Below are 48,637 nucleotides of genomic sequence, written 5' to 3'. Positions count from 1 at the left end.
CGCATGAAATCGTGAATTACGCATCGAGGTTAATAATTTTATTCGTGCAACAAATTGCACGAAATCATGAATGCCCGAAAGAGTTAAATAACGTTCCGTGCGTAATTTGGTCGTGCATCAAGATGCACGCTACGCATGAAATCGTGAATTACACATCGAGGTTAATTATTCGTGCAACAAGTTGCACGCTACGAGGAAGGACTCCATACGCATAGCGTATGGTTTTTATAGCCAGACTTTGGCTGGCTATAATAAAAAGAAAAAGTGCGGTCGATTTTAAAAACGTTCGGTATTATGTAGCAGTTGCACAAAGTCCGAAAATTGACTAATTTACCGCATAAATTTTCCATTTTTTCAAACTCAAGGTGTAGCTATTCCTCCCAACCTTCATTCAGGTAACCCAAAGTATGAGTCGCCAAGGTAACTGTTGGGATAATGCCCCAATGGAGCGTTGATTCCGCAGCTTTAAATATGAATGGATGCAAGAGAGCGACTATCTAACCTTGGGGCAAGCGATGGACGATGTGAGAGCTTATGTGATGTATTACAATTTTGTTAGCCCACATCGTTACAATCAAGGTTTGGCGCCTGTTTTAACAAAAAAAAACTATCGGGGACTGTTGAATTAGCTGATCACTATATTAATCAGTAAAAGATAAAAGGGCGAAGATTATTAGAATCTCTGCCCTTAATGTTATCTGCATTTTTACAAAAAATAATATTTTCAATTTTTTGAAAAAAAAGTGTAAGAAAAAAGGCTTATCTCCGACTAATAGAATAACTAGGAAGCATTTCCTACCATAATGAACTAAATAATTTCATAAAATAGCTAATCAATCAGAGGAAAAAATGAAAGATTGTAAGATGCAAAGTATCGGCAGCGGCGTGAGTTTATTGATTTTACGCTTTTTTCTTGCGTGGGAATTTTTAGAGGCAGGGTTAGAAAAATGGAATGGTCAAAATTGGTTTACTGAAATACAAGATCGTTTTCCTTTTCCATTTAATCTTATTCCAGCCAATATTAATTGGCACGTTGCAATGGGATCTGAATTAATTTTCCCATTCTTGCTGATATTTGGGGTGCTAACACGTTTTAGTGCATTAAGTTTAACGATTTTAATCTCTGTCGCGTGGTATAGCATTCACGCCGATTCAGGTTATAACGTTTGTGATAATGGTTATAAATTACCCTTAATTTATGTGGTAACTTTATTAATCTTAATTACGCAGGGAGCAGGGAAACTCTCTTTAGACACGCTTATTAAGAAGGTTTATCCAACTAAAAGCTGGTTGAAATTCCTCTAACTATATATTCAATATCAAATTCTAGGAGATTTAAATGAAAAAATTATCCACTTTAGCCGCATTAGCAGGAGCATTAACGATGACAGTAGCTACTGCTACGCACGCTGAATCAAAATCAAGCAGTACGGATAAAGCTGCAACACCTTGTGTGGGTGATAAATGTGTGAAAACAAAAGCTGCAGAAGGTAAATGCGGAGAAGGCAAATGTGGCGCAAACGAAACAAAAGCCGCAGAAGGTAAATGTGGTGAAGGTAAATGTGGTGCGAGCAAACCAAAAGCTGCAGAAGGTAAATGTGGTGAAGGTAAATGTGGCTCTAAATAATCGTATTTTAATCTAGATGCCATACATAACACTGGTGTAAATTTACACCAGTGTTGTATTAAAAGGAGTAAATAATTATGTTACAAGGTGCAGGATTAGGATATCGTCGAGATTTAGCGGATGATTTTTTGAATTTATCATCAAATAATGCGATTCAGTTTATGGAAGTTGCTCCAGAAAATTGGGTAAAAATGGGAGGAGCTGCTCGTTATAAATTTGATCAAGCCGCTGAAAGATATCCACTTGCGGTACACGGACTATCACTTTCATTAGGCGGGCAAGCACCACTTGATCGCGAGTTATTAAAAAATACTAAAGCATTAATGACTCAATATAATTCGACATTTTTTTCTGAACATTTGAGTTATTGTGAATGTGAAGGGCATTTATATGATTTATTACCTATGCCATTTACTGAAGAAGCTGTAAAACACGTAGCACAGAGAATCCGCTATGTGCAAGATTTTTTAGGATTACAAATTTCATTAGAAAACACCTCTTATTATTTACACTCTCCCACCAGCACAATGAATGAAGTAGAATTTTTAAATGCTATTGCACAAGAAGCGGATTGTGGTATTCATTTAGATGTGAATAATATTTATGTAAATGGCGTCAATCACGGTTTACTCGATCCTTATGTTTTTTTAGATCAAGTAGATGTGAAACGTGTCAATTACATTCATATTGCAGGACACGATGAAGAACATTCTGCAGCACAAGTTGTGGAGGATTTAGAAGGAGAATCATTTAATAAAATAAAAGGGGCATATCGCTATTTACCAGAGTTATTAATTGATACGCACGGTGAGGCAGTAAAAGGTACTGTGTGGGATTTATTAGAATATGCCTATCAACGACTACCTGCCATTCCGCCAACATTATTAGAGCGTGATTTCAATTTCCCTCCATTTGCAGAACTTTATGCTGAAGTTGAACATATTGCACAACTACAGCAAAAATATGCTCAAGAAGAGGTAATATCCTATGCAGCCTAAACCTTCGCTTATTGAAACACAAAAAGCACTTGCCACAGCAGTTCGATTGGCTAATGCTCAACCTCTAAATGGTTATGCTCCGAATCGCCTTGCTGTTTATGCTCGCTTAGTTCGAAATAACATCTTTGGTTTTATTGACCGTTGTTTTGTTGAAGCACCTAAACACGTTTCTGCTGAGAGTTGGTCTCAGACAAAAGAAATGTTTGTATTAACAGGAAAATCACATTCGCCTTATTTTCAAGATATTGCTGGAGAATTTCTCTTATTTTGTCAAGAAAAAGAGAGTTTTGATGCCAATATACTGGCATTGATGGATTTTGAAAATACACAATTACTTGCAGAAGTTTCTTTAGCAAAAATACCTGAAAAATTTGAGTGGAATAAGCATAGTGTAATGCAGTTATCTGATGCAGCTTATTTAAAACGCTATGAAGTCGATTTTTTATCAAGCGATTTTAAACAATTTGATGAAAACCCTATGCAAGCTGTTATATGGCGGGATAGCGATTTTAATATTCTGCAACAACGCTTATCTGAACTTGACTTTTGGCTATTAAGTTATATACAAGAACAACCTTCGTCTTTAGAAGAGGTATTATCTGCCTTAAATACAGTTGTTGAAGATAGCACTCCCTTAATTCCATTATTGGAAAACACCTGGGTGAATTGGATTAATGCTGAAGTGCTTTATCCCAAAGTATGAGTCGCCGAGGTAACTGTTGGGATAATGCCCCAATGGAGCGTTGGTTTTGTAGCTTTAAATATGAATGGATGCAAGAGGGCGACTATATAACCTTGGGGCAAGCGATGGACGATGTGAGAGTTTATGTGATGTATTACAATTTTGTTCGCCCACATCGTTACAATCAAGGTTTGCCACCTGTTTTAACAAAAACAACCTATCGGGAACTGTTGAATTAGCTGATCACTACATCTCTATTGAGTTAAAATTTCAATAGGGATTTTAAGGTTTTTAATCGGTTAAATCTTTGTGCAACTGCTACATAATACCGAACGTTTTTAAAACCGACCGCACTTTTTTAGCTCAGCCAAATTATTTCTTCAACATTTCTCTCAACGCTGAACCGATTTCTGCCAAGCTTCTCACGGTTTTTACACCGGCGGCTTCCAGTGCTGCAAATTTTTCATCGGCAGTTCCTTTTCCGCCACTGATAATGGCACCGGCATGTCCCATACGTTTGCCTTTCGGCGCCGTCACGCCGGCAATGTAGCTCACTACCGGTTTGGTCACATGTTCTTTAATAAATGCCGCTGCCTCTTCCTCGGCTGAACCGCCAATTTCACCGATCATAACAATAGCTTCCGTTTGCGGATCGGCTTGGAATAGTTTCAAAATATCCACAAAATTGGAACCGGGGATTGGATCGCCGCCGATACCCACACAAGTGGATTGACCAAAACCTTCGTCAGTGGTTTGTTTCACGGCTTCATATGTCAACGTGCCTGAGCGAGAAACAATGCCAATTTTTCCTTTTTTATGAATGTTGCCCGGCATGATGCCGATTTTGCATTCTTCCGGTGTAATCACGCCCGGACAGTTTGGCCCAATCATGCGCACACCGGTTTGATTCAAGCGCTGTTTCACCACCAGCATATCCAAGGTTGGGATGCCTTCAGTGATACAAATAATCAATTTAATCCCGGCATCAATGGCCTCTAAAATCGCATCTTTACAGCCCGGTGCCGGCACATAAATCACCGTGGCTGTGGCACCGGTTGCCTCTACGGCATCGCGTACGGTGTCAAACACAGGCAATCCTAAATGGGTCGTGCCACCTTTATTTGGTGAAACGCCCCCCACCAGTTTAGTGCCATAGGCTAATGCTTGTTCGGAGTGGAATGTACCTTGACCGCCGGTGAAACCTTGGCAAATCACTTTTGTATCTTTATTAATTAAAATTGACATGCTATTGCTCCTTATGCGTTAGCCTTTGCCGCTTTCACCGATTCTACCGCCGCATCAGTCAACGTTTGGGCAGCAATAATATTCAAACCGCTCTTCGCTAAAATTTCACGGCCTAACGGGGCATTGTTACCTTCTAAACGCACCACCACAGGTACGTTGACACCCACTTCATTCACTGCCGCTACAATCCCTTCTGCAATCAGATCGCAGCGTACAATACCACCGAAAATATTGACGAGCACCGCTTTGACATTTTTATCAGAAAGGATGATTTTAAAGGCTTCCGCAACGCGTTCTTTGGTTGCACCACCGCCCACATCCAAGAAGTTCGCCGGTTGACCACCATGCAACTTCACAATATCCATAGTGCCCATGGCAAGCCCTGCGCCGTTCACCATGCAACCAATATTGCCGTCTAATGCCACGTAGTTAAGTTGAAAACTTTCCGCTAAGGCTTCACGTGGGTCTTCTTGGCTTGGATCTTGCATTGCCGCTAAAGCCGGCTGACGATATAACGCATTGCCATCTACCACAATTTTGGCATCTAAACAAAGGAGATTGCCTTCTTTCGTGACCACCAGTGGGTTCACTTCTAATAAGGACAAATCTCTTTCGACGAACATTTTTGCCATTTGGGTAAAAATATGGGCAAATTGTTTCACTTGGTCGCCTTTTAAACCCAATTTAAACGCCAGCTCACGCCCTTGATATGGCATACCACCGGTAAGCGGATCAATCGCCATTTTGTGTAATAAGTGCGGTGTTTTTGCCGCGACTTCTTCGATATTCATCCCACCTTCAGTAGATACCATGAATACCACACGTTGAGAAGCACGATCGAGCACTGCGCCTAGATACAATTCACGTTCAATTTGTGAGCCTTCTTCTACATAAATCGTGTTTACCGGCTGACCATTGGCATCCGTTTGGAAAGTGACCAAACGTTGCCCTAACCATTTATTCGCAAACTCTCTGACTTCCGCTTCGTTGCGTACAAGTTTCACACCACCCGCTTTACCACGTCCACCGGCATGCACTTGACATTTCGCCACCCAAGCATCACCGTCTAACAGTTTAATCGCCTCTGCCGCTTCGTCTGCGGTTTTACAGGCAATGCCTTTACCCACCGGCAATTTGTATTCGGCAAAAACTTGCTTGCTTTGATATTCATGTAGATTCATAGAAAATCCTCTGTTAAATGCCCTAATTTTATCGTCTGTTGAAACAAAGAACCGCCTGCCTTACTCACACGCGGTTCTTCTTTCTTTAGATTTCTAGCAATAATCTTGTTGGGTCTTCCAACAATTCTTTCACGGTGACCAAGAAACCGACAGACTCACGACCGTCAATTAAACGGTGGTCATAACTTAATGCCAAATACATCATTGGACGAATCACCACTTGACCATCCACTGCAACCGGACGCTCTTTAATGGCGTGCATGCCCAAAATCGCGCTTTGTGGTGGATTGATAATTGGGGTGGACATCAAAGAACCAAACACACCACCATTGGTAATCGTAAAGTTACCTCCGGTTAAATCTTCCACGGTTAACTTACCATCACGTCCTTTTTCCGCTAAGGCTTTAATCGATTTTTCAATGTCTGCCATAGAAAGGTTGTCGCAATCACGCAATACCGGGGTCACCAAACCGCGTGGTGTGGAAACCGCAATGCTCACATCAAAATAATTGTGATAAACCACATCGTCACCGTCAATGGAGGCATTCACTTCGGGATAACGTTTCAAGGCTTCCACCACGGCTTTGATGTAGAAAGACATAAAACCTAAACGTACGCCGTGTTGTTTTTCAAATTTTTCGCCGTATTGTTTGCGCAACTTCATGATCGGTTGCATATCCACTTCATTGAATGTGGTTAACATCGCCGTATTATTTTTAGCTTCCAACAAACGCTCTGCAATACGTTTACGTAAACGGGTCATCGGAACGCGTTTCTCACTGCGTGCAGAATATGCCATTGTGCTGACTGTTGTTTCTGCCGGTTTAGGCACAGCTGCACGTTTTGCGATGACTGATTCAACGTCTTCGCGGGTAATACGGCCACCTACGCCGGTACCTTTCACATCAGATGCTTGAATATCATGTTCCGCTAATAAACGACGAACGCCTGGACTTAACGCATCCGTGGTATGAGGCTCATCCGGCACTTCGGTGCGACGATCCGCCGGTGTCGGTTCTGCCGTTTTTTCCATGGCTGCTGCAGCGGCTGTTGCGGAAGCTTCCAATTTACCCAACAACTGCTTGCTCACCACTGTGGCACCTTCATCCTGCACGATTTCACTGATCACGCCGTCTGCTTGCGCCGGCACTTCAAGCACCACTTTGTCTGTTTCAATTTCCACAATCACTTCATCGCGTTTCACCGCATCGCCTGCTTTTTTATGCCAAGTGGCGACTGTTGCATCAGCAACTGACTCAGGCAAATCCGGGACAAGAATTTCAATAGTCATAATTTCATTCCTTTTTTGTATTCATTTAGCTAAGTATCAATGTTGTTAAGCATAAAGTGCGGTCGTTTTTCATCACGTTTTAAAACAAGCGAAAAATACACCGCACTTTAACGGATTAAAGAGTCAATGCATCTTCCACCAATTGTTTTTGCTGTTTGGCATGCAATGACAAATAACCTACCGCCGGTGAAGCAGAAGCCGGGCGGCCGGCATAAGACAATTTGGCATTGTCCGGAATCACTGCCTCAAAGTTATGTTTACTGCAATACCAAGCCCCTTGATTTAGTGGCTCTTCTTGGCACCATACAAAATCCGTTACATGTGAATAAGGCGCTAACACCGCTTTCACATCCTCGTGTGGGAACGGATAAAGTTGTTCAATACGAATGATAGCTACGTTATCCTGTTCATTTTTACGGCGATGTTCCAATAAATCGTAATACACTTTACCGGCGCACATCACCACACGTTTCACTTTTTTCGGATCGATATTGTCAATTTCACCAATGACCGTTTGGAATGTGCCGTTAAGCAATTCATCCATACTGGATACGGCTAACGGATGACGTAACAAGGATTTCGGTGAAATACCAATTAACGGACGGCGCATTTTACGAATCGCTTGGCGACGTAACATGTGATACACCTGCGCCGGTGTTGAAGGCACACAAACTTGCATATTTTGTTGTGCACAAAGTTGCAAATAACGCTCTAAACGGGCAGATGAGTGTTCCGGGCCTTGTCCTTCGTAACCATGCGGTAGCAACATCACTAAACCACACATTCTGCCCCATTTTTGTTCGCCGGAGCTGATGAATTGGTCTATCACGATTTGCGCACCGTTGGCGAAATCACCAAATTGCGCTTCCCAAATGGTTAAGGTTTTTGGATCCGTGGTGGCATAGCCGTATTCAAAGGCAAGCACCCCTTCTTCAGTTAAAACGGAATCCCATACTTCAAAGCGACCTTGATTGGCGTGTAATTGGGTTAATGGCACATAGCCGGTACCGTCTTTTTGGTTATGTACGACGGCATGACGATGGAAGAACGTACCACGACCGGCATCTTCACCGGATAAACGTACATGAATGCCTTCATCCAATAAGGTGGCATACGCCATGGTTTCCGCCATCCCCCAGTCTAATAATTTTTCACCTCGGCCCATTTCTTGGCGGTCGGCATAGATTTTTTCAACGCGAGGATGCGGTTGCACATAATCCGGATAGTGAGAGACACGTTTTGCTAAGGTTTTAAACCGCTCTTCCGGGAATTTGCTCTCATACGGCGCCGTCCAGTCATAGTTGAGATACTGCAACCAATCCACTTTTGCCATGTCCATCGCGCGCCATTCCGGCACGACACATTCGCCATTATCCAAAGCATCGCGGTATAAATTGGAAATTTCAGTGGCATCTTCTTCCGTAATGACGCCTTCTTGAATTAAACGATTGGCATACACTTTCGGTGGGGTCGGGTGTTTTTTGATAATGCCATACATCATCGGTTGAGTTGCCAACGGCTCGTCGGCTTCGTTATGACCATGGCGACGATAGGAAATCAAATCAATGAAAATATCCCGTTTAAAGACTGCGCGATACTCCACCGCCATACGGGCAGCAAAAGCAACAGCTTCCGGATCATCGCCGTTCACGTGAATAATCGGCGCCTGAATCATTTTGGCGATATCAGTACAAAACTCGGTAGAACGGGTATCATTCGGGTTAGAGGTGGTGAAGCCGATTTGGTTATTGATCACAATGCGAATCGTGCCGCCGACTTTATAACCGCGGGCATTGGACATATTCAAAGTTTCTTGCACGATACCTTGACCGGTAACAGCGGAGTCACCATGCACGGTGACTGCCAACACTTTGTTATATTCGGTATCTTGTTTACGGGTTTGCCTTGCGCGGACGGAACCAATCACAACCGGGCTCACAATTTCCAAGTGAGACGGGTTAAAGGCAAGTGTTAAATGCACTTTCTTATCATCTACCGCAAAATCGGAGGAGAAACCTTGGTGATATTTCACATCACCGGTGCGATTATCTTCCGCATGTTTACCGGCAAATTCATCAAATAAATCGGTTGGACGTTTACCAAACACGTTAACCAACATATTTAGACGACCACGGTGAGCCATGCCCAACACCACATCGTCTATACCGTTACGGCTGGCATGACGGATGATCTCTTTCATCATCGGAATAAACGCATCGCTTCCTTCCAACGAGAAACGTTTCGCGCCCGGGAATTTCGCGCCTAAATAACGTTCTAAGCCATCCGCTGCCGTTAATTCTTTCAGTAAATTGATTTTTTCGTCTTTACTGAAAAGTGGCTGTTGAATCCATTTTTCTTGTTTACTTTGCAACCAATTACGCTGTTCCATATCATGAATGTGCATAAACTCCAGACCGATATTGCCACAATAGGTGGCTTTCAAATCACGGGCTAAATCACGGAGCTTCATGCTTTCCTTGCCATAAACAGCATAGTCGATATTGAAACTTTCGTCCAAATCAGCGTCTGTTAATCCATGTCGGTGATAGTCTAATTCAGGCACCGAGGAAGTTTTCCAACGGTAATAATTGAGGGGGTCGAGAGTGGCTTCAATGTAGCCACGAGAACGGTATGCGTTGATGAATTGTAAAACTTTAACTAATTTCGCGCTCGCTTCCGGATCAATCACGCTCACGCTCTGTCCATGATTTTCTCGCGCTAAACGGCGGAAATAATCGCGCACCGTTGAATGCGCCTGCTCAAGTGCGGTGGATTTTGGCAGCGTTTTAAAAATTTCTTGCCAACTGGCATCCACACTGTTCGGATCTTCAAGATAGCTTTCATAAAGATCCTCAATATAAGACTGATTTGCCCCACCTAGTGCACTGGAGGAGAGCCATTCATTTAAAGAATGCTGCATACATACCACCTTAAGATTTAAATACGCTAACAAACAACATGATAATAAACAAAGAACAATCTTGTCCTAAGGGATACATTATGCCTGATAAATAAAATACATTCTGTGATCTGGATTGAAATTTTACAAAAAATTAACGAAAAAATAAAAGCAATAAAAATACACACGGGCTTATTTATTCGCAATTGCCTGCGCACAGGCATAGGCAGAACTCCACGCCCACTGGAAATTGTAACCGCCAAGCCAGCCGGCAACATCTAATACTTCGCCGATAAAATACAAGCCTTGTACTTTATTGCTTTCCATCGTTTTGGAGGAAATATCATGGGTATCCACGCCGCCCATAGTCACTTCTGCAGTGCGATACCCTTCCGTGCCATTCGGTACAAACTGCCAGTGGTGGATTAAATTCACCACATTTTCTAACCGCACTTTACTTAATTGGGCAATGACTTCATCTTGTATAAAGCCTTTTTCAAGCCATAACTCCACCAATTTTTTAGGTAATAAACGGCTTAATACGGTTTTTAACTGTAATTTCGGTGAAGATTGGCGCAGTTCAATTACATGATGACGGATATCTTGTCCCGGCAATAAATCAAGATGAATGCTTTCACCCGGTTGCCAATAGTTGGAAATTTGCAGAATGGCAGGCCCGGATAAACCGCGATGAGTAAACAGCATTTGGTGGGTAAAGGTTTTGTGTTGATTGGTCGCGGCGACATCTAAGGAAATACCGGATAACGTCGCATAAAACTTATCGCATTCGCGCCAAGTAAAAGGCACTAAACTCGCCCGTGGCGCAATCACGCGAATGCCGAATTGCTCGGCGATTTGATAACCCAAAGGCGTTGCACCCAAGCCCGGCATAGACAAACCGCCGGTGGCAACAACTAAATGCGTGCAATGCAAGGTTTCTCCGTTTGCCACGACAGAAAATCCGTTTTCCGTTTTTGCCACAGCAGAAATGGTTTGTCTTAAGGCAATCTCCACGCCATATTTTTTACATTCTGCCAACAGCATGTTGACGATATCTTCTGCGCCGTTATCACAAAACAGCTGGCCGAGCTCTTTTTCATGATAAGGAATGCCATACTCCGCCACTAAACCGATAAAATCCCATTGGGTAAAGCGTTTTAAGGCGGATTTTACAAAATGGGGATTTTGGCTGAGATAACGTTCTGAAGAAAGCTCCATGTTGGTGAAGTTACAAAAGCCACCGCCGGACATTAAAATTTTCCGCCCGACTTTTTTGCCATTATCTAAAATTCTGACTTTGCCACCGCACTTTGCCAGTTGTGCTGCACAAAACAAGCCTGCCGCTCCGGCACCGATAATGACTGTTTCAATGGCATGGTGGCTCACTGCAACTCTCCTTTTTGCATGAAATCGACCATTTTCATTTTCTGAATGATGGCACGACGCTCCACTGCAGAATTGCCGGAATCCAAAATTTGCTGCCAATAATCAAGTGCGGTGGAATAATCGCGCGTTTTGAACGCCTCTGCTGCCAACAACGATAAGGCAGAGACTTCTTTCGGATCTTGTGCTAACGCCTCATCCAAGAATTGTTGAACTTGTGGTGTAATCTGTTGATTCGCTTGAAGATATAATGCTGTCGCCATCAGCCCTCGCGTCGTCGGCTTACGACCATCAATTTTTTCGGCATTGCCATAACAAACCAGAGCGCTGTCGAAATCGTTATTTTGCATATACGCGTCACCCAGCTTCACCCAGTTTTCTGCACTATTTGGATCTTGGCGTAATTTATCCTGAATTTTGCCGATAATCGCCTCGGTTTTATTTTCTTCCGTCGTTTCAAGTTGCTGATTATGTTGTGCGATTTGTTCCTGCTCACCTTGCTGTACACGAGAAAAGCGTTCCAAAGAAAAATAATACGCAAAAGGAATGGCAAGCAATAAAGCAAAAACGATCAATGTCGATTTAAGCTCAAATTTGACCGCACTTTTCTCTTGTAGAGATTGAAAGTGCGGTAAATTTTCCGCCTGTTTTTCCGGTTCAAGCGGTGATGAACTACGACAGGAAACCCAAATCAACCCAAACGCCACCAACAACAAACCTGCCGGTAATAGCCAAAGCAACGCCGTGTTCCATTGGAACGGCGGCTTATAATTGACGAAGTTACCGAAACGCGATGTCATGGCATCAATAATTTGCTGGTTCGTTTTGCCTTCATTTACCATGTTATACACCTCAATGCGCAAATCATAGGCAATAGGTGAATTCGATTCGACTAAGTTTTGATTTTGACATTGCGGACAACGCAACGACTTCGCCAATTCCACGGCACGGGTGCGATCTGCCTGATTCTGAAATTCGAAGGTATCCACCATTTCAGCAATGGCATTCACACTAAACAATAAAAAAATTAACGCTAAAAATCGTTTCATGGTTGTAATAGCTGGTTAAGTTGAGGCACGAAAGTTTTTTGCCAAGTTTCCCGATCTAATAAGCCGGAATGACGATAACGGATAATGCCGTTGGCATCCACTAAATAGGTTTCCGGCGCACCATCCACACCGAGTTTTAACGCCAATTCGCCGCGGCTGTCATCAATGACTAAGGTGTAAGGATTGCCCATATGTTGTAACATCGCAATACCATTTTGTGGTTTGTCGCGATAGTCCACACCCACGATAGGAATCTCTTTTGCTAACTCAAGCAATAATGGGTGTTCTTGCTGACAATAACCGCACCAGCTTCCCCAAATATTAAGTAAAAATGGGCGTTTCGGAAAATCTTTTGGACTGAGCGTTTGACGATTATCCAATAAATTTGCCTGATAAAACTCAGGCACAGGCTTATCAATTAACACAGAGGCAATTTTTTTCGGATCTTGGTGCAACCCTGCTAACAATAAAACACATACGCCAAGTAACAATACTAACGGCAGGAAGAAAATCACTTTTCTATTCATCACGTTTTCCTCTTCGCTTCATCGTCAATACAGAACACAATGCACCCAATGCCATCAATATACCGCCAAACCATAACCAACGAATCAGCGGTTTGTAATGAAGTCGGAACGTAAACTCACCCTTGCCAAGCGGATCGCCCATAACAATATATAAATCGCCCCAAAAACCGCCGGACAACCCAACCTCACTCATGGTCATGGTGCGCACATCATAATAACGGCGTTCCGGCTGTAATTCGGCATACGGCTTGCCCTTTTCTGTCACGCTAAACGTTGCCACTTCAGCGGTAAAATTCGGGCCGATTTCATTGGAAAAGCGTTCATAGTGAAAATTAAATGCGCCAAGCTGTTGGCTTTGTTGTGGCGATAAACGTACACCGATTTCACTACCGAAATAACTGCTCATGACGGCGCCTATTGTGGCAATGGCCACACCGCTATGCGCAAAAATCATCGCATAGTGAGAAAGGCCTAACTTTCGCCAATTTTGCCACAACGTCGCCAATAACAACCAAATCGCTAAGGTGAGTAGGAAATAGGCTGTCCATTTAAACTGTAACGCACTGTCATTTTGCATAAAGTGGTGAATGGCTACATAGGAAAGCAACAAAGACGGCAACAATAACACGGCACGGTTTAATAAAATGCGTTTATCCGCTTTTGCCCAATGCAAGCCGAGGGAAATCACCATGGCAATTAACACTAACGCAATCAGCGGAAGGAAAATACTGTTGAAATAAGGCGCGCCGACAGAAATAGAGCCCCAATTCATGGCTTGGAATAACATCGGATAGAAAGTGCCGAGAAACGTGCTGACAGTAGCGATGCTCAATAAAACATTCAAAAAAAGCACCGCACTTTCTTTAGAAAGCAAGGTTAATTTCACAGATTGTTGTTGCATATTCGCTTTGAACGCAAACAAACTGAGCGCTCCGACAGTCAACAGAAAGAAAATCACCAGCAATGCCGTGCCTCGCTGGCTATCCACTGCAAAAGCATGTACAGACGTCAATGCACCTGAGCGCACGATAAAGGTGCCAAGCACACTGAAAGCGAATGCTAACAGCGAGAAAAGCGTTGTCCAATAATTAAAAATGCCCCGTTTTTCACTGACAATTAAACTATGTAACAGTGCCAAACCTAATAACCAAGGCATCAACGAAGCGTTTTCTACCGGGTCCCAGAACCACCAGCCGCCCCAGCCGAGCTCGTAATATGCCCACCATGCCCCTAGCACAATGCCTAAGGTTAAAAATAACCAAGAGACCAATACCCAAACCCGCATCACGCGGGCAATTTGGCTTTCTAAATGTTGATGCAACAATGCGCTAACACTTAGGGCAAAATTCACCGCAAAGCCAACATAGCCGAGATACAACAACGGCGGATGAAAAATCAGCCCCACATCCTGCAACATCGGATTCAGATCTCGTCCTTCCAACGGTGCGGGGAATACGCGTCCATACGGATTAGAAAAGAAAACGATAAAAACCGCAAAGCTAAAACAAATTAAGCCTAAAATCACCAGGCTCTGTGCCACAAAAGTGCGGTCATTTTTTCGATTAAATAATGCAAACAGCACAACCCAAACGGAAAGTGAAAATAGCCAGAACAACATGGATCCTTCATGCCCACCCCAAGTCGCCGCAATTTTAAAGAACGTCGGCAATTGAGAATTCGAATGGGCGGCGACATATTCCAATGTAAAATCATCCACCGCAAAGGAATACGCCAAAATAGAAATTGAGGCTAACGTAAATAAGCCAAAGCAATAGCTTAATCCCCAAGCTAATTGGGTCAGTGCCGGCTTACGTAGCCAAAGCCCAAGTTGTGGAACAACGGCGAGCAACAACGCGCTCATCGTAGCAAGAAGAAGAGAAAGAAAGCCTAGTTCGGGGATCATAAAATAATCTCGTGTTTTAGATTGTCATGTTGGTTTTGTGGATGATCACTTCGTTTTGCCTGCATTTTATACCGTCTCTTTAAGAAAGAAGAGGTTAAGAGGAGATATTGACGATATTGAACAACTCATAAGGTTGAAATCACTTCTGCCAAATCTCCCCTTCCCCTCTTTGCTAAAGAGGGGAAAGTTAGATAAAAACGTTTAAAATTTTAACCGCACTTTACTCGTAGAAAAAATAGATCAGATTTTCTTCTTTGAGTCGCCTTTCTTTTTTTATTTTCTTTGCCAAAGAAAATAACGCCAAACAAAAAGGCGTATTTTACTACGCCTTTTGATACAAACAAAAACCTTATCATGCGGTTGTAAGCTGTCCTGCGTACAGAATAAAGTAACGCAAGCATAACACCCCAATCAAGTCGAAAATCGACACAAGGATGATAAAATTCTTGTTGAATTTTAAACGATCGCTAACAAACATATTGGCAATCAACGGAATTAAGATACCGATAAAGAATACCCCAATCCAGAAGACTGCGCCCCAGAAGCCGGATAACGCATTATGTAACGCCACCACTTTTTGTCCGCCACCGAAGTAGAGTCCCACGAAGAAACAGATTAATAGACCGAGCTCGGTTACCATAATCGGCACTTCAAATTTATGAATGAAGTGTGATTCGTGGGAATCGCCTTTTAATTTACCAGCAATCAGGATAAATAAGAAGGTCGCAGCGATACCGGAAGAGGTACCAGAAGCCAAGAATAACGCTGGTAGAACAGGGTTATTTAACATCGGATAGCTAATCAATGCAGAAAGTAAGAAACCGGTATAAGCCCCTAGCACTGCGGCTAAGATGAAGAGAATGACTTCAACAGGGGAGGTTACGCGTTCTAATACATTGATAATGTTACCGATAAAACGGAGTTTTGGCATAAAACGTTGGATCAATGCCATAATATCTTCTTTGAAGATAACGACACACCAACAAACCAAAAACAGCATATACACTTGGAATAACATAACCCCCATAGACATCACGGAATTAAATTGATAGTTAAACATCAATTTCCAGAATGTCCAAGGACGCGCCAAGTGGAAAATCAACAAGGTTAAACCGATTAATGTCGGCACACTACCCAATACGGCAGCGGCACGAATAATCCAGTTTTTGTTTGGATTTTCAAGTTTGTTACTACGTTTATACGCAATCGCTAATTGTACCGCACCGGAAGAAATACCAAGTAAGAACAAGTAGATAGCGATTGTTGAATCCCACACCAAATTAGGTGTGTGAAACGGAACAGGATAATCTAATGTCATCTTCTTGGTTCTCCGTGTTGGAATGGAATATGGTAAAGATTCGGTTGTGTACCTAATTCCACTTTCGTGCGGTAAACAGGACTTTGTTTCACCTTGCGTGCCACTGCGCTTGTCGGATCATTCATATCACCAAAGGTTAATGCTTTGGTTGGACAAGCTTCAACACAAGCCGGTTGTTTTCCAGCAGCTAAGTTTGTATCGCGACAGAAGTTACATTTATCTGCAGTACGGTGTACCGGATGAATGAAACGTACGCGATATGGACAGACGGCAATGCAATATTGGCAACCGACGCAAAGATCTTTATTCACATCCACGATACCGGTTTCAGGATCGATGAATGATGCCCCGGTTGGACAAACTGCCACACAAGGTGCATTCGTACAATGTTGGCAAGATTGACGGAAAAACTCGTACTCTTGATTCGGGAATTCCCCATAAGGTTCGCTACGTAGGATTTCCAAACGTGAAACGCCTTCAGGCACATGGTTAGTTTCACGACAAGCATCCATACACGCAGTACAGCCAATGCACGCGGTTTCATCGTGCACCATCGCGTAGCGTTTCGGTTTATCCGCCTTTTCCTCTTTCGCTAAAGAGGTCACTGATGTTCCCGTCATAAGGATCAACGCCCCCATGCCGGAAACAAAGTTTCGGCGTGAGCAAGTTGTCATTGTTTATCCTTTTGTTCGGTTGATTGAGTTTGTTCTTTTTGCGCTTTACGTTTTTGTTGTTCACCGTGGCAATCCACACAAAGTTTCACACGATTTTTTGGTTGAATACCTTTCATCGCATCATCTTTCGGGTGTAATGTGTGACAACTTGCACAAGGCAATTTCATTGCATGAACATCATGCGCCCAAAGTTTTTCACGAAGTTTATCCGGTTGGTGACAAGAGAAACAGACTTGGTTTTGTTCTTGTGCGCTATACATCGGTTTTTTCTCACCGAAAATATCGCCGTCAAAACGCATCACGTCTTTTGCACCACGACGGTGATCTTCAGAAATATTGCCATGACAGTTGACACAATTAATTGGTTTACCGTTATTCGGATTTTTCTGATTTAAGTGTGCACCATGAAACTTACCGAAGTGTAATTCACCACCGGATTGATCCAAGGTTTGATTTTTATCGACTTTGTCAAATTTATGGCATTTAGCACAATATTGGTTTGGATCGCGTTGATTATCCAATTGCGGTTCGTAAGTAAACTTGTCCGCTGCAGACGGCTGACCTTCTGCTTGTGCGAGCATCGGTGCGGCGACCAATACTGCAAGCAATGCAAGGGCTTTTGCCGGTTTGCGGAGTAGAGACGTTAAATTCATTCTGATTACCTCAAATTTGTTTTTGAAAATGACCGCACTTTTATAAAGTGCACAAAAGTGCGGTACGTTTTTCTATTGTTTTGTTGCGGAATCTTCAGCTAATTTGCCATTGGCTTTAGCTTCTTTGACCCATTGAGGTACAACAGTTTCTAAGAATTCTTTTTTCGCTTTACGCTCTTTCTCAATATCAATACCCATAACTTTCCATGCTTTATCAGCTGTAGAAATATCTGGTACTTCAACCGGAGTTTTCACGCCATGTTTAGTTAAGATAGCGGCAAGTTTAGCGCGCGCATCTGCAGCTCTATCAAGACCAGAGCCTAACACACGAAGCATAACATCAGGTGCGTGCATGTGACCACCATGGCTTGCTGCAGCGTAGTCCCAACGCCATTGCGCATGACGAATATCCATTAAAGCCGGTTCCATTTCTTCTTTTGTTGCGCCGGCATCCCATGCGGCTTTCGCTTCAAAGTGGGCACGAACAACTTGATCTTCTAAACGACCCATGATGTCTTTCACTTCTTTCTTACGAGAGGCAACAATATCTTTTAACTTCTCTTTGCTTTGATCGTGGCAGTTCGCACAAGTGGTATCAAAGGCATCAAATGGATTTTGGATTTGGTGATCGGTGTAAACTTTACCGTCTTTACCCTGTACTTTAGGCATATGACAGTCGATACAAGTTACGCCGTTTTTACCGTGCATACCTAAAGACCAAATTTCAAAGTCAGGGTGTTGAGCTTTTAACATTGGTGCTTTAGAAAGAGAGTGAGTCCAGTCACTGAAGCCGATATCATCGTAGTATTTTTCGATGTCATCAACAGTTTGACCATTGTTCCACGGGAAGGTGACTTGTTTTAAGTCGCCCGCGAAGTAGTATTCAACGTGACAGTTTGCACAGATTTCAGCACGTTTTTCAGTGCGAGCAGCTGTGTTAAAGCTTAAGTTAGCTTGTTCTTTACCTTCAGCTTTTGCTTTTGCTTGAAGTGCATTATTTAAGTGATCTAATGCACGAAGAACGTGTGGACGAGCAATACGTAATGCAGGTTTGCCTTCAGCAAAGTCTTTAGAGGTCGTATCGTGACAGTCAGCACAACCGATCGAGTTGACAATTTCTGGTCCACCTTTAGCCCATTTGGCACCAAAGTAACCATCTTCACCCCATTCTGCAATTAAACGAGGAACGTCTGGACCTTTACAAGTCCAACATGCCATTGGTTGTGGGCCATCATTTGCATTTTTGGGCGCACCAGTACGTAAAATATTACGTACATCTTCTACTGCATAAACGTGACCACGAGGTGCGTTATATTCTTTTGCAAAAGAATAGCCGCCCCATAACACGATTAAACGAGGATCTTGTTCGTCGGCGTAGATAATTTTGTCACCTTTTTCAGTCGCTTTCCACGAATTGAATTGGCTAGGATATTTCTCAGCAAATTTTTCATTTACTGCTTCAATTTTTAGATTTGGGTTAGGTGCTTCGACAGGTTGCTCAACCGGTTTGTACACTAATTCCGCCATCGCCGAATTACATACGCCGAAAGCTGCAAAAGAAGCTGCTACGAGTAAGCTTTTTCTCAATGCGTTCACGATAATCACTCCAATAAGGTTATAAATATGGCTTCCATTAGCGTTAATAGAAGGTGATAAAATATCTATTATCATTTGTTAGTAATGAGAATTTTTATCATTAATAACAATATGATAGAAGACATAAAGACTTTAAATCGTCGCTAACATAACCAAATGCACATATTTTTTCTATGGATATTTAGCATTTTCTTGTTTTTGATCAATTTTTTAAATTCAACTGATTATTTTGTGGCTTTTACCACTTAAGAGTGATGGATGAAAATACGGTGAGCGCCTCTTTACCGAGACCAATTAGAGAGAGATTGACGCCTAAAAAAAGCGAAGCTCCTCCAAGAAACTTCGCTCTTCTTTAAAGCAAGTGCGGTGAAAAATAACCGCGTTTTATGTTGAAGCTACCAACCGTGATAATACCCCACTGACGGCATCACCATAATCGATGGGTGGCGCTCGCGATAAATCACCTGTTTTGGTGCGTTATCACTGGCATTTAAAACATTCTCTGCCGGTTTTTCCGCCTTCACTTTATATTGCGCAGGAACGGTATTACCGCTGTAAACCTTTGCTTGGTAATCGGCAACCGCTTGTGTATCCAAAGGCGCATTCCCTTGAGAAGAGGAAGAAGAACAAGCAGCTAAAAGCACACTTGCACCTACGATTAAAATCACGTTTTTCATCATATTACCTCAATTTTTTGGTGTTTCTGTCGGCGTTTGTGCCGGCATCATTTGTTGATGTTTTTCCTGCTCTTGCGCATCTAGCGCATCACGCGCAGAACGAATGCTGCGTTCAATAATGGAAACACGCTGATCGTCTTTTGGCAACAATTTTAACATCATCGCCCAAGTCACAATCGCCATTTTATAATCTTCCGTTTCAAAATAACTGAACGCCAATAAACTTAACGCATCGATGTTCGTATGATCTTCACGAATCACTTCACGCAGTAAATTGTTTCCTTTTAATTTATCTGTCGGATCTTCAGAGAACATTAAAATACGTGCATAAGCCAGCTTATATAAATTATTTTTCGGATCTAATTTATTGGCACGTGCAAAACTATCTAAAGACATTTGCGGCTTATCCAAATTCAAACCAATTTGTCCGAGTAGCCACCAGTTTTTTGCATTCATCGGATCTTTTTGTAAATCCAAACGTAATGCCGTGGCAAACTGTTGCATTTCACTTTCACTTAATGGGTTCGTTTCTTCCGTTTTCATTCGTTCAAAAAAGTGCGGTAACTTTTCAACAGATTTCTCTAACATAATTTCTGTTTGCCAAGCCCCCACCGAGAAATAGGCGGAAACCGCAATAATACCCAAGGCTAAGACACCGGAAATAAACCACAATTTACCGTAATTTTTACCCTCCTCTAGTTTATTAGAGACGTGTTGCGGAATATCTTCTAATAAAGCTTGTTGCAATTCCACTTTAAGCTGTTCGGTATTTTCCAATAGCCCTTGTTTTTCATCACGTTCAATTTCTTTTAAACGTTCAAAATAAAAGGCTTTATTTAACGTATCACGTTGTACTGATGGTTTTTGTACGCTTTTTTTCAAGAGTGGAAAGAAACAAACCAAGGCAGCGATCAGCGTTAGTGCAAAAATGCTTAACCATAACGTCATTTGTTATTCTCCTTGTTTAATAGCTCATTTAAACGCTGTTGCTCCTCTTCACTTAAAGCGGTTGTCGTGGCAGTCTCGCATTTTGTTGCCACGGAAAGCGTTTGTGACTGTTTACGACGAAAAACAAACAATACGCCAAACAAAATTAAGACAATCGGCGCTCCCCAAAGAACCACGGTTGCCGGCGTAAGTGGCGGATCATAAGTCACAAAATTACCGTAGCGATCCACCATGTACTTCACCACCTCTTCTCTGGATTTGCCTTCTTGTAACAACTCAAAAACTTTACCACGCATATCAACTGCAATAGTCGCATTAGAATCGGCAATGTTATTATTTTGACATTGTGGACAACGCAATTCTTGGGTTAAAGAATGATAGTCATCTTCTTGCTGTGACGAACTGAAATTCAGTGCATCAATGGCACCAAATGCCGTCACGCTAAAGAAAAGTGCGGTAGAAAATAAAAGTGTTTTTCTCATCACTCCTTCCCTCCGCCTAATTTTTGATAAATCGGCAGTAACGTTTCCTGCCAAACTTTTTCATTCACATCACCGGCATAGCGATAATGAATCACGCCATTGCCATCCACAATGAAGGTTTCCGGTGCGCCGTACACGCCGAGATCTAAGGCGAAAGATCCTTTTTCATCTTTCAATACCACTTGATACGGATTGCCTAAATCATTGAGCCATTTTACTGCTTTCGCACTGCTGTCTTTATAATCGAGACCGATAATCGGCACCCCCTGTTTTGCGAGCTGATTCAAGTACTGATGCTCTGCATAACAGGTCGGACACCACGTTGCCCACACATTTAACAAAAGCGGTTTGCCTTGTTTGAACAGTGATTCATCATAGCTTTTATCTGTGGCCAATAAATCCTGCAAGGTTTTTGCCGGCACCGGTTTCCCGACTAACGCTGACTCTAAGGCTTTCGGATCATCCCCTTGTGCATTGCGTTGCAGTTGCACCAAAAACGCCGCCACCAAAGCAAGAAAAATAATTAAAGGTAAATATAATTTCTTATTCATTAACAATACTCTACTATTTTAATTCAGATTTATTGCACATTGTCTTTGGCTAAAATCTGACTAAACCGATAGCGACGATCGAACATACACAATACGCCACCCAGCGCCATAAACAATCCGCCGAGCCAAATCCAGCGAATAAACGGTTTGTAATATAAACGTAGCGCCCAAGCATTATTGTCTAATTTTTCACCTAACGCAGCATATAAATCGCGACTAAAGCCCCAATCGATCGCCGCTTCGGTCATCGGCATTTTACTGACCGTATAAAGCCGTTTTTCCGCATAAAGTGTGGTTTCGTGTTTTCCATCACGGCTAATATCAATTTGTGCTTTTCCGCCCACATAGTTTGGGCCATTGGCATCGCTGATCCCTTTAAACGTGAAATCGTAACCGGCGATCTGTACCGTATCACCGACATTCATACGAACATCACGTTCAATGCTGTAATTTTGGCTAAACGCAATCCCCCAAACCGTCATGGCGACACCCAAGTGTGCCAAAATCATGCCCCAGTGCGAGCGAGATAACTTGGTAATACCACGCCAGAAAGTATCACGATAGGTTGCCCGTTGATGCATTTCATATAGGCTTAACAGCACGATAATGACTGTCATCATGGTACCGAGCACCGCGCTGACCGTAAGTTTATCTTGTAATAAATACGGCAAGGCAAACCCGGCAATAAGCATGATAATCACACTGGCAATCACCGGCGTGCGAATGGCGGCGAATTGATCGCGGCGCCATTTCACCAAAGGCCCAATGCCGAGTAGCAAGGCAAATGGCGTCATAATAATCAGGAACATTTGATCAAAGAACGGCGCACCAATAGAAATTGACCCTAAGCCTAATTGTTTGTGGACAAGTGGCAACAAAGTGCCCAACAACACGACACAAAGTGCGGTCATTAATAAAATATTATTTAACAACAACAAGCTTTCACGGGAGTAACGCTCTGCATTGTCACGTGAACGAATTTGACTTCCCTTGTAAGCATATAAGGTCAGTGAGCCACCAATCACCACGATTAAATAGGCCAATACATATAATCCACGCGTCGGATCAGAGGCAAAGGCGTGAACAGAGACCAAAATACCGGAACGCACCAAGAACGTGCCAAGCAAACATAAGGAAAAGGCTAAAATCGCCAGCAATACCGTCCATGCTTTAAAGGATCCACGTTTTTCCGTAACCGCCAAAGAATGCAAGAGTGCTGTACCCGCTAACCACGGCATGAAAGAGGCATTTTCTACCGGATCCCAGAACCACCAGCCGCCCCAGCCTAATTCGTAATACGCCCACCAAGAACCAAGCACGATACCAAGTGTTAAGAACACCCAAGCTGCCATCGTCCAAGGACGAGACCACCGTGCCCATGCCGTATCTAATTTACCGGTCATTAAAGAGGCGATGGAGAAAGCAAACGCCACAGAAAACCCAACATAGCCCATGTATAATAATGGTGGGTGGAAAATTAAACCGATATCTTGCAATAATGGATTTAACTCTTTGCCGTCCACCGGAAAGTCAGGGAATGTACGGGTAAACGGATTGGAGGTAAACAATACAAAAAGCAGGAAGCCTATACTGATAATCCCCATGATGCCCAGTACACGGGCAACGGCCTCTTGCGGTAAACGTTTACTAAACAAGGCAACCGCTGCACTCCACAAAGATAACAACCAAATCCACAACAGCAAGGAACCTTCATGCGATCCCCAGACCGCGGATAAACGGTAATAGATCGGCAATGTCGTATTCGAGTTGTTAACGACATATTGCACGCTGAAATCATTGATGGCGAATACATAAAATAGCGCGCCAAAAGACACGCTTAAGATGAGAAATAAACCGTACGTCATCGGACGAGCCAATGCCATAAACTGCACATTGCCTTTTTCGGCGCCCCATAACGGAAAAATCGCTAACAACACCGCGATGGCTAAACTCAACGCAAGCGCATAATTTCCTAATTCTGCAATCATTACCGACCTTCTTGTCCTTTCGCTTGACGATCACGTTCACTCTCGCCTTTCAGATCAGAAATCCCCATAGGTTTATGGACTTTTTGCATTTGTTTTTCCAAATCCGGCGGCACATAGTTTTCATCATGTTTCGCTAATACTTCGCTGGCAACCAATAAGGTTGGTTCTTTTAAGATACCTTGCGCCACAATGCCCTGCCCTTCACGGAATAAATCGGGAAGAATTCCTTCGTATTCAACACTGATAGATGGGCCAATATCATTTAAATCAAACCGCACTTTTAAACTTTTCGGATCACGTTCTACCGTACCGGCCACCACCATGCCACCGACACGAATACGCTGCCCTACTTCCGGTTTTAAATCGGCATCCTCATTTTTACCGTAAATCACTTCTGACGGTGTATAGAATAGGTCGATATTTTGGCGCAAGGCATATAACACTAATGTTGTTGCAACCGCCACGCCTGCTAACACTAAAATAAGAATAGACAAACGGGATTTACGTCTTGGATTCATAACGTTTCTCCTTTTTGCTGTATTTTTTGTAAGCGTGCTTCACGTTGTTGTTCATATTTAACGGATTTTAACACCGCACTTTTCCCCATTAGGCTTTGAATCACTAATGCCATAATCAGCAATACACTCAATCCATAAGACAGCCACACATAAAAGCCGTAGCCGCCCATGTTAAGTAAATCACTCCAACTTTGAAAGAACATACTCTTTCCCCCCAATAAATTAACTCTTTTCTGCCAATGCCTTAACCCAAGGACGTTTGCTATCCTCTTTTAACAGCTCCGTACGATAACGCACTAAAGTTAGCCAAATAGATAACGTTAGAAAACCAAAGATACATAAAATCAACGGAATCAACATCGGTGTCGCAATGGACGGACGTTCCAATTTCGTAATACTTGCGCCTTGATGCAGGGTATTCCACCATTCCACCGAGAAATGGATAATTGGCAAATTCACGACACCCACGACACATAACACGCTCGCTGCTTTTGCCCCCACATTGCGATCTTGAAAAGCAGAATAAATCGCCAATACGCCTAAGTATAAGAAAAATAAAATCAATTCGGCAGTTAAGCGCGCATCCCACACCCACCAAGTTCCCCACATGGGTTTTCCCCAGATCGCACCGGTAATCAAGGCTAAAAGGGTAAATAATGCGCCAATCGGTGCCATCGCAATCATGGCTAACTGCGCTTGTTTAATCTGCCATACTAATGCCACTAATGCCGCCACCGCCATAGAGCCATAAACGCCCATAGACCAAATAGCCATCGGTACATGCACGTACATAATACGGAAGCTATTGCCTTGTTGATAATCCGCCGGCGCAAATGCAACCCCCCAAACAATGCCAACCGTTAATAACAGTGCGGTTAAAATTGCGAAGAAAGGGCTAAATTTGCCACATAAATGATATTGTGTTTCCGGTTTTGCATAAGGATGTAACCATTTCCACATAAATAATCCCCTATTGATCCAAACTGATGCGTAATGCCGCAGCGATAGCGAATGGCGATAATGTCATCACGCCGGCTAAAATGGCACCTAAAATAGCTAATTGTCCGTTATAAGGCAGGCTCAATCCTGCGGCATCCAACACGGAAGCAGAAAAAATAAGCACAGGAATAAATAGCGGTACAACCAACAAACTGAGTAACACACCGCCTTTACGCAAACCGACTGTTAACGCGACACCAATAGCACCAAGACAACTCAATACCGGTGTGCCTAATAATAATGTCAGCACCAACGCCCACCAAATTGGTATTTCCAATGACAACAATAATGCGGCGATAGGTGACAACAAAATCAGCGGCAACCCTGTCAATAACCAATGTGCCAAGACTTTAGCAAGTGCGGTTAAAACTAAGGGTTGCGAGGTGAGCATTAACTGCTCTAAAGAACCGTCGATATAATCGTCACGAAAGAGGCGTTCAAAGGACAACAAAGCGGATAACAACGCCGCCACCCATGCCACGCCCGGTGCGATGCGTGACAATAATTCCGGATCCGGTCCGATCACCAAAGGGAACAACGTAATTACAATCAGGAAAAACCACAACGGATTAAGAATCTCCGCCTGTTTGCGCATGGCAATTTGTAATTCGCGTTTAATAATATGCCAAAAGATCATGCCGTTACTCTGTACACTTAAACTGTTCTAAATTGATTTTTTTCAAATGCGCACTCGGCACTTCCTGATGACTGGTTAAGATCACGATACCGCCATTTTGCGCGTGTTGTTCAAAAAGTGCGGTCAACACCGCCACGCCTTTTTTATCGATCGCATTAAATGGCTCATCTAAAATCCATAACGGTGCTTCTGATAACCACAAACGCGCCAACGCAATGCGTTTTTGCTGCCCGGCTGAAAGCTGTGCCGCGGGAATGTCTTCACGCCCCAGTAGTCCCACTGTTTGCAACACATCCCACAGTATTTCATCACCTTGGCGACAAGAGGTAATTTGTTGATAAAAACGCAAATTCTCCCACGCATTCAATTCCGGTTTAATGCCACTCTGATGTCCTAAATACAACAAATCAGAATGAAAAGCTTCGCGCTGTTTAGCAATTGCGTCAGAATTCCACCGCACTTCGCCTTCTAGAGGAGAGGCAAGCCCGGCAATAATGCGTAACAAACTGGTTTTCCCAATACCGTTGTGCCCTTCAATTTGCACAAAATCACCTGCCTGAATGTGTAAATTCACGCGATGAAAAAGGACTTTATCTCCCCGTTGGCAAGCGAGATTCTCAAGAATTAATTGATTGACCATAACAGATTGTTTCACAGACTTATTTTTGCGGGGCATTCTATCATAAGGAAATAAAATCGCAGGTTAAATCACATAACCATTTAGAGGTAGTTTAACCACTTTTTGACTTAGAACAAATTTCGTTCTTTGTTACAAATACGAATACCTCTCATAATGTGCGAAACCCTTGATATAACTGAGTTAATTCGTGGGTTATTCCCGATGTTTAACCGTTAACGTCACGTAGCAAACGACCGCAATCACAGAACAAAGCACCATGGCGAATAACATTGGCGCCGCCGAATTGGTCGGCAATAAAGACACCAAAGATCCCATGCAGGCGCCAATGCCAAACCGTACGCTCCCGACCATAGAATTCGCCGATCCTGCCGAATTGGGGAATTTTTCTAAAATAGAGGCCATCGCATTAGAGGAAATCAATGGATTTTGTCCCACAAACACGGCTACGCCCAGCGCCATTGACCAAAAACCCAAATCTAATAACGCCACAAGCAACAACCAGATGCCCGCCAAACCTTGTATCCCAAGCCCCAAGCGGAACATGGTCTCCGCCCCCCATTTAGCCACTAAACGCCCATTTAAGAATGAACTAAAGGTCATCACGCCAATGTTCAACATAAAGAAATAACCAAAATTTTCAGGTTTGATGCCATAAATCCCGATATACACAATCGATCCTGCCGTTAAAAACGCAAATAAGCCGGCAAAGGCAAAGGACGTTGAGAACATATAACCCAACACCGGTTTTTGTTTCCATAACGCCATAAAATTACGGGCAATAATATTCAAGCGTAACGGAATCCGATTTTCTTTATGATGCGTTTCCGGCACCACAAAAAAGACCAGCAAAATACTCAATAGTCCCATGAAAGCAGTCACATAAAAAATGGCGTGCCAATGGAAAAAATAGACAATATAACCGCCGACAACCGGTGCGATCAACGGCGCAATCATAAACACCAGCGTAATTGTCGACATCATTTTGGAAAGTGCATTCTTGTCAAACAAATCACGCAACAATGCGCCCACCAATACCACCGGCGCCGCACCAAAAAAGCCCTGAACAAAACGAAGTGCGGTGAAATTTCCGATAGAATGGATTTGCGTTAAAATCAATGCCGCTATCGCAGAAACCGTTACGCCTAGCAAAATAATCGGCTTGCGTCCGAAACTGTCACCGAACGGCCCCCAGAATAATTGCCCCAGCGCCAAACCATAAGCAAACGCGGTTAGCGTATGTTGCACCTGATCGTTTGTGACCTGTAAATCCTGCGCAATATTCAAAAACGCCGGCAGGTACATATCCACACCCAATGGCGGCAACATGGACAAAATACCCAACGCCACCACAAAAATAAAATTCGTTTTGACTGTTTTATTTGAGCTCAAACTAGGATTCTCCGCCTAAGTATGCGATTTCTTCCTCTGTTAAAGAACGAAATTCGCCTTCTGCCAAATGTTCATCTAACACCACATTACCAATCTTCCAACGATGTAATGCAACAACTTTATTACCCAACGCGGCAAACATCCGTTTAACTTGATGATAACGCCCTTCGCTCAGGGTTAAATTCACGTTGTAATCATCTAAAATTTCGAGTGTAGCAGGTTTGGTCAGTTCTTTCTCGCCACGCAACAAAATGCCGTCAGCACAAGCCTGCACATAATTCGCTTCAACAGGATCGGCCAAGGTGACCAAGTACGTCTTCTCACAATGAAATTTGGGTGAAGTAATTCGGTGCGACCACTGACCGTCATCCGTCAGCAACACCAAGCCTGTGGTATCCACATCCAACCGCCCGGCACTGTGCAAACGGGCAGATAACGGATAATCAAAAAATTGATAAATGGTCGGATAATCGCCATCTTCATGGGAGCAAATGTAACCTTGCGGTTTGTGCAACATAATGTATTGCCCATTTTCTACCCACGTCAAGCGCTCACCATCATAACAAACTTCATCATCAGGGCTCACTTTCACCGCCCCGCTCTTTTCAATTTTACCGTTAACGGTGACCGCACTTTGACGTAATACTTTTGCTGCCTGTGAACGGGTTAAACCGGTTGTTTCCGCTAAAAATTTATCTAAACGCATAAAAATTCCTTGTTTATTTTCACCGCTATTATAGCTTCAATTTCATTTCAGTGCCTGAGAAAACAAAATAAAAAAGACTAAGCACAATGCAGTACAGTGCTTAGTCTTTAAATAAAAATAAACCGAATGTTAACGGCAAATCATCCGATTGCCCTCACATTAGCAGGGAGAAAATTACGCAAAGGCTTGTAATTCCGGATTAATTGGCGTATCCGCAAGGTTATTCACATAGTTACACAATGTTGCCAGACTTACCCCTAACACGACATCAATGGCATTTTCTTGGGTATAACCTGCTGCATAAAATGCTTGTTGTTGCGCGGCTGTGAGTTTTGCTTTTTGTAAAATCACCGCCAAGGTAAAGCGCGCCAGTGCATCAAGCTTATCATCTTGTTCAATGCGTGCTGTGGCGCGAATTTGATTCACCAGTGTTTCTTCAAGTTTCAACACTTTCAACGCAATTTTAGTGTGCCCAGCAACGCAAAAGCCACAACCATTCACCACCGCCGCCGTAATTTGAACCACTTCACGTTCTGCCGCCGTTAAACTATTACGACCATTAATCGCGCCCACTGTGCGATAGGTTTCTAATGCCGTCGGTGCATTGGCTAACACGCCAATTAAATTCGGAATGAAGCCATTGGCATTTTGTACGGCTTTTAACGCCTCTTTCGCGGCTTCCGGCGCGCTTTCAATCGTATGAATAGGAAATGCTGACATAATAAACTCCTTACATAAATCACATAATGTCACCTTTGACATACTACAGGAGAGTGCAAGCATTAAAAAAGAAATAAAGGCTATGCCATAGATTCAAAAGTTATAAAGTGCGGTCAAAAATTCCTTGATTTTTTCACCTCGGTTCGACATTCCGCTTTACATCTTGAATAACCTTGTGGATAACTTGGTGAAAACAGGAAACAATCTGCTTTTAAATTTTGCTGATCTCAGATTTTTCCTAGTCATAGTCGCTGTGAATTAAATTTTTAGCATCCAATGGGATGAGGCGCTCATGACGCTATTCACATTGCTTTTTTCATCAATGCTACCGAAAAAATTCCCCTGTTCACCCATATTTTCACCAAGTTCAACCAGTGATTCAGCCGCCTGTGAGTTATTCAGTATTTCTGTGGATAAAATTGTGTTTTCACCAAGGAATAACTCAAAATAACATTTCAAAACCGAAGTTACGCTTTAAAAATTTTTAAATTTATCTTTATTTATCAATAAATTAACAACAAACCAACCTCTATTCACAAATACCACATCAATGCCATTTTTTGCTGTCTATTTATTGTTCAATACTAATCTTGTGTAAGACTAAAGCGCCTGTAAATATCTTGTCCAATCAAAATATTGTCCCGGATCGATTTTTCTCCCCGGCGAGACATCACAATGTCCGACAATACGTTCTTTGGTAATTAACGGATAAGCCTGCATAATCTCCAGTGTTAAACGTTGTAAAGACGCGTATTGTTGCGTGGTAAACGGTTGCTCATTGCTTCCTTCCAATTCAATCCCGATGGCAAAATCATTGCATTTTTCCCGTCCCTCAAAACAGGAAACGCCTGCATGCCAAGCGCGATCATTAAAATTCACATACTGGGTTATCTCGCCTGCCCGATTAATCAAACAATGTGCCGACACCCGAAGTGCGCTGATCTCGGCAAAATAAGGATGACGATGGGGATCCAATTTTCCTTGAAAAAAATCATCAATGTCACTGCCGCCAAACTGCTCCGGCGGAAGGCTGATGTAATGAATAATCAATAAAGAAATATCTTGCGGATCAGGACGCAGATCAAAATGGGGGGATATTACTTTGCGCGTATTGGTCAACCAGCCGTTATCAATTTTGAGTGTTTTTTCTGTCATACGAATCTTATTTCTGCGATCAGGATCCCACAAAAGTGCGGTCAACTTTCGCTGTGTTTCTTCCTTTATCACAAAATACCAAAACAAAATAATCCCAAGTTTTATTTTACAAAGGTAGGTTTTATGAAAAGTCAGTCCGCATTTCTCTCTATGAAATCCGTTAAAAAAGGATTTACATTAATTGAATTAATGATCGTTATTGCAATCGTGGCAATTTTAGCCACTATCGCCATTCCATCTTATCAAAACTACACCAAAAAAGCGGCAGTTTCCGAACTATTGCAAGCCTCTGCGCCGCTTCGAGCTGAAGTGGAGTTGTGCATTTATAACACCGGCAAAACAGAAGGCTGTAGTGGTGGGCAAAATGGCATTCAACCCGACATCACAAATGCCAGTCAAAAATATGTCAAATCCACGGCGGTTAAAAACGGTGCCATCACGGTGGTCGGAAAAAGCACATTAGACAATGTTACTTATACCCTAACGGCATCCGGCGGCACCTCAAATGGCGTTACATGGACGGCCTCTTGCGGCACTAACGCCGACATCTTCCCGGCAGGTTTTTGTTCATAATCACGGAGCGGTGGCTTGATGCAGCATTTGGTGGAATCTTCCTATACGATCCGTAGCCAACAAGGTGATCTCTTTACGATTACGCCCGAGTTATGGCAACAAAACCAACAGCAGCAAAGCGTTCTTTTACGTTATTTGGCGTTGCCGTTAAAAGAAGAACCACAAAAATTATGGCTCGGGTTGGATTCCTTAGCCAACCTTGCCGCTTGTGAAGCGTTTTCCTTTTTAACCGGGAAAAATATCGAGCCGGTACTCATTGAACCTGCCATCTTAAAAAAAGCACTGCAAGATTTGGCGCCACATCAAGAAAAACTCGATGAAAATCAACCGCTCTTTTATTCCGTCACACCTCAGGAGCAACAAGAACAATCCTCTGATGAGCCGACGATTCAGTTGCTTAACCAAATTTTTGAAAACGCCACCACCAAAAAAGCCTCCGATATTCATTTAGAACCGCAAGCGGATTTTTTACAAGTCCGTTTTCGTATTGACGGCGTATTGCAAGTGCAAAACACCATTGCGCAGGCACTCGCCAATCGACTGATTTCCCGTCTGAAATTACTGGCCAAATTAGACATCAGCGAAACACGCCTGCCACAAGACGGACGGTTTCAGTTTAAAACGACATTTTCCGATATTTTGGATTTTCGGCTCTCCACACTCGCGACGCATTTGGGCGAAAAAGCCGTCTTGCGTTTACAACAGAACCGCCCCGTACAACTGGCTTTTAGCGAACTGGGTATGACGGAACAACAGCAACAAACATTTCGTCATGCTCTCAGCCAACCGCAAGGGTTGATTTTAGTCACCGGCCCCACGGGAAGCGGTAAAAGTATTTCTTTATATACGGCATTACAATGGCTCAATACCCCCGACAAGCATATTATGACGGCAGAAGATCCCATTGAAATTCAATTGCCGGGCATTATACAAAGCCAAGTGAATCCTCAAATCGGCTTGGATTTCAGTCGGTTGTTACGCACTTTTTTGCGTCAAGATCCCGACATTATTATGTTAGGTGAAATTCGTGACGAAGAAAGTGCTGCCATGGCTTTACGGGCGGCGCAAACCGGGCATTTGGTGTTATCGACGTTACATACCAATGATGCCCCCTCGGCTATCTCACGTTTACAACAACTTGGCATTCAACAACACGAAATCGATAGCAGTTTATTATTGGTGATCGCCCAACGCTTGGTGCGTAAACGATGCCAAAAGTGCGGTGGAAATGCCACGCGTTTTTGCGATTGTCATCAAGGCTACCAAGGTCGAATCGGTGTTTATCAATTCCTTCAGCCTGATGTATCACAAACCTCAGGTTATCAATTGGATTTTCAGAATTTATATGCCAGCGCATTAGAAAAAGTGAAGTCGCAAGTGACGGATTTAGCAGAAGTACAACGGGTATTGGGGCAACCGAATGCGTAAACTGAAATTATTCAAGTGGCGTGGAATCAACCGTTTACAACAAAAGCAGAAAGGCACGATTGTGGCAGAAAGCGCCGTGATAGCACAACAACAGCTGATGTCACGCGGTTTACAACACATTAAACTGCAACAAAATTGGCAATTAAACAGCAAACCTAAAAACGCAGAAGTCTGTGCGTTGCTTTCTCAGTTGGCGACCTTATTACAAGCGGCGGTTCCGTTAAAAAATAGTCTGCAAATTTTGTTACAACATTGCACCAATATTGCGCTAAACGGTTGGTTGCGCCAACTTTTAAAGGATATTGAAAGCGGTTTGGCGTTTTCCCAAGCCTTAGAAAAACAACACTTAGGAAAACAACATACCTATTTAACCTACCAAGATCGCCAATTGATTAGAGTCGGTGAAATGACGGGCAAGTTACCCACCGTGTGCCATGAAATCGCGCAACACAAACAGCAGGCATTGGCATTGCAACGCAAGATTCGAAAAATTCTGCTTTATCCAGTGTTGGTACTTGGCATATCGCTGATTTTAAGCGCACTTTTACTGCTGTTTATCGTGCCACAATTTGCTGAAATGTATGACAACAGTAGCGCACCACTCCCGACTTTCACCCAAGTGCTACTCACACTGTCGCAAGGCTTGCAGGATTATTGGCTGCATCTGTTGATTTGTATGACGTTGACTATTCTGTTTATTCGCGCCCGCCTGAAACACTCCCCTTGGTTTAATCGGCAAAAAATCCGAATAATCAATGCCACGCCGGTGCTGAATCGCATCGTGCAACTTTCCCGTTTGGTGGGATTTAGCCGCAGTTTATTTTTAATGTTACAGGCGGGCGTGCCGCTGAATCAGGCTTTGCAGTCGTTTTTACCACAACATCCAAGTTGGCAAAGATCGCCAAACGTGCAAGGCGATTGGCTGTTAATCGAAGAAGTGCAATCCATTTTACACTGGCTACAACAAGGTTATGCCTTCTCCGCCAGTGTGAGTAGCCAGATTTTTCCGTTGGCGGCACAACAAATGCTACAGGTGGGCGAACAAAGTGGTCAGCTCCCTAAAATGTTGCAATTTATTGCCAACGATCATCAACAACAATTGGACTATCAGATCGATCTGTTGTCACAAATGCTGGAGCCGCTATTGATGGTCATTATCGGTGGGCTTATCGGCTTAATTATGCTCGGAATGTATTTGCCGATTTTCAATATGGGCGCGTTGGTACAATGATAGGCGTGGCATTTGTACTGGCAGGTTGGTTTGTTGGGCGCGTGATTTATGGCTATGTGCATCGCTTTGCTTTTCGTTTAAGCCAAGAAATTCATGCCGTCTACATTGAAATTTACCCTGAAAATCCACCGCACTTTGCACCGGAGAAATCCATATTGACGCCCATTCAAAGCAATATTTCCCAACCTTATTACTGCCTCTTTTTCGCCTTGTTATTTGCCCTTTGCGATTGGCTAAACGAAGACATTCTCACGGCGATCTGTTGGGCGTATTTTTGTAGTTTATTATTCGCCATCTCGGTGGTGGATGGGTATTACCGCTTAATTTCGCCCGCTCTATGCCAAAACCTGTTTGCCCTCGGATTAGGCGCTGCCTATTGGCAAATTACGCCCCTCACATTAGAACAAAGCCTGCAAAGTGCGGTCATTTTTTTCGCCGTTTTTTCTCTTATCTACTACGGCGCCAAAGGGTATTACAAACAAGAAGCCTTCGGGCGTGGCGATTACTGGCTCGCCTTGGGATTAGGCACGTTTTTCTCTTATGACCAATTACCCGCCTTTTTATTACTTGCCTGCCTTTCGGGCTTGGTTTATGCGCTTTACGGCAAGCTAAACAAACGCCATGTAACCGCCATTCCTTTCGGCCCGTTTCTTTCCTTGTCCGGCGTACTCTGTCGGTTGCTTAATTGAAGCCATGGCCTTATGATCTACACATTCTCAATAGGCTTTTCAGGAAATCAACATGACTTATGTGGTAGGACTCACAGGGGGAATCGGTAGCGGCAAAAGCACCATCGCCAAATTATTCGCCGAACTTGATGTACCGGTGATTGACGCCGATATCGTGGCGCGTCAGATAGTAGAAAAAGGCTCGCCTTTGTTACAACAAATCGTGGCACACTTTGGCTCGGAAATGCTGTTAGAAAACGGCGAACTCAATCGCGCCGCCTTGCGGGAAAAGGTGTTTAATCACGAAACCGAAAAGCAATGGCTGAATCAATTATTACACCCCGCCATTCGCACCGAAATGCTCAACCAACTGGCACAACAACGTGCGCCTTATTGCATTTTTATGGTGCCTCTATTAATAGAAAATAAACTGACTGCACTTTGCCAACGTGTGTTGGTAGTGGATGTGAGCGAACAAACCCAACTGACTCGGGCAAGTCAACGCGATAACAATCAATTAGCGTTAATCAAAAATATCATGCAATCGCAAGTCAGCCGCTCGGAACGCTTACAACACGCCGATGATGTCATCAATAACGATGCAGATTTAAGCGAAAGCCTGCCGCAGTTAAAGCAAAAAGTGTTAGACTTGCACCATCATTATTTACAACTTGCGGAGAAATTTCATGACAGACGAAACCTTTAGCGTGCCTTGCCCGATTTGTCATAAACAGGTTGAATGGTCAGAACAAAGTCCTTACCGCCCTTTTTGTAGCAAACGTTGCCAGTTAATTGATTTGGGCGAATGGGCGGCGGAAGAAAAAGCGATTCCTTGTGATACCGCCGATTTTGCCGAAAACGGTTTATTAAATGAAGACAGCGATTGGGTGAAACACTAATGCAAATTCAACATGAAGAAAATCACGCGCAAGGCACCTTTTTTATTTTAGATGATCAACAACAACGCGTTGCGGAGCTAACCTATTATTTTATCGATGAAAAAACGATTAATGCCAATCATACTTATGTGTCCGAAACCTTGCGCGGACAAGGTGTGGCGGATAAGTTATATCAAGCGTTGGTCGCTTTTATTCAAGAAAATCAACTGAAATTAGTGCCAAGTTGCAGTTATATTGCAAAAAAATGGCAGCGGGATAACCCGTAAGATTGAGATTTTGACATTATCTTGATAAAATTCACCGCACTTTATGTGCAAACATAAATTGTTCGGATGAAGGTAGCTGGAGAGCGGGGAATTGACCCCACGCCGACGAGGTAAAATCTTTCAGGCGCGATGGCAGGGACTGTTACTGGACGAACCCTTGGAGAGATCCGTGTGCAACATGAAGCACTCACGGACGCCGAAGGCGCAAAGGAGCCGTAAAACAAGGCTTTTCAAACGCTCAGGCAAAAGGACAGGGGCAGAAGATTTCGGTTGGTATAACGCAATTTCATTGTGTTATTTTCTATTTTATCTATCCGTAAAATGCTTTTCGCCTCCTTGTAATCAGGTTATTTACGAGGAATTTCAAATGTCATTAGAAGACGTTTTATCTGCAATCAACACATTCGTGTGGGGTCCACCCCTCCTAATTTTATTAGCCGGTACGGGATTATATTTAACGCTACGGCTGGGTTTCATTCAAATCACACAGTTACCACGCGCATTGCGTTATTTATTCAAGCGAGATTCCGGTCTCCAGCAAAAAGGGGATGTGTCCTCTTTCGCGGCTTTGTGCACCGCCCTTGCCGCTACCATTGGAACGGGAAATATCGTGGGGGTTGCCACCGCCGTGCAAGCTGGGGGGCCGGGTGCGATTTTCTGGATGTGGTTGGTCGCATTACTCGGCATGGCAACCAAATATGCGGAATGTTTACTGGCGGTGAAATATCGCGTGCGTGACAAAAACGGCTTTATGGCAGGTGGTCCGATGTATTACATCGAACGCGGTCTCGGCTTAGGCTGGTTAGCCAAATTGTTTGCCATCTTCGGCGTATTGGTGGCATTTTTCGGCATCGGTACTTTCCCGCAAGTGAATGCGATTACGCAAGCCATGAACGACACCTTCAGCGTGCCGATCGAAATCACTGCCGCTATCATTACCTTACTTGTTGGACTCATCATTCTTGGTGGAGTAAAACGCATTGCGTTGGTTTCCTCTTACATCGTGCCGTTTATGGCGGTATTTTATGTGGCGACCTCTGTCATCATCATTGTGTTAAATTTAGATAAAATTCCGACCGCACTTGGCTTGATTTTACACAGCGCCTTTAACCCTGAAGCTACATTGGGCGGTGCGCTGGGTTTCACGGTCATGAAAGCGATTCAATCAGGTGTGGCGCGGGGGATTTTCTCCAATGAATCCGGCTTGGGAAGCGCACCCATCGCTGCAGCTGCTGCACAAACCAAAGAGCCGGTGCGCCAAGGGCTAATTTCTATGACAGGGACGTTCCTTGATACCATCATCGTCTGCACCATGACGGGAATCGTATTAGTGCTTACCGGCGCATGGCAAGCACCGGGCATGGCGGGCGCCGCGGTGACAAACTATGCTTTCTCGCAAGGGTTAGGATCCTCTGTCGGTGCGACCATTGTTACCATCGGCTTATTGTTCTTCGCCTTTACCACGATTCTAGGCTGGTGTTATTACGGTGAACGCTGTTTTGTGTATTTAGTCGGCATCAAAGGCATTAAGCTCTATCGTTTAGCCTTTATTATTTTGGTCGGCTGCGGTTCGTTTATTCATCTAAACTTAATTTGGATTTTAGCGGACATTGTGAACGGCTTAATGGCGATTCCTAACTTAATCGCCTTAATTGGGTTGCGAAACGTGATTATTGAAGAAACCAAAGATTACTTTGCGCGTTTGAATACCCATAAATCCGATCTTGACGGTATGGCGTAAAGATAAAAAAAGCGGGGCTAAAAAGCCCCGTTTTTTTATGATACCTTGCGGTGTCTTATTTAGACTTGCGTTTAGCCGCCTCTGTCGCCGCTTTGGTTTTTTCATCCATTTTGACGCTGATATTATGATCCACCACCACATTCATATTAATGGTGATGCCCTCTTTAGGGGTTTCTAATTGAATGGTTGGTTTACAACCGGAAAGCAGGAGAGAAACGGCAAGCAAGCTCCAAAAGTGCGGTGATTTTTTCAGATGTTTTTTCATTGTTCTAAGTGTCGATAAAGTTGATATTGTAAATTTTGTTCAAATTGCGAGCCGTAGTCAACCATATCCCAGAGCTCAAACATATTCTCTTGATGGGTGTAATTCAAAGTAATCGGATGGTGAGGCCGTCTAGTAGGATTAAGCCCCGTGATCGTAGCCCCCAATGTCATGTTTCCGTCAGGTGTCAAATTCAAGTTAGCGTGAGATTTTTCCAATTCCATTTCTTTTAATAAATCCACCAACATCCGCTCTGTTAAACCGCCTTTTTTCAAACTACTCACCATATTATCGTGAAGTTTAATCTTCAATTTTCCGGCTTGTTCAAGACGTCCATTACAAATTAAACAAGCATTATACCCTAACCAGAACGGCAAGGAGGCATTAACCCGTCCGCTAACGCTCACTTGGTTATATTGCGCCAATTCCATCACTTGCGCTAAATCAATGTTGTCAAAACGCAGCACGGCTATTTTGCGTTGCGGGAAACTCAAACTGGGCACGCTAAGCAAACCATCAAACACGCCAACCTTCACTTTTTGTAAGGTTAGTGGTTGCTTGGCGGAGTTAGGGTAAGTCCCAAACACATCAAAAGCCGCTTCACGTATGGCAAGCGCACCCACGCGGATATTTTTTGCCGCGACCTGAATCGGTTTTGTGCGTGCGGTTCGTAGGGCAAGTTTTTGATAATTTATTGGAAAACGAATCGTCAACGCTTGAATTTCTCCCTCGGGGAAGGTAATCCCAACATTGCGCAAATTAAATTCGCCCTGTAACGCCACGCCATCCTCGTTAATCACAAAATCACTGCCCCCTTGAATACTGCCTTGGCGAATAATCCATGACCATTGTTGTGGGAATAACGATTGGAACACTTTCGCCGATTGCCCTTGCCAGCGAATGTTGCCATTCAGTGCCTGATTTTCATAACGGGCGGTAACTTCAATCGGGCCAAGCGCACCGGCTTTTAAATCCCCTGCCAAATTGAAATTATCGATACTTTTCCCTTCAATCCCCACACCAAATACCGGACGAACAAAGCGTCCGCCATACGCAAATTCAATCCACTCCGTTTGAGCCTGGAGTAGCCCACGAAGATGCGCTGCCTCATAATCCCAACGTAGGCGATCTTTCAATTCCAATGCCAAAGGCGCCATTTTCACTCCACCGGTATGCACATTGCCGGAATGGGCAGAAAGTTGATTTAATTCAATATGATCCGCTTCCCAAAAGCCCACACCTTTTATGTTCACCGGCGTATTTAAAGAGGTCCAGTGCGCCTCACCGTCAATCGTCCAATCCCAACGGTTCGCTGCACGCATTTCTGCTGCGCGTAAATTTTGCTTTTCATCACGCAAATCAAACACGGTTTTAATTCCGGCAATAAACTCGTGCGCCTGTCCATCAAGCTTTAAATTTAACTGCTTAAACTGTGGGGTGAATCCTTGTAAAGTGGCTTGCAGACGCCCCTCTAAACCATAACGTCCCACTCGTATGTTATCCAACGGCAGGCGTGCATGGATTTTAGTATCAGGTTGTACGTTATCCATTTTGAACACGGAACCGGGGCGGAACAGTAGCGTAGGTGCCTCAAAAACACCGCTAATATGGTAGTCTAAATTGGTTTGTGCCACGGTGTTGTTATAACGCAAGTCACCACGCGTTTTGAGATCAAAGTTCAGTTGGTTTTTATCCGCACCGCCACCAATTTCACCTTTTTTACCCGATATCACAATTTCACCTTTGCCGAGTTCACCAAAGGTTTGCACGATCACATCCACATCGGTTTCCAAGGGTAACCAACCCTCTTGCGGTTTACGTAAGGCTAAACCGAAGAAGCCTTTGATCGGCTGATAACCGTCAAACGTCCAATAAAATGTTCCCCAGTTAATGGCTAAACCATCGGCAGTAAACGTAAAAGGCACGTCTAATAACGGTTTATCACGGCTTAAATCCTGTGCGTTGATTTGTCCTTTCTCACCGTTCCAGCGCAATTGAAGCGTTCCTTTGCTCACGCTGAAATCCGGATTTTGCCAATCCACGCGTAGTTCGCCTTGCTGCGGTAATTGAGACAATTCCTCTTGTAACTGAGTAGAAAAATGCAAATGATAGGTTTGTCCGTTAAGCGGTTGGTAATCGGTTTGTCCCTGCCATTGGAACGAATGGTTTAGGCGAGCGAGCGTCGATTGATGATGTAAAATAACATGATCATCATGAGTCTTCGCATTGGCAGTTAATTGCAAACGATGACCGTCATAATTTGCGGTTGCTGCAATATCAGCATCCAACAGCGCACGTAGCCTAGGTGGTATATCCAGTGCCTGGCTATTCTCCAATCGAAAATGCTGAACATTTACCTCTACAGACGGGAGAACGGAAAAAAGTGCGGTCAAATTTGGCGATGTTTTTGTCTCATCAGAGGAAGGCAACCGATTGAGGCAGTCATAATCCAACCCGGCATGCGCCACGTCAAGTTGACGAAGCTCCCACCAATGAAGACGCACATCACTGAATGTCACCAAAGTACATTGCCCTGCCCGAATATCCAGTTCGGGCAGTTGCAAACCGGTGAGGTGTAAATGCCATCGTTCAGGCAGTTGCAAGGCATAATCTGGTGCGAGAAAGCGGTTAACCCATGTTTCGACTTGTTTTGGCGTGATCCACCACGGTAATGCGCAAATGATCGCCACCGTTAATCCCATCAATCCAAGTAAGCAACCGCACCATCGCTTCATATTATTTACCGTTCATCGCTGACGCTAATTTTTCTTTATCCAAGGCATTTTCCCAGCGCGCCACAACAATGGTCGCACAGGCGTTACCCACCAAATTCGTTAGCGCACGGCATTCGGACATAAAACGATCAATCCCCAAAATTAACGCCATGCCCTCAACCGGCAGCCCCGGAACCACGGAAAGTGTGGCGGCTAATGTAATAAAACCGGCACCGGTTACACCGGCAGCGCCTTTTGAACTTAACATCGCAACAAACAACAAGGTAAATTGCTCGCTAATGGAAAGATCCGTATTGGTGGCTTGCGCAATAAATAATGCGGCCATTGTCATATAGATATTTGTACCGTCCAAATTAAAAGAATAACCGGTCGGCACCACTAATCCCACCACCGATTTTTTACAACCGGCCGCCTCCATTTTTTGCATTAAGGTCGGTAACGCGGCTTCTGAGGAGGACGTTCCTAAGACTAACCACAATTCTTGCTTAATATAGCGCACCATTTTCAAAATAGAGAAACCGTTATAACGTGCGACCGCGCCTAAGATAAAAATAATAAATAACAAGGACGTAATGTAAAACGTCACAATTAAAAGCATCAAATGGCTAATGGAACTTAACCCGTATTTTCCCACGGTGAACGCCATCGCGCCTAATGCGCCTAAAGGGGCGACTTTCATCAAAATTGACACCACCTTAAACATCGGCGCTGTCGCAAGTCGTAGGAGTTCCGTAATAGGCTGCGCTTTGTCGCCCACTGAAGCCAATGCCATCCCAAATAACACGGAAATAAACAAGACTTGCAGAATATTACCCTCTACTAATGGACTGAATACGGTGGTAGGAATGATGTTCATTAAGAAAGCCGTTAGCGTGCTATCCTGCGCTTTCGCAACGTATTCTGACACTTTTTCGGAAGTTAACGACGCCGGATCAATATTTAATCCTGCTCCGGGTTCAATAATATTAGCCACAACCATTCCGATCACAAGCGCCAACGTCGAAAAGGTCACAAAATACAGCATCGCCTTTCCGGCAACCCGCCCAACCGCTTTCATGTCGTTCATACCGGCAATACCGGTAACGACGGTCAGAAAAATCACCGGTGCGATGATCATTTTAACCAGCTTAATAAATGCTTCACCTAACGGTTTTAAACCGGCGCCGAAATCAGGAAAAAAATTTCCTAATAAAATACCGATAATAATCGCAATAATGACTTGCACGTATAAGCTTTGATAGAACTTCGGTTTACGCGGTGGCATCGCCTGAGATGGGGTATCAACGCTTAACATAGACTATCCTCGTTTTGTGAAAGTGATGGGCGCATTTTGCCCGCAAAAAAGCAGGTAATTTATCTGCTAATTAAATTAAACACAATCTTTATTTGTTTACGTTACGATGATTTACGCATTTCACTGTTTTCATTGAAAAACGTCAAAATTGGCGATAAAAAATGCGCTTAACATTAAGCGCATTCTAATGATGAATTGTCGTCCTTTACTGGATTAACTCAACCGGCACTTTAACCACCAACTTTTTAATTTTGGCAGATTGACCATTCACGTTACAACAAGGTTTATGGGGTTCATAAGGATAGAATACGGCAAACATATTTGGCACTAATGTAATCGTACTTTTGTTGTCGATTTCTTGGGTAAGTTGGTAATCGTCATCTTCGTGATAGGCTTCGTATTTATTTAAGTCAGGATAGGTTGCGCCGACTTCAATATTTTCTACACCACGGATAAGTACTTGAACGTCCAAATATTTGTGGTGCAATTCTGCTTTTTTGCTTGCAGCTTCAGCCAGTTCAGGTTCCATCACGTTCATGTAAATGCGATCGGTGATGTCATGACGGCCAACCTCTAATTTTTCTAAATCCAACCCTTTTAAATACTCACAGGTTTCAGCAATGACTTTTGGTAAGCCGAGTTTAAAATCGGTACGGGTTAAATCTCCAATTAACATGTTTCCTCCTTTTTTACTTTGAAAACTGGAGTGATTTTATCATCAACCTTATTTTTCAGATAGTCATAAATGGGAATTGCGTAAATAAAGTTACCCATCAAGGCAAAAGCTCTGTATAATGCCTGCGTTTTATTTTCTAAATTAGCGTGCGGCTAACAAAAATAATTTTGTGTCGTAGCCGGTAAAAGTGCGGTGATTTTTAAGATTATTTTTGCTAGTCGCAAATTGGAAAATAAAACATTGTGATTACTCATTTAAAAAGGAAAACATAGTGAATCCAATTGTTAAACAATTTAAATACGGTCAACATACCGTCACGTTAGAAACCGGCGCCATTGCTCGCCAAGCCACTGCTGCTGTGATGGCAAGCATGGACGATACGACAGTATTCGTTACCGTGGTGGCCAAAAAAGAGGTGAAAGAAGGTCAAGATTTCTTTCCATTAACCGTTAACTATCAAGAACGTACTTATGCCGCCGGTCGTATTCCGGGCGGTTTCTTCAAACGAGAAGGTCGTCCGTCTGAGGGCGAAACCTTAATTGCCCGTTTAATCGATCGCCCGATTCGTCCGTTATTCCCAGAAGGCTTTTTCAATGAAATCCAAGTGATTGCCACCGTGGTTTCAGTCAATCCACAAATCAGTCCGGATTTAGTCGCCATGATTGGTGCGTCTGCGGCATTAACCTTATCCGGTGTGCCATTTAATGGCCCGATTGGTGCGGCGCGTGTCGGTTTCATCAACGATCAATTCGTATTAAACCCGACCATTAATGAACAAAAACAAAGCCGTTTAGATTTAGTGGTTGCAGGTACTGATAAAGCCGTATTAATGGTGGAATCTGAAGCGGATATTCTCACTGAAGAACAAATGTTAGCGGCAGTGGTATTCGGTCATCAGCAACAACAAGTGGTGGTGGAAGCGATTAAAGAATTTGCCAAAGAAGCCGGTAAACCACGTTGGGATTGGGTTGCACCTGAACCAAACACTGATTTAATCAATAAAGTGAAAGCATTAGCTGAAGCGCGTTTAGGCGATGCGTATCGTATCACTGAAAAACAAGCGCGTTATGAGCAAATCGATGCGATTAAAGCTGACGTTGTTGCACAAATTACCGCTGAAGATGAAGACGTCAGTGAAGGCAAAATTATTGATATTTTCACCGCACTTGAAAGCCAAATCGTGCGTGGACGTATTCTTGCCGGTGAACCACGTATTGATGGTCGTACCGTTGATACTGTGCGTGCATTAGATATTTGCACCGGTGTATTACCGCGTACCCACGGTTCCGCAATCTTTACCCGTGGTGAAACCCAAGCGTTGGCCGTCGCTACGTTAGGGACTGAACGCGATGCGCAAATCATTGATGAATTAACCGGTGAGCGTCAAGATCACTTCTTGTTCCACTATAACTTCCCTCCGTATTCTGTGGGTGAAACCGGTATGATCGGTTCACCAAAACGTCGTGAAATCGGTCATGGTCGTTTGGCGAAACGTGGCGTGGCAGCAGTGATGCCAACCTTAGCGGAATTCCCGTATGTGGTACGTGTAGTATCTGAAATTACCGAATCCAACGGTTCTTCTTCCATGGCTTCCGTGTGTGGTGCCTCTTTAGCTCTAATGGATGCCGGTGTGCCGATTAAAGCGGCGGTTGCAGGTATCGCGATGGGCTTGGTGAAAGAAGATGACAAATTTGTCGTGCTTTCCGATATTCTTGGTGATGAAGACCACTTAGGTGATATGGACTTTAAAGTGGCGGGTACGCGTCAAGGTGTAACTGCACTTCAAATGGATATCAAAATTGAAGGTATCACCGCTGAAATCATGCAAATTGCATTAAATCAAGCGAAAAGTGCACGTATGCACATTCTTGGCGTAATGGAGCAAGCGATTCCGGCGCCACGTGCCGATATTTCTGATTTCGCACCACGTATCTACACCATGAAAATTGATCCGAAGAAAATCAAAGATGTGATCGGTAAAGGTGGTGCAGTGATTCGTGCATTGACCGAAGAAACCGGTACTTCCATTGATATTGATGATGACGGTACAGTAAAAATCGCTGCGGTTGATAAGAATGCCGTACAAGATGTGATGGCACGTATCGAAGACATCACTGCTGAAGTAGAAGCGGGTGCCATTTACAAAGGTAAAGTGACTCGTTTAGCAGATTTTGGTGCATTCGTTTCTATCGTAGGTAATAAAGAAGGCTTGGTTCACATTTCTCAAATTGCTGAAGAACGTGTGGAAAAAGTCAGCGACTATCTACAAGTAGGACAAGAAGTGATGGTTAAAGTGGTGGAAATCGATCGTCAAGGTCGCATCCGTTTAACCATGAAAGAACTTGCTCCGAAAGCAGAAGCTGCTCAACACGTATCCGATGATATTGTAGAGCAGGCATAATTTAAATTTTTTCAAAATGTTACGGTACATTACGTGCCGTAACATTTGTTTTTCAACAAGCAATACTCTGCTTTAAGGCTTATAAAGAAATGACGCAACGTAATGGGTTGTCTAATTTCGCGATTTTCCTAACCATTTTATTTTCAGTCTTTGTATTATCAGGCTGTGTAGGCTTGAGCAATACCTTTGTGTCTAAAAATAAAGTCGTGTTAGCCGAGCAAAATCCAAGCCAGCACTTTGAACAGGAAGTCATGATTGTTCGGATTAGTCAGGTGTTGCTCGTTGGAAAAATGAGTAATGAAGAACGTGCTTCTCTCCATTTTGAACGGGGCGTGCTTTACGATAGTTTGGGGCTTTGGGCTTTAGCGCGTTATGACTTTACTCAAGCACTTGCATTGCAACCAAAAATGGCGGCAGTGTATAACTATCTAGGGCTTTATTTATTACTTGATGAAGACTATGACGGCGCATTAGAAGCCTTTAATACGGTTTTCAGCCTCGATCCTGACTATGAATATACCTTCCTTAATCGAGCATTAGACTTCTATTATGTGGAACGGTATAACCTCGCCGAACAGGATTTCTTGGCATTTTATCAACGTAATAAATCGGATCCTTACCGCGTCTTGTGGCTGTATTTGAATGAATTAAAATTCAAGCCGGCTGAGGCGCAAAAAAATCTGGCTCAACGTGCTGTTGGGCTTTCTCAGGATTATTGGGGTACCTACATTGTCCAGTATTATTTGGGCAAATTGTCAGTTCAGGAAGTACAGGCTAAAGCGCAGCAGTTTGCCACAAAAACCGCAACGCAATACGCAGAGATTCTGACTGAAACCTACTTCTATCTAGCAAAACAAAAACTCAATATGGGACAGGTTGATGAGGCTGAGACCTTATTCAAACTGGCTGTTGCAAATCAGGTGTATAACTTTGTGGAGTATCGTTTTGCGGTGTTTGAGCTATCGAAATTAGGACAACAGACTCAAGCAGAATAACGGTGAGCATAGCTCAACCGGTAATGCGTTGTAAGACGCAAAACGACACATGGTAATTAACCTGAAAGCGTCTATTGAGCTTTCCTTTTATACATTCGAGTATTTTTAATGACTGAAACTAAAATGACTTTCAAGGATTTAGGCTTGCCTGAATTCATCCTTAATGCTGTTGCCGATCTTGGCTTTGAAACACCTTCTCCAATTCAACAAATTTGCATACCGCACTTATTAGAAGGCCGCGATGTACTGGGCATGGCACAAACCGGTAGTGGGAAAACCGCCGCCTTTTCTTTGCCAATTTTGGCGAAAATCGATCCGACAGAAAAACACCCGCAATTATTAGTGATGGCACCGACCCGTGAATTAGCTATTCAAGTTGCTGATGCTTGCGAGCAATTCGTCAAATATGCCAAAGGCATTAATATCGTCACTTTATATGGTGGCCAACGTTATGACATCCAATTACTTGCGTTAAAACAAGGGGCGCAAGTTGTGGTGGGGACACCGGGACGGATTTTGGATCACCTACGTCGTGGCACCCTAAGCCTTGCTGAGCTTAAAGCCATTGTGTTAGACGAAGCGGATGAAATGTTGCGCATGGGCTTTATTGATGATGTGGAAACCGTGATGGCGGAATTACCTGAACACCACCAAACCGCACTTTTCTCTGCCACTATGCCGGAGCCGATTCGTCGAATCACCAAACGCTTTATGAAAGATCCGCAAGAAGTCAAAATTAAAGCGACCCAACAAAGTGCGCCGGATATTGCGCAAAGCTGTTGGTATGTTCATGGTTTCCGCAAAAATGATGCCTTGTTGCGTTTCTTGGAAGTGGAAGATTTTGATGCGGCGATTATTTTCACCCGTACCAAAACCGGCACGTTAGACGTGACGGAATTATTGGAAAAACATGGTTTCCGTGCGGCGGCATTGAATGGCGATATGACACAACAATTACGTGAACAAACCTTAGATCGTTTGCGTAGTGGTAGCTTAGACATCGTTGTGGCGACAGACGTGGCGGCTCGTGGTATTGACATTGAACGTATTAGCCTTGTGGTGAACTATGATATTCCACTGGATGCGGAATCTTATGTACACCGTATTGGTCGTACCGGTCGAGCAGGACGTTCCGGTCGTGCGTTATTGTTCGTGGAACCACGCGAACGTCGTTTGTTGCGCAATGTTGAACACCTTATCAAGAAAAATATTGAAGAGGTGGAATTACCGAATCATGAAGTGTTACAAGCTTGTCGCCGTAAAAAATTCAAAGATAAAATTACCGCGCAGTTGGAACATCATGATTTAGATCTTTACCGTGAATTGTTGGAAGATATGTTCACTGCCGACCAATCACAAGAAGACATTGCTGCCGCTATGATGATGTTGTTACAAGGCAAACAAAAGCTGATTCTTCCGCCGGATCCGGTGGTGGATAAAAAAGCCCGTCGTGATCGTAATGAGCGTGGTGACCGTCGTGAAAATCCACGTTCAGCAGAACGTCGTGGTGAACGTAAAGGCTATGGCAATCCACAACCAATGGATTTATATCGTATTGAAGTGGGCCGCGGAGATGGCGTGGAAGTTCGTCATATTGTTGGCGCGATTGCCAATGAAGGCGATATTAATAGTCGCTACATCGGCCACATCAAGTTGTATGATGATTATTCCACCATTGAATTGCCACAAGGTATGCCGAAAGAATTGTTACAACAATTTGCGAAAACGCGTGTGTTGAATAAACAAATGCGTATGTCTTTTATCGGCGAAGCCAAAGGCGAGCGTGGCGGCGATAATTTTGGCGGAAAACGCCGTGGCGGACGTTTTGAAGAAAAAGGCTTCAAAGGCGAACGTAAATTTAAAGAAAAATCTCACCGCACTTTTAAAGAGAAACGTGAGTTTAGAAAATAAAGAAGAAGACCGCACATAAAGTGCGGTCGTTTTTTTAGATAAATTAACAGTCTATGTTAAGAAAGCGCGTTTACTATGGATTACGCTTGAACTTACTAAAATCAGGCGCACGTTTTTCATTAAATGCGTTGCGACCTTCTTGCCCTTCTTCCGTCATGTAGAACAACATGGTGGCATTACCGGCAAGTTCTTGAAGACCGGCTTGTCCATCGCAGTCCGCATTGAGTGCCGCTTTCAAGCAACGTAAAGCAATCGGACTGTTGCGGAGCATTTCGCGACACCAACGCACGGTTTCTTTTTCTAAATCCGCATAAGGCACCACCGTGTTCACCAACCCCATCTCTAAGGCTTCTTGGGCATTATATTGACGGCATAAGAACCAAATTTCACGCGCTTTTTTCTGACCGACGATACGCGCCATGTAGCTTGCGCCCCAGCCGCCATCAAAGGAACCCACTTTCGGACCGGTTTGACCATAAATCGCGTTGTCTGCGGAAATGGTGAGATCGCATAACATATGCAATACATGACCGCCGCCAATCGCATAACCTGCCACCATAGCCACGACCGGTTTCGGACAGCTACGAATATCCCGTTGGAAATCCAACACGTTAAGATGATGTACACCACTGTCGTCTTTGTAGCCGCCGTAATCGCCGCGTACTTTTTGATCACCACCGGAACAGAAAGCTTTTTCGCCTTCACCGGTCAACACGATGACACCGATTTTTTCGTCAAAACGCGCATCAGAAAATGCACTGATCATTTCTTTCACGGTTTGCGGACGGAACGCGTTGCGCACTTCAGGACGATTAATGGTGATTTTGGCAATGCCGTCTGTGGATTTGTGATAACGAATGTCGGTGTAACCCGCACTGTGATCCACCCACTCAACCGGTGCATATAAAACATCATCTTTTGGATTTTGCATGATAAATTCCTTGAATTTAAGGTTAAAAAAGTGCGGTCATTATAGCGGAAGTTTTCTGAATCTGAAAATGCTCCAAACGGCGATCAACAACACGAACCATGCACAATAAAAAAACTGACTTCCCACGAGGAGAAATCAGCTTTTGACATCACTTATTCAGAATCGTAGCGTGCAACTTGTTGCACGAAAT

General features: G+C 43.5%; 47 protein-coding genes and 1 riboswitch. Of the genes, 16 read left to right on the top strand and 31 right to left on the bottom strand.

Going from position 1 to position 48,637, the window contains the following annotated elements; all coding sequences use genetic code 11:
• The first annotated feature begins 864 nt into the window (after window positions 1-864).
• The 5 genes from HMPREF9065_RS05795 (at window position 865) to HMPREF9065_RS05815 (ending at window position 3,546) form a co-directional block, all read left to right on the top strand.
• Complete coding sequence (locus HMPREF9065_RS05795) at window positions 865-1,305, top strand: HvfX family Cu-binding RiPP maturation protein (RefSeq protein WP_156901098.1); 441 nt, start codon at window positions 865-867, stop codon at window positions 1,303-1,305.
• 34 nt (window positions 1,306-1,339) lie between these two features.
• Window positions 1,340-1,627, top strand: coding sequence for an oxazolone/thioamide-modified RiPP metallophore HvfA (locus HMPREF9065_RS05800; RefSeq protein WP_021615873.1), 288 nt, complete (start codon window positions 1,340-1,342; stop codon window positions 1,625-1,627).
• A gap of 77 nt (window positions 1,628-1,704) precedes the next feature.
• Window positions 1,705-2,625 (top strand): HvfB family MNIO-type RiPP peptide maturase, encoded by a 921-nt coding sequence (locus tag HMPREF9065_RS05805; RefSeq protein WP_021615872.1) that lies wholly within the window; start codon window positions 1,705-1,707, stop codon window positions 2,623-2,625.
• The gene (locus HMPREF9065_RS05810) at window positions 2,615-3,328 is read left to right on the top strand and encodes an HvfC family RiPP maturation protein (RefSeq protein WP_021615871.1); all 714 of its coding nucleotides are present in this window, start codon (window positions 2,615-2,617) and stop codon (window positions 3,326-3,328) included. Before HMPREF9065_RS05805 ends, HMPREF9065_RS05810 begins: the two co-directional genes overlap by 11 nt.
• Window positions 3,325-3,546 carry an integrase core domain-containing protein gene (locus HMPREF9065_RS05815; RefSeq protein WP_021615870.1) on the top strand — a complete coding sequence of 74 codons (222 nt, stop codon included), beginning with the start codon at window positions 3,325-3,327 and terminating at the stop codon, window positions 3,544-3,546. Before HMPREF9065_RS05810 ends, HMPREF9065_RS05815 begins: the two co-directional genes overlap by 4 nt.
• Before the next feature lie 133 nt (window positions 3,547-3,679).
• Here HMPREF9065_RS05815 and sucD read toward each other — a convergent pair whose 3' ends face one another.
• The 26 genes from sucD to ampD all read right to left on the bottom strand — a co-directional run bounded on the left by sucD (window position 3,680) and on the right by ampD (window position 30,436).
• On the bottom strand, window positions 3,680-4,552 hold the full coding sequence (gene sucD / locus HMPREF9065_RS05820) for a succinate--CoA ligase subunit alpha (protein WP_021615869.1): 873 nt from the start codon (window positions 4,550-4,552) through the stop codon (window positions 3,680-3,682).
• Window positions 4,553-4,563: 11 nt separating this feature from the next.
• Window positions 4,564-5,733: an ADP-forming succinate--CoA ligase subunit beta gene (gene sucC, locus HMPREF9065_RS05825; protein ID WP_021615868.1), complete on the bottom strand. Its 1,170-nt coding sequence runs from the start codon at window positions 5,731-5,733 to the stop codon at window positions 4,564-4,566.
• A gap of 85 nt (window positions 5,734-5,818) precedes the next feature.
• Window positions 5,819-7,024 carry a 2-oxoglutarate dehydrogenase complex dihydrolipoyllysine-residue succinyltransferase gene (gene odhB, locus HMPREF9065_RS05830; protein WP_021615867.1) on the bottom strand — a complete coding sequence of 402 codons (1,206 nt, stop codon included), beginning with the start codon at window positions 7,022-7,024 and terminating at the stop codon, window positions 5,819-5,821.
• 115 nt (window positions 7,025-7,139) lie between these two features.
• Entirely contained in the window at window positions 7,140-9,944 is a 2,805-nt protein-coding gene (gene sucA, locus HMPREF9065_RS05835; RefSeq protein ID WP_021615866.1) for a 2-oxoglutarate dehydrogenase E1 component, read from the bottom strand.
• A gap of 171 nt (window positions 9,945-10,115) precedes the next feature.
• Window positions 10,116-11,309: an NAD(P)/FAD-dependent oxidoreductase gene (locus tag HMPREF9065_RS05840; protein ID WP_021615865.1), complete on the bottom strand. Its 1,194-nt coding sequence runs from the start codon at window positions 11,307-11,309 to the stop codon at window positions 10,116-10,118.
• Window positions 11,306-12,355, bottom strand: a complete 1,050-nt coding sequence (gene nrfF, locus HMPREF9065_RS05845) for a heme lyase NrfEFG subunit NrfF (RefSeq protein ID WP_021615864.1) — start codon at window positions 12,353-12,355, stop codon at window positions 11,306-11,308. Before nrfF ends, HMPREF9065_RS05840 begins: the two co-directional genes overlap by 4 nt.
• The gene (locus tag HMPREF9065_RS05850; protein ID WP_021615863.1) at window positions 12,352-12,882 is read right to left on the bottom strand and encodes a DsbE family thiol:disulfide interchange protein; all 531 of its coding nucleotides are present in this window, start codon (window positions 12,880-12,882) and stop codon (window positions 12,352-12,354) included. The genes nrfF and HMPREF9065_RS05850 overlap by 4 nt, the downstream gene beginning before the upstream one ends.
• Window positions 12,875-14,785, bottom strand: coding sequence for a heme lyase NrfEFG subunit NrfE (gene nrfE, locus HMPREF9065_RS05855; RefSeq protein ID WP_021615862.1), 1,911 nt, complete (start codon window positions 14,783-14,785; stop codon window positions 12,875-12,877). The genes HMPREF9065_RS05850 and nrfE overlap by 8 nt, the downstream gene beginning before the upstream one ends.
• Window positions 14,786-15,137: 352 nt before the next feature.
• On the bottom strand, window positions 15,138-16,103 hold the full coding sequence (nrfD, locus tag HMPREF9065_RS05860; protein WP_021615859.1) for a cytochrome c nitrite reductase subunit NrfD: 966 nt from the start codon (window positions 16,101-16,103) through the stop codon (window positions 15,138-15,140).
• Window positions 16,100-16,777: a cytochrome c nitrite reductase Fe-S protein gene (nrfC, locus tag HMPREF9065_RS05865; protein WP_033002482.1), complete on the bottom strand. Its 678-nt coding sequence runs from the start codon at window positions 16,775-16,777 to the stop codon at window positions 16,100-16,102. Before nrfC ends, nrfD begins: the two co-directional genes overlap by 4 nt.
• Window positions 16,774-17,430: a cytochrome c nitrite reductase pentaheme subunit gene (nrfB, locus tag HMPREF9065_RS05870; RefSeq protein ID WP_021615857.1), complete on the bottom strand. Its 657-nt coding sequence runs from the start codon at window positions 17,428-17,430 to the stop codon at window positions 16,774-16,776. Before nrfB ends, nrfC begins: the two co-directional genes overlap by 4 nt.
• Window positions 17,431-17,502: 72 nt before the next feature.
• Entirely contained in the window at window positions 17,503-19,026 is a 1,524-nt protein-coding gene (nrfA, locus tag HMPREF9065_RS05875; RefSeq protein ID WP_198009764.1) for an ammonia-forming nitrite reductase cytochrome c552 subunit, read from the bottom strand.
• Window positions 19,027-19,421: 395 nt separating this feature from the next.
• Window positions 19,422-19,703, bottom strand: a complete 282-nt coding sequence (locus HMPREF9065_RS05880; protein ID WP_033002480.1) for a hypothetical protein — start codon at window positions 19,701-19,703, stop codon at window positions 19,422-19,424.
• Window positions 19,704-19,712: 9 nt separating this feature from the next.
• A complete protein-coding gene (ccmI, locus tag HMPREF9065_RS05885) occupies window positions 19,713-20,651 on the bottom strand; it encodes a c-type cytochrome biogenesis protein CcmI (RefSeq protein WP_021615854.1) in 939 nt (312 codons plus the stop codon).
• Window positions 20,648-21,133 carry a cytochrome c-type biogenesis protein gene (locus HMPREF9065_RS05890; protein WP_021615853.1) on the bottom strand — a complete coding sequence of 162 codons (486 nt, stop codon included), beginning with the start codon at window positions 21,131-21,133 and terminating at the stop codon, window positions 20,648-20,650. The genes ccmI and HMPREF9065_RS05890 overlap by 4 nt, the downstream gene beginning before the upstream one ends.
• A complete protein-coding gene (locus tag HMPREF9065_RS05895) occupies window positions 21,133-21,684 on the bottom strand; it encodes a DsbE family thiol:disulfide interchange protein (protein ID WP_021615852.1) in 552 nt (183 codons plus the stop codon). Before HMPREF9065_RS05895 ends, HMPREF9065_RS05890 begins: the two co-directional genes overlap by 1 nt.
• A gap of 29 nt (window positions 21,685-21,713) precedes the next feature.
• Window positions 21,714-23,672, bottom strand: a complete 1,959-nt coding sequence (locus tag HMPREF9065_RS05900; protein ID WP_021615851.1) for a heme lyase CcmF/NrfE family subunit — start codon at window positions 23,670-23,672, stop codon at window positions 21,714-21,716.
• Entirely contained in the window at window positions 23,672-24,190 is a 519-nt protein-coding gene (gene ccmE, locus HMPREF9065_RS05905; RefSeq protein ID WP_021615850.1) for a cytochrome c maturation protein CcmE, read from the bottom strand. Before ccmE ends, HMPREF9065_RS05900 begins: the two co-directional genes overlap by 1 nt.
• The gene (ccmD, locus tag HMPREF9065_RS05910; RefSeq protein ID WP_021615849.1) at window positions 24,187-24,393 is read right to left on the bottom strand and encodes a heme exporter protein CcmD; all 207 of its coding nucleotides are present in this window, start codon (window positions 24,391-24,393) and stop codon (window positions 24,187-24,189) included. Before ccmD ends, ccmE begins: the two co-directional genes overlap by 4 nt.
• 19 nt (window positions 24,394-24,412) lie before the next feature.
• Entirely contained in the window at window positions 24,413-25,150 is a 738-nt protein-coding gene (locus HMPREF9065_RS05915) for a heme ABC transporter permease (RefSeq protein ID WP_021615848.1), read from the bottom strand.
• 10 nt (window positions 25,151-25,160) lie between these two features.
• Window positions 25,161-25,826: a heme exporter protein CcmB gene (ccmB, locus tag HMPREF9065_RS05920; protein ID WP_021615847.1), complete on the bottom strand. Its 666-nt coding sequence runs from the start codon at window positions 25,824-25,826 to the stop codon at window positions 25,161-25,163.
• 4 nt (window positions 25,827-25,830) lie between these two features.
• Complete coding sequence (gene ccmA, locus HMPREF9065_RS05925; protein ID WP_033002511.1) at window positions 25,831-26,466, bottom strand: cytochrome c biogenesis heme-transporting ATPase CcmA; 636 nt, start codon at window positions 26,464-26,466, stop codon at window positions 25,831-25,833.
• Window positions 26,467-26,658: 192 nt separating this feature from the next.
• Window positions 26,659-27,855 carry a Bcr/CflA family multidrug efflux MFS transporter gene (locus tag HMPREF9065_RS05930; RefSeq protein ID WP_033002479.1) on the bottom strand — a complete coding sequence of 399 codons (1,197 nt, stop codon included), beginning with the start codon at window positions 27,853-27,855 and terminating at the stop codon, window positions 26,659-26,661.
• A 1-nt stretch (window position 27,856) separates the two neighbouring features.
• On the bottom strand, window positions 27,857-28,561 hold the full coding sequence (gene rsuA / locus HMPREF9065_RS05935; RefSeq protein ID WP_021615844.1) for a 16S rRNA pseudouridine(516) synthase RsuA: 705 nt from the start codon (window positions 28,559-28,561) through the stop codon (window positions 27,857-27,859).
• Window positions 28,562-28,735: 174 nt separating this feature from the next.
• Window positions 28,736-29,281 carry a carboxymuconolactone decarboxylase family protein gene (locus HMPREF9065_RS05940; protein WP_033002478.1) on the bottom strand — a complete coding sequence of 182 codons (546 nt, stop codon included), beginning with the start codon at window positions 29,279-29,281 and terminating at the stop codon, window positions 28,736-28,738.
• A 600-nt stretch (window positions 29,282-29,881) separates the two neighbouring features.
• Window positions 29,882-30,436 carry a 1,6-anhydro-N-acetylmuramyl-L-alanine amidase AmpD gene (ampD, locus tag HMPREF9065_RS05945; RefSeq protein ID WP_033002477.1) on the bottom strand — a complete coding sequence of 185 codons (555 nt, stop codon included), beginning with the start codon at window positions 30,434-30,436 and terminating at the stop codon, window positions 29,882-29,884.
• A gap of 123 nt (window positions 30,437-30,559) precedes the next feature.
• Between ampD and HMPREF9065_RS05950 the strand changes: the two genes are divergently transcribed.
• From HMPREF9065_RS05950 to HMPREF9065_RS0109450, 8 genes are all read left to right on the top strand, one after another.
• Window positions 30,560-31,009: a pilin gene (locus tag HMPREF9065_RS05950; RefSeq protein ID WP_021615840.1), complete on the top strand. Its 450-nt coding sequence runs from the start codon at window positions 30,560-30,562 to the stop codon at window positions 31,007-31,009.
• Between the two features lie 18 nt (window positions 31,010-31,027).
• Window positions 31,028-32,437, top strand: a complete 1,410-nt coding sequence (locus tag HMPREF9065_RS05955; RefSeq protein WP_021615839.1) for a GspE/PulE family protein — start codon at window positions 31,028-31,030, stop codon at window positions 32,435-32,437.
• Window positions 32,430-33,668 (top strand): type II secretion system F family protein, encoded by a 1,239-nt coding sequence (locus HMPREF9065_RS05960; protein ID WP_021615838.1) that lies wholly within the window; start codon window positions 32,430-32,432, stop codon window positions 33,666-33,668. The genes HMPREF9065_RS05955 and HMPREF9065_RS05960 overlap by 8 nt, the downstream gene beginning before the upstream one ends.
• Window positions 33,665-34,357, top strand: coding sequence for a prepilin peptidase (locus tag HMPREF9065_RS05965; RefSeq protein ID WP_021615837.1), 693 nt, complete (start codon window positions 33,665-33,667; stop codon window positions 34,355-34,357). The genes HMPREF9065_RS05960 and HMPREF9065_RS05965 overlap by 4 nt, the downstream gene beginning before the upstream one ends.
• Window positions 34,358-34,409: 52 nt before the next feature.
• Complete coding sequence (gene coaE / locus HMPREF9065_RS05970; protein ID WP_021615836.1) at window positions 34,410-35,042, top strand: dephospho-CoA kinase; 633 nt, start codon at window positions 34,410-34,412, stop codon at window positions 35,040-35,042.
• Window positions 35,023-35,235: a DNA gyrase inhibitor YacG gene (gene yacG / locus HMPREF9065_RS05975; RefSeq protein ID WP_021615835.1), complete on the top strand. Its 213-nt coding sequence runs from the start codon at window positions 35,023-35,025 to the stop codon at window positions 35,233-35,235. Before coaE ends, yacG begins: the two co-directional genes overlap by 20 nt.
• Complete coding sequence (locus tag HMPREF9065_RS05980) at window positions 35,235-35,501, top strand: GNAT family N-acetyltransferase (protein WP_021615834.1); 267 nt, start codon at window positions 35,235-35,237, stop codon at window positions 35,499-35,501. Before yacG ends, HMPREF9065_RS05980 begins: the two co-directional genes overlap by 1 nt.
• Before the next feature lie 147 nt (window positions 35,502-35,648).
• Window positions 35,649-35,765, top strand: a riboswitch (glycine riboswitch).
• 103 nt (window positions 35,766-35,868) lie between these two features.
• Window positions 35,869-37,242 carry an alanine/glycine:cation symporter family protein gene (locus tag HMPREF9065_RS0109450; protein WP_033002476.1) on the top strand — a complete coding sequence of 458 codons (1,374 nt, stop codon included), beginning with the start codon at window positions 35,869-35,871 and terminating at the stop codon, window positions 37,240-37,242.
• 55 nt (window positions 37,243-37,297) lie between these two features.
• Here HMPREF9065_RS0109450 and HMPREF9065_RS05985 read toward each other — a convergent pair whose 3' ends face one another.
• The 4 genes from HMPREF9065_RS05985 to nanQ all read right to left on the bottom strand — a co-directional run bounded on the left by HMPREF9065_RS05985 (window position 37,298) and on the right by nanQ (window position 42,209).
• Window positions 37,298-37,507, bottom strand: coding sequence for a YnbE family lipoprotein (locus tag HMPREF9065_RS05985; RefSeq protein ID WP_021615833.1), 210 nt, complete (start codon window positions 37,505-37,507; stop codon window positions 37,298-37,300).
• Window positions 37,504-40,239 carry a YdbH family protein gene (locus tag HMPREF9065_RS05990; RefSeq protein ID WP_033002475.1) on the bottom strand — a complete coding sequence of 912 codons (2,736 nt, stop codon included), beginning with the start codon at window positions 40,237-40,239 and terminating at the stop codon, window positions 37,504-37,506. Before HMPREF9065_RS05990 ends, HMPREF9065_RS05985 begins: the two co-directional genes overlap by 4 nt.
• 1 nt (window position 40,240) lies before the next feature.
• Window positions 40,241-41,533 (bottom strand): dicarboxylate/amino acid:cation symporter, encoded by a 1,293-nt coding sequence (locus HMPREF9065_RS05995; protein ID WP_021615831.1) that lies wholly within the window; start codon window positions 41,531-41,533, stop codon window positions 40,241-40,243.
• Between the two features lie 205 nt (window positions 41,534-41,738).
• On the bottom strand, window positions 41,739-42,209 hold the full coding sequence (gene nanQ / locus HMPREF9065_RS06000; protein WP_021615829.1) for an N-acetylneuraminate anomerase: 471 nt from the start codon (window positions 42,207-42,209) through the stop codon (window positions 41,739-41,741).
• 271 nt (window positions 42,210-42,480) lie between these two features.
• Here nanQ and pnp point away from each other — a divergent pair, with 271 nt between their 5' ends.
• The 3 genes from pnp (at window position 42,481) to HMPREF9065_RS06015 (ending at window position 47,516) form a co-directional block, all read left to right on the top strand.
• Window positions 42,481-44,610: a polyribonucleotide nucleotidyltransferase gene (gene pnp / locus HMPREF9065_RS06005; protein WP_033002474.1), complete on the top strand. Its 2,130-nt coding sequence runs from the start codon at window positions 42,481-42,483 to the stop codon at window positions 44,608-44,610.
• 89 nt (window positions 44,611-44,699) lie between these two features.
• Window positions 44,700-45,605, top strand: a complete 906-nt coding sequence (gene nlpI / locus HMPREF9065_RS06010; protein ID WP_021615827.1) for a lipoprotein NlpI — start codon at window positions 44,700-44,702, stop codon at window positions 45,603-45,605.
• A gap of 108 nt (window positions 45,606-45,713) precedes the next feature.
• On the top strand, window positions 45,714-47,516 hold the full coding sequence (locus tag HMPREF9065_RS06015) for a DEAD/DEAH box helicase (RefSeq protein ID WP_021615826.1): 1,803 nt from the start codon (window positions 45,714-45,716) through the stop codon (window positions 47,514-47,516).
• A gap of 73 nt (window positions 47,517-47,589) precedes the next feature.
• Here HMPREF9065_RS06015 and menB read toward each other — a convergent pair whose 3' ends face one another.
• Window positions 47,590-48,447, bottom strand: a complete 858-nt coding sequence (gene menB, locus HMPREF9065_RS06020; RefSeq protein WP_021615825.1) for a 1,4-dihydroxy-2-naphthoyl-CoA synthase — start codon at window positions 48,445-48,447, stop codon at window positions 47,590-47,592.
• Window positions 48,448-48,637: the final 190 nt, after the last annotated feature.

It is taken from the genome of Aggregatibacter sp. oral taxon 458 str. W10330 (assembly GCF_000466335.1).
GTDB lineage: Bacteria > Pseudomonadota > Gammaproteobacteria > Enterobacterales > Pasteurellaceae > Aggregatibacter.
Note: the sequence above shows the minus strand (reverse complement) of the source record. Positions and strands in the feature narration are given on the sequence as shown.

What these genes read in the sequence shown, in the direction of transcription:
- HMPREF9065_RS05795 (WP_156901098.1), top strand. Translation starts at nt 865, where the DNA reads ATGCAAAGTATCGGCAGCGGCGTGAGTTTATTGATTTTACGCTTTTTT.
- HMPREF9065_RS05800 (WP_021615873.1), top strand. Translation starts at nt 1,340, where the DNA reads ATGAAAAAATTATCCACTTTAGCCGCATTAGCAGGAGCATTAACGATG.
- HMPREF9065_RS05805 (WP_021615872.1), top strand. Translation starts at nt 1,705, where the DNA reads ATGTTACAAGGTGCAGGATTAGGATATCGTCGAGATTTAGCGGATGAT.
- HMPREF9065_RS05810 (WP_021615871.1), top strand. Translation starts at nt 2,615, where the DNA reads ATGCAGCCTAAACCTTCGCTTATTGAAACACAAAAAGCACTTGCCACA.
- HMPREF9065_RS05815 (WP_021615870.1), top strand. Translation starts at nt 3,325, where the DNA reads ATGAGTCGCCGAGGTAACTGTTGGGATAATGCCCCAATGGAGCGTTGG.
- sucD (WP_021615869.1), bottom strand. Translation starts at nt 4,552, where the DNA reads ATGTCAATTTTAATTAATAAAGATACAAAAGTGATTTGCCAAGGTTTC.
- sucC (WP_021615868.1), bottom strand. Translation starts at nt 5,733, where the DNA reads ATGAATCTACATGAATATCAAAGCAAGCAAGTTTTTGCCGAATACAAA.
- odhB (WP_021615867.1), bottom strand. Translation starts at nt 7,024, where the DNA reads ATGACTATTGAAATTCTTGTCCCGGATTTGCCTGAGTCAGTTGCTGAT.
- sucA (WP_021615866.1), bottom strand. Translation starts at nt 9,944, where the DNA reads ATGCAGCATTCTTTAAATGAATGGCTCTCCTCCAGTGCACTAGGTGGG.
- nrfF (WP_021615864.1), bottom strand. Translation starts at nt 12,355, where the DNA reads ATGAAACGATTTTTAGCGTTAATTTTTTTATTGTTTAGTGTGAATGCC.
- HMPREF9065_RS05850 (WP_021615863.1), bottom strand. Translation starts at nt 12,882, where the DNA reads ATGAATAGAAAAGTGATTTTCTTCCTGCCGTTAGTATTGTTACTTGGC.
- nrfE (WP_021615862.1), bottom strand. Translation starts at nt 14,785, where the DNA reads ATGATCCCCGAACTAGGCTTTCTTTCTCTTCTTCTTGCTACGATGAGC.
- nrfD (WP_021615859.1), bottom strand. Translation starts at nt 16,103, where the DNA reads ATGACATTAGATTATCCTGTTCCGTTTCACACACCTAATTTGGTGTGG.
- nrfC (WP_033002482.1), bottom strand. Translation starts at nt 16,777, where the DNA reads ATGACAACTTGCTCACGCCGAAACTTTGTTTCCGGCATGGGGGCGTTG.
- nrfB (WP_021615857.1), bottom strand. Translation starts at nt 17,430, where the DNA reads ATGAATTTAACGTCTCTACTCCGCAAACCGGCAAAAGCCCTTGCATTG.
- HMPREF9065_RS05880 (WP_033002480.1), bottom strand. Translation starts at nt 19,703, where the DNA reads ATGAAAAACGTGATTTTAATCGTAGGTGCAAGTGTGCTTTTAGCTGCT.
- ccmI (WP_021615854.1), bottom strand. Translation starts at nt 20,651, where the DNA reads ATGACGTTATGGTTAAGCATTTTTGCACTAACGCTGATCGCTGCCTTG.
- HMPREF9065_RS05890 (WP_021615853.1), bottom strand. Translation starts at nt 21,133, where the DNA reads ATGAGAAAAACACTTTTATTTTCTACCGCACTTTTCTTTAGCGTGACG.
- HMPREF9065_RS05895 (WP_021615852.1), bottom strand. Translation starts at nt 21,684, where the DNA reads ATGAATAAGAAATTATATTTACCTTTAATTATTTTTCTTGCTTTGGTG.
- HMPREF9065_RS05900 (WP_021615851.1), bottom strand. Translation starts at nt 23,672, where the DNA reads ATGATTGCAGAATTAGGAAATTATGCGCTTGCGTTGAGTTTAGCCATC.
- ccmE (WP_021615850.1), bottom strand. Translation starts at nt 24,190, where the DNA reads ATGAATCCAAGACGTAAATCCCGTTTGTCTATTCTTATTTTAGTGTTA.
- ccmD (WP_021615849.1), bottom strand. Translation starts at nt 24,393, where the DNA reads ATGTTCTTTCAAAGTTGGAGTGATTTACTTAACATGGGCGGCTACGGC.
- HMPREF9065_RS05915 (WP_021615848.1), bottom strand. Translation starts at nt 25,150, where the DNA reads ATGTGGAAATGGTTACATCCTTATGCAAAACCGGAAACACAATATCAT.
- ccmB (WP_021615847.1), bottom strand. Translation starts at nt 25,826, where the DNA reads ATGATCTTTTGGCATATTATTAAACGCGAATTACAAATTGCCATGCGC.
- ccmA (WP_033002511.1), bottom strand. Translation starts at nt 26,466, where the DNA reads ATGGTCAATCAATTAATTCTTGAGAATCTCGCTTGCCAACGGGGAGAT.
- rsuA (WP_021615844.1), bottom strand. Translation starts at nt 28,561, where the DNA reads ATGCGTTTAGATAAATTTTTAGCGGAAACAACCGGTTTAACCCGTTCA.
- HMPREF9065_RS05940 (WP_033002478.1), bottom strand. Translation starts at nt 29,281, where the DNA reads ATGTCAGCATTTCCTATTCATACGATTGAAAGCGCGCCGGAAGCCGCG.
- ampD (WP_033002477.1), bottom strand. Translation starts at nt 30,436, where the DNA reads ATGACAGAAAAAACACTCAAAATTGATAACGGCTGGTTGACCAATACG.
- HMPREF9065_RS05950 (WP_021615840.1), top strand. Translation starts at nt 30,560, where the DNA reads ATGAAAAGTCAGTCCGCATTTCTCTCTATGAAATCCGTTAAAAAAGGA.
- HMPREF9065_RS05955 (WP_021615839.1), top strand. Translation starts at nt 31,028, where the DNA reads ATGCAGCATTTGGTGGAATCTTCCTATACGATCCGTAGCCAACAAGGT.
- HMPREF9065_RS05960 (WP_021615838.1), top strand. Translation starts at nt 32,430, where the DNA reads ATGCGTAAACTGAAATTATTCAAGTGGCGTGGAATCAACCGTTTACAA.
- HMPREF9065_RS05965 (WP_021615837.1), top strand. Translation starts at nt 33,665, where the DNA reads ATGATAGGCGTGGCATTTGTACTGGCAGGTTGGTTTGTTGGGCGCGTG.
- coaE (WP_021615836.1), top strand. Translation starts at nt 34,410, where the DNA reads ATGACTTATGTGGTAGGACTCACAGGGGGAATCGGTAGCGGCAAAAGC.
- yacG (WP_021615835.1), top strand. Translation starts at nt 35,023, where the DNA reads ATGACAGACGAAACCTTTAGCGTGCCTTGCCCGATTTGTCATAAACAG.
- HMPREF9065_RS05980 (WP_021615834.1), top strand. Translation starts at nt 35,235, where the DNA reads ATGCAAATTCAACATGAAGAAAATCACGCGCAAGGCACCTTTTTTATT.
- HMPREF9065_RS0109450 (WP_033002476.1), top strand. Translation starts at nt 35,869, where the DNA reads ATGTCATTAGAAGACGTTTTATCTGCAATCAACACATTCGTGTGGGGT.
- HMPREF9065_RS05985 (WP_021615833.1), bottom strand. Translation starts at nt 37,507, where the DNA reads ATGAAAAAACATCTGAAAAAATCACCGCACTTTTGGAGCTTGCTTGCC.
- HMPREF9065_RS05990 (WP_033002475.1), bottom strand. Translation starts at nt 40,239, where the DNA reads ATGAAGCGATGGTGCGGTTGCTTACTTGGATTGATGGGATTAACGGTG.
- HMPREF9065_RS05995 (WP_021615831.1), bottom strand. Translation starts at nt 41,533, where the DNA reads ATGTTAAGCGTTGATACCCCATCTCAGGCGATGCCACCGCGTAAACCG.
- nanQ (WP_021615829.1), bottom strand. Translation starts at nt 42,209, where the DNA reads ATGTTAATTGGAGATTTAACCCGTACCGATTTTAAACTCGGCTTACCA.
- nlpI (WP_021615827.1), top strand. Translation starts at nt 44,700, where the DNA reads ATGACGCAACGTAATGGGTTGTCTAATTTCGCGATTTTCCTAACCATT.
- HMPREF9065_RS06015 (WP_021615826.1), top strand. Translation starts at nt 45,714, where the DNA reads ATGACTGAAACTAAAATGACTTTCAAGGATTTAGGCTTGCCTGAATTC.
- menB (WP_021615825.1), bottom strand. Translation starts at nt 48,447, where the DNA reads ATGCAAAATCCAAAAGATGATGTTTTATATGCACCGGTTGAGTGGGTG.